A 57,671-nucleotide genomic window follows, 5' to 3' on the forward strand; every position below is an offset into this window, starting at 1 on the left:
ATCGACCAAACTAAGTTGCTGATAAACAATAGCGATTCTTTGCTGCGTGGCTTCGGCTGGCCCGCTTAAGTGTATGGGATTGCCACGTAGCAACAACTGCCCCGAGTCGGGAGCAAGGTTGCCCGTCAGGATGTTCATCAGCGTACTTTTGCCCGCACCGTTTTCGCCACAGAGCGCATGAATCTCTCCCAGCTGCAAATCGAACGATACGTTGTCCAGCGCTTTTACGCCCGGAAACTGCTTGCTGATGCCCGTAAGCTGAAGAAAAGGCGTCATAAGAAAATGATTTCGTTACGTCCGGCAGATTCGTAAGCCGCATACACTAGTCGAATAGTTTCGAAATTATCGACGCCCGTGGTTTCGGCACCGCCCTGGCCCTGTAAATCGGTTAGTAGATTTCGGTTGCAGGCCACGATTGATGCATGAACGATGGCATAAGCCGGGTCGGCCCAGGCGTATTGTGGGGGAGGGGCTGCTACCGAGTAAGTGCCTGATTTTGTGGTGATACGTAGCTGGAAATCATGCATAAGTACTACCGATCCGAGATTGCCTTCTACCTGCACCAGCGTTTGCGGAAACGATTCTTTTTCGAGCAGCGATGCATACGACATTTCAGCAAAACAACTCAATCCACTGCGCATTTTCATCAGCACATTCGCTACGTCTTCGCCACGAATCGTTGGGTTAACACGCATCGTCTGACATGTCAGCCACTCCGCTTCACCAAACAGAAACCGGCATACATCCAGAATGTGAGAACCGATATCAGTCAAAATAAACTGTTCCAGATCGGCCAGAAAGGGTTGATTATCAAACACTGGGAAAGCTGAACAAAAACTCACCCGCGCTTTAAACGGCTGACCAATTTCACCTGAATCGAGAATGGATTTTAGCCGACGTAGCGGTGCCTGCCAGCGGAAATTTTCGTGAATATACAAGCGCACACCCGCCTGCCGACACATATCGCGCATCTGTCTGGCGGATTCCAGATTTGGCCCCATCGGTTTCTGACAAATGATGTCGAGGCCACGTTGGGCGGCTTTTTCCGTGAAAATTGGATGGGTATCGACATCAGTAATGATGTCCACAAAATTTAATTCATGCGTGTGCTGGTCTAGAAGCTGGTCTACGTTGTCGTATACGTTCGGTATGTTGAAACGCTGCGCTATATCGGCGGCTCTGGAGCGTGTTCGGTTATACACGGCCACTAATTCAACGCCCGGTAGTTCCTGCCAGGCTGGAATCTGATAATTCGCCCAAAAACCCGTTCCGATGACGGCAAATTTTAAATTTTGCATATATTGTTGCAATATACCGGAAAAATTTTGACATTTGCCAATACAATACTCTACTGTACTGTACTGGAAATTTTTAGTAAATATATACTAAGTTTCAGGTAGCCATCATTGTCATATGCAGGAAATGCTCCCCATACTACGTGTTGATACGGCCAATGCGCAGCCCAAGTACCAGCAGCTTGTGGACGCCGTTGTGGAGGCCATTGAACGTGGGGTTTATGACCGGGGTTATCAGTTGCCATCTATTAATGAAGTGGCTGATAAACAGGGTATTGCGAAGGTAACGGTTGCTAAGGCCTACGAAGAATTAAGGCAGCGGGGAATTATTCATGCTCAACACGGAAAGGGTTTTTATGTAGCAACGACCAACGTTCGAACACCCCTGAACATTTTTGTGCTGTTCGATACGTTGAATGCCTACAAAGAAACCCTGTATGATGCCCTGAAAGCATCATTACCAACCGATACGTCCCTGAGTGTATTTTTTCACCACTACAACCAGCCGGTTTTCGAGAGCCTGATACGTAACAACCTGGGTAGCTACAAAGCCTACGTGATTATGCCGCATTTAGCAGAAGACGTATCGGAAGTAGTGGCTTTGATCCCGAAAGATAAACTGCTCCTGATTGACCAGGCTCTACCTAATCTGATCGGTGATTATGCGGCTGTTTATCAGGATTTTGAAGCTGATACGTACGAAGCGCTGACGGCTGCCTGGGAGCGCCTGCAACGGTTCGACAGCCTGACATTGGTACTGGCGAAAGATCATTTTCAGTACGTTCCTGATGGTATTTTACGGGGATTACAACGGTTTAGCAATGAGCGGAATTACCCCTGCAACGTAGTGGATAATTACAGCGATGACCTGATTCAGCCTGGTAAGGCTTATCTGCTCTTCGCCGACCGCGATCTGGTTCAGTTCATCAAATACCAGCTTCGACGGGGATGGAAACTTGGGCAGGATGTAGGCCTGATTTCATACGACGATACGCCCATGAAAGAGATTCTGGCGGGGGGTATCACGGTGATTTCGACGGACTTTGCCCAGATGGGACGTACCGCCGGGGAGTTGATTACCGGTCGCGTCCGTCAGCAGGTAGCCAATCCGGGCGGGCTGATATTAAGGGAGTCTTTGTGAATGAATACCGATTAATGAAAAATGGATAATGATTTATTATTCTGGTTGTAATAGAGGTACGTATTGAAAAGTAAAGTATTCATTCTTCATTAGTCTATGCTGATTGGCCTGAGTTCATATTCGTTTCCGTGGGCAGTGGGCATTCCGGGCTACGTACCGACGCAGCCGCTTACGCACGATGGTTTATTGGAACGAGCTATCGCCTGGAACGTATCGGCTGTTCAATTTGGGGATAACCTGCCGCTGGACGTACTGTCGGTTGATGAATGGAAAGCGTTACGTTCGAAGGCCGAAGCCAACGGCATACAACTGGAAGTGGGGATGCGCGGCCTGAAACCGGTGAATCTGAAAACCTACATCCGGCTAGCGTGGGAAGCCCGGTCGCCGTTTCTGCGCGTGGTGATCGATGAGGGAGATTTTCAGCCGACAGTGGATGAGGTGATGGCTATTATTAAGGAAAAACTTCCGGCACTACGTCAGGCGGGTGTAATGTTGGGGATCGAGAATCACGACCGATTTTCGAGACGCGATTTGGCTAACATTGCTCGAAAAACGGATTCTGACTGGGTAGGATTTTGTGTCGATACGACCAATTCAATGGGTGCGGGCGAGAGCGTGCTGGATGTGCTGGATGCGTTAACCTTCCTGAAGGTCGTGAATCTGCATCTCAAGGATTTTCGGGCGCAACGTATCGAGTCGAAAATGGGCTTTCACGTAGAAGGTTGCGAACCAGGAACTGGGTTATTGAACATACAAAACCTCCTGTACGACCGGAAGACGTATCAACTCAATAAACAGGATCGGCCTATTACGTTGACGCTGGAACAATGGCCGCCCTTTCGAAATACGCTCGACGAAACTATTGCGATGGAGCTGGCCTGGGCCGAAAAAGGTATTCAATGGATTAAACAAGCGATAACTGACTTACCCAAATGACAAAAATTGCCCTGGTAGGCGCGGGTGGCAAAATGGGCTGCCGCCTGACCGACAACTTTCTGAAATTACCCGAATACGACGTAGCATACCTGGAAGTCAGCCCGAAAGGCATCGAAAATTTAGGCGAGCGTGGCGTTTCGGTCAGCAAACAGAACGTAGCGATTCCCACCGCCGACGTAGTGATTCTGGCCGTTCCCGACGTAGCAATTGGTGCTATTTCAGAAGAAATTATCCCCGCCATGAAGTCGGGTGCGCTGGTGATGACACTCGATCCGGCAGCCCCGCTGGACGGCGTTATTGCCCATCGCGACGACCTCGGCTACGTAATCGCGCACCCTTGTCACCCGTCGGTTTTCAACTGGGAACCTACTGAAGCTGCCTTCCGCGATTTTTACGGTGGTATTTCAGCAAAACAGTCGATTGTGGTGGCGCTGATGCACGGTACTGAAGCCCACTACGTGTTGGGTGAGCGAATTTCGCAGGCCATGTACGCACCTATTAAAGACACGCACCGCATTACGTTGGAACAGATGGCGATTCTGGAACCAGCGATGGTCGAAACGCTGGCGCAGACCTGCATGGAAGTGGTGAAAGAAGGTTACGACCGCATTGTTACATTGGGTGTTCCCGAAGCGGCCGCCCGCGATTTTGTGCTGGGCCATCTGCGAATTCAGATTGCGGTACTCTTTAAGGAAGTGAACGGTACGTTCTCCGATGCGGCTTACAAAATCTCGAAACGGGCAAAACCAATTCTGTTTAAAGAAGGCTGGCAAAATATCTTCGAGATGGACGACATTCGGCAGCAGGTGAAAGACATTACGGCTCGGTAATACTGGCCCAAACAGCCTGAGCCTGTTTGATTATTGGCAAAGGAAATCGTATGGTAAACAAGCATCCAGAGCCTGTTTGGGCCTAATAAATCCTCTTTTCATGAAAAAACGTATCATTTTTGCGGCTTTGCTTCTTTGGCAAAGTCTCGCTATGGCGCAACAACCCTTCTCCCACGGCCGCCTGAAAGTGTCAGATAACAAACGATACTTAGTTCATCAGGATGGTACGCCTTTTTTCTGGATGGGCGATACGGCTTGGGAGTTGTTCCACCGGCTGAATCGCGAAGAAGCCGACCAGTATTTGAAAAAACGCGCCGAACAGGGTTTCACTGTCGTTCAGGCCGTTGCCCTCGCCGAATTTGACGGGCTGGTTGAACCGAACCCGTACGGCAACGTACCACTTCAGGACAAGGACCCGACAAAACCAAACGAAGCGTATTTTAGCCATGTCGATTACATTGTCGATAAGGCCGCCCAGTATGGTATCGTGATTGCTTTTTTACCGACCTGGGGCGATAAGTTGTTTAAAAATAAGTGGGGACAAGGCCCTGAAATTTTTAACGTATCGAATGCTCGTGTGTATGGGCGCTACGTTGGCAATCGGTACAAAAACCGCGAAAACATCGTCTGGATTATGGGTGGCGACCGTAACCCGCGCGACGGTTCGGAGGACGTAGTAGTTTGGCGGGCCATGGCTGAAGGCATTCAGGAAAGCGTTGGCGGAGCCGATAAAGCCTTGATCTCGTATCATCCGCAGCCTAACGGTATGGATGGTGGCGCGTCGAAATGGTTTAACAAGGAAGCCTGGTTCGATTTTAACATTCACCAGAACGGGCACTGCCGTTTCACGCCCATGTATGATCACATCACATACTCGTATAATCTCCAGCCAACGAGACCTACGATGGATGCTGAGCCTATTTACGAAGATCATCCAGTATGCTTCAACCCCAAGGAGTTAGGTACCTCGAACGCGTATGATGTGCGTGTGTATGCGTATCTGGATCTGTTCGCTGGAGCGCACGGGCACACCTATGGTTGCCACGACATCTGGCAGATGTATAGCTCCAAACGGCCCGCTGTTAATGGCCCGCATATTTACTGGCCCGAAGCTCTAGACCTCCCCGGCGCTAATCAGATGCGCTACGTTCGGAAACTGATGACCGCCCGTCCTCAACTCGACCGCGTTCCTGATCAATCGCTGATTGTCGAAAATAATCTGGCATCTGCTGAACGGATTCAGGCTACGCGTGGGAAAGATTATGCGTTCATCTACACGTCTGTTGGTAAACCATTTACGGTGAACCCGGGTAAGATTTCGGGCAAAAGCATTACCGCTACGTGGTTCGATCCGCGAACTGGTAAAACCCAGTCGGCTGCTACGTTCGATAATCAGAAATCCCAACAATTCACTCCGCCCTCCAAAGGCTACGGACAAGACTGGGTGCTGGTGCTGGACGATGCTTCTAAAAACTACGCAGCGTTGTAATAGCATGTATGAAGTAGGATGTATGAGATAAGATTACAACCCAACAACACGCATTATATCATATATCCTACTTCACACATTCCACGCTCATGCTTTTACAGGAACGTATCTACTCACTGACGTTGACGATTGTGCTGGTTAGCGTAGGCGCGGCTATAGCTTTTCCGCAAACCTTCCCTACATTTGGCAACCTCAGCCAGGTACTATTAAATCTTTCTATAGACACCATTGTGGCAGTGGGTATGATGCTCCTGCTCATCAGTGGTGTTTTTGATTTATCGGTGGGATCGGTGGTGGCCTTTTCGGGGGGAATAGCGGCTTATGTGATGATAGTGTTGGGCTGGCCGGTGCCGTTAGCGCTGTTGGCTGCTCTGCTCGGTGCTGGCTTGGTTGGGATAATCAACGGTTATTTGATTGCCTACCAAGGTATTAATCCCATGATTCAGACGCTGGCCATGATGGGTATTGTTCGAGGAGGAGCCTTACTGATAAGTGGAACAGGGATTCAGAATCTGCCGTACTGGTTCAACGCCATCGGGCAGGCCAAATTGCTGGGGTTGCAAATGCCAGTCTGGTATATGCTCCTGACCGTCGCTGTGTTTGCCTTTCTGGGCAATCGCAGCGTCTTCTTTCGGCGGTACTATTACATCGGCGGCAATGAACGGGCCGCCGATTTGTCCGGAATTCGCGTCCAGCGCATGAAATTGTACGGCTTTCTGATTACGTCTTTACTAGCGGGTATGGCCGGTATTTTATTGGCGTCGCGGCTGGGAACGGCGCTGCCCACAGCGGGTCGGGGACTGGAATTGCGCGTGATTACGGCGGTTATTCTGGGCGGAGCCAGCTTATCGGGGGGGCAGGGCAAAATTGTCGGTGCTTTGTTGGGAGCCCTCTTTATGGGTCTCGTCAGTAACGTAATGATTCTGGCGCGTGTGTCGGGTTACTGGCAGGAAATTATTCTGGGTCTGATTCTCATTTCGGCCATCTGGGGCGATATGCTGCTACGTCGGAGGGCTACGTAGAGACAGGGCATGCCCTGTCTTATGACCGGATGGTTCCTTTATCAGGATGGTTTTGGCTGACGAAAAATTTTGCTGACGCCAATGAGACAGGATATGTCCTGTCCCTACACACGAAAAATAGTACGTTCAACACATGAAATCATACTTGTTCATAACCCTTCTATTACTAACGTCGGCCTGTGAACTGCCACAACGTAACGCCACCCAGACCGACGCTATACGTACTATCGAAGCGGGAGCGGAAACCGATGGTCGGCCGGAGGAGTACGTAATGGTGACGACAGCGGTTACCATGCCCATGTACGTCCATCACGACCAGGCCGCTTTCCGTCGGTGGGGGAAACAGCGCGGGGTGAACGTATCAATTCTGGGACCGGCGGAGTGGGACGTACCGGCTCAAATCAATACCATCGAAGAAGTAATTGGAACCCGGCCATCGGGCCTACTGATTAATGGAACCGATCCGGCCATTGCGCCCGTCATCAACAAAGCCGTTGCGGCTGGTATTCCAACGGTGGTCTATGATTCGGACATTGTGAACTCGAAACGACACGCGTTTCTGGGCACCGACTGGTATCAGATCGGGCAGATGCAGGGTGAGGAAATGGTACGTTTGATCGGCGGAAAAGGCAAAATTGCCTACATGGGAATTCTAGGACTGGCCAACATGGAAGCCGGTTTTCAGGGGTTGTTGGACGTAGTAAAAAAGTATCCTGGTATTGAAGTGGTTGGCAAATACGACGATAAGGCTAATGTAGAGGAAGCCGCCCGCATTACGTCCGATTTACTGGCTGCGCACCCGGATTTAGCCGGTTTATGCGGTTTCGATTCAAATTCTGGTCCTGGAATTGGGCTGGCGGTTCGTGAAGCGGGGAAAGTTGGTAAGGTGAAAATTACTACGGTCGATTGGGAGCCCGAACACCTGCAACTGGTGAAAGCTGGTGTGATTCAGATGTTAGCGGGGCAGAAACGAGAACTCTTTACGTGGTACGGCGCTCAGTTTCTATATGATATGGTTCACCAGACCAACCGCCTGACCGATCAGGCTGGGGCCAGAGGGCTTACCAACGTACCAGCGACCGTTAACACGGGTCTACTACGTATCACGCGGGAGAACGTAGATTCGTTCATGAAATAATTAAAAACAAAACGTTAACCAATTTCTTCTGCTACAGAGATTTTGCCTGCCAAGCATTAACTTGTAGGCATGAAACATCTGCTTTACGCTCTAGCAACCTGCCTTTTAATTGCAAATTCTGGTTTTGCGCAATCTGCAAACAATAATTTACCACGTATCGCCATTGCTGGTTTAGGCATTGAGTCCAGTACGTTCTCGCCGGCCGTCACCCTCGAAGAAGCCTTTCATGCCCGCTACAGTGGTGAAGTATTCAACGCTTATTCGTTTCTGTTGCCGGTTTCTCCGCTACGTAAACAGGCCATCTGGTTTCCCGCCGTTGTTGGAAAGTCGCTGCCGGGCGGAGCCGTAACGCGCGAAGCGTATGAATCGCTCGTGGGCAAAATGCTTGATTCGCTCAAAAAATACATGCCTTACGATGGTCTGTATTTCGATATTCACGGCGCTATGAGTGTGAAAGGTCTGGACGATCCAGAAGGTGATTTGATTACCCGAATTCGACAGGTTATTGGGTATAAAACACTGGTTTCTACGTCGATGGATTTGCATGGCAACGTATCATTACGGTTAGCCCAAAACACCGATTTGATGACCTGCTACCGGATGGCACCGCACGAAGATGCCATGCAGACGAAAGAACGTGCCGTGGTCAATCTCATTGAACGTATCAAAAGTGGTAAAGGAAAACCGGCCTACAAAGCCCTGATCAACGTACCGATTTTGCTGCCGGGTGAAAAAACAAGCACACGTATCGAACCGGGAAAAAGTCTGTATCAGGACGTAGCACCGTTGGTCGACAAACAGGAAGGGGTAATCGATGGAGGCATCTGGATTGGTTACGCCTGGGCCGATGAACCGCGCAATCATGCGGCCGTGATGGTGGTTGGCGACGATAAACCTAAAGTAACTCAGGCCGCCGAAAAATTGGCTGCTAATTTCTGGGACGTACGTTCGAAATTTGGTTTTGTGGCCCCAACCGGTACGTTGGAGGAATCGTTAACGAAAGCTATTGCCAGTCAAACACGCCCATTTTACATCAGCGATACCGGCGATAACCCAACAGCCGGTGGTGCTGGCGACGTAACGTGGACCATAACCCAGATTCTGAACCGTCCAGAGTTTAAGAAATCCGATGGGCCTACCCTGATTTATGCATCCATTCCTGATCCTGAATTCGTGAAAAAAGCGTTGGCTGCGGGTATTGGTGGGCGGGTAGAAGGAAAAGCTGGCGCCATTGTAGATTCCCGGTTTGCCGGTCCAGTTTCGCTTAGTGGTACAGTTGAAGCTATTCAAAAGGGTGATAAAGATGCTGAGGTTGAGGTAGTTGTAAAAGTGGGCAGTGTGAATGTAATCGTGACACAAAAACGCAAGCCATACCACGAGGAAAAAGATTTTACCCGATTGGGGCTAAATCCTCGAACGGCAGATATTGTGGTCGTTAAGATTGGTTATCTACAGCCCGAACTCTACGAAATGCAAAAGGACTGGATTATGGCGTTAACACCGGGTGGCGTCGATCAGGATTTATTTCGGCTAAAATACAAACGTATTGAGCGACCTATGTTTCCTTTTGATGGGAATATGGCAACTCCAGATTTATCAGCCAAGCTGGTGCCACTATCGGGTGCAGCGAAGTGAGTTTAAACAGTTTCATAAACCAGGTAATACAAGAAAGCAGTTCAGCAAAGCCAAACTGCTTAATCCTATCTATAAATCTAAAATCGTTGGTCGTTGTAATACGTTGGTCCCAGGTTTTACTTAGTTATGCTTGTGAAGGTTGGAAGAAGAGCCAGAATTAGCTGGCAAAAGAACCCGGCTGACCAGATTTCCGAATTACATTCGGAGTGTACTTTCTCCCAATTTAGGATGAAGTCGCTTACTGGATCAAACCGAAACGGTCTATTCCTGATTTTAGAGGGTCGAAAGTCTAATTTTGAGGGTCGAAAAATGGCTCTGATAGGGGATACCGCTTCTTATTTACCCAGCCACTTTTTAAAATCGTTCATCCGATCGGGGCTTACAAAAACCTCGTGACGCGAGGATGGATGCAATGTCAGATTTAATTTACTACCCGAGTAGGTATGAATAGATTGAATCGCCGATAAACTGACCAGATAGGCGCGGTTCACCCGAAAAAATTGATGGGGATTAAGCAGGCTGGTTACTTTATCGAGGCTGTATTCAACCACCATGTTTTGCCCATCCTGCGTGGTCAGGTAAGTCGTTTTCTCTTCATAAAAAAAGTACGCGATCTGATCCACACCAATGCTTTTGATCTTTGTGCCGACCGTAACCATAAACCGATCCTTGTAGGATGGTTGGACGGCCGTATCCTGCCAGTTTAGAAGCGTCGACCATTTGGAAGGGCTGACCATAGTTGGGCGCTGTTTTTGTTGCGTCCATTTGAACTTATTGATGGCGGCCGCCAGTTCGTTTTCGTCGATTGGTTTCAGCAAGTAGTCAACGCTGTTCGTCTTAAACGCCTGAATCGCATAGGTCTCGTAAGCCGTCGTGAAAATGATCGGAATTGTCAGTTTAACTTTTTTAATGATACCAAACGCGCTACCGTCCTCCAGATGAATATCCATAAAGATCAGATCGGGCTGATTAGCAGGCGTTTGGTCGTTAAACCATTCAACTGCTTCGGCAACGGAAGAAAGCACGGACACTACCTGTATAGACGAATCGTAATCCCATAATAGCATTTCCAGACGCTGGGCAGAGAGGAATTCATCTTCAACGATGACGACGTTCATTGTAAAAGCGGGATACTGACGGTAAAGGTATTATCCTGCTGTGTGATGAGCACAGGGCGGTCGGTTAGCAATCGGTAGCGATTAGTAATATTGGCCAAACCGATGCCGGTGGAGTTTTCCGGGAAGATTTCATCAGGCAGGCGAGGTTGAATGAAATTGCTGATCAGCAGATAACATTCCTCAATGGCCAACGTAACGATCAGGGGGTGCCTGCGCGACATCTGGTTATGCTTGACGGCGTTTTCCATTAACAACTGTAGCGTTAATGGAGCAATGTTAAAACGCATAGACTCCTCTTCAGAAATGCTATTGACGAGCTGAAAGCGATCATCAAAGCGAATCGTCAATAAAAAACAGTAAGCACCTAAGAACTCTAGTTCTGTTTTCAGATTGACGCGTTCGGTATCCTGTTGCTCCAGAATGTAACGGTACGCTCTGGAAAGGTGATTGATAAATCGAATCGATAATTTGGGATTTACATCCACTAAAGACGACAAAATACTCAGACTGTTAAACAAAAAATGAGGATTTACCTGAGTTCTTAAGGCATCAAACTGCGCTTGCGAAGCTTCCCGTTTTAGTTGCTCGGCACTCACCTGTAATTGGGCCACTACTTTATCCCTGCGATGATTAGCGGCTAAATAATAGGCCATCAGTAAGGCCATAACCGTTAGTGCCGTCGTTGCCTTATGCCGTCGTTGCCCTTCATTTTTGCGGATAAATTCTCTGATTTCTGGCGTGATTGGATTAACCTGGCCGGGATGCATTGCAGTTTCTGTTTGGTCAAATGCCTTGCGCGCCTGGCCCAAATACCCAAAAAAAGCCCAATCGAAGCCAAACGAAAGTACAGCCGCAATGAGTAACGTCGTCAATTGGACGGCAAACTTGCCATCGCGTTGGAAAAGTCGTCCAGAACGACCGTTTAATTTGTTTTCCAGCCATTCCGTAAGACTCAGCCAAAAAGTAAAAAGTGCAATGGTAATAGGGATTTCCGATAGCCAGATAAACCACCAGAAAGCACTAACTTTTTCTATATCAAGAGAGTTTAAATTAATATAAAATCGGAGTGGCCAATAAATAGCAAATACGGTAGCTGCCAGCCGGATTTTCTGGGGTAGAGTTAGATTTATATTGTCGGACACATCCATACTACGTTATAATTATGCTATTAATTAGCTGCTGAAGTATTTTGATTTTCTTAACTTATTAGGACTGATATAAATGTATTCTCGTTTTTCGTCGATTATTATATTGAATCTTTTTAGAAGATCGCCACCGAGAATACTTACTTTTTGATTGCCAATTTTACCAGTGAAAAAGCCTACAGGAACGTCAGTTAATTCATTATGTCCAATAATGAAAATTGGCAAAATGGCCCTTTTAGTTTTTACGCTATTTCCAAAAGAATCTTTTAATTCCTTTTCGCTGATGACTTCTAAATTTTCATCAATTTTATTTTTACTGACAAATGTATCATCAAACAGAAGTGCGCCTGAATAACCAGAGTGAATTAGAAATCTATTGGTTAAACTTCGATTTTCGATTTTACAATTGGCTTCTATGAACATGAAATCGTCTTCAAAGTAAAGCTTGAGCTTCTCGAATTTTTTCGATTTTTCGGGTAGACTAGTATATAGTATTAGCTGATTCTTATCGAAGTCTAACTCAATAACCTGACCAGCGAAAAGGTCAATACCAAATTTTCCGTCTGTTTTTGGCCCTGAATTTTTATTCTCCCAAATCGATACGTTTGTCCAGTTTAATGCTCCTAGTTGTAGTGAATTGCCTTTACTGAATCTTGACGAGTTTCCGCCACCACCCCAACTGCTGACGCTGTCAGCTCCAGCGAACGTAATAGTCTTTATTTTTTTTACTCCTTCTTCAGTTAACGAAACGGCATTTGCCGCTGTATGAAACATCAAATTAATGGTATCTTTTTGGTTAAGTTTAGCTTGTACGGAAATATTATTATACTCAGTTAACTGAAAAGGAATAGTGTATTTCGTCTCAATAAACGCCGAGGTTACTTGCCCAAAAATCGATTGACAATTGATAAACAATACGAGAAATAAGCAAGGATTAAATCGTATCATGGATGAAAATAGTTAGGGAAATCATATGCTTTTTTTGCTAAGAATCAGATTTCTTAATCAACTTTTATTATTTTCTCGCTCACTGGTGGTCTGGGTCTTCACTACATGCCTATCTTTCTCTTTGCAGCGGGTGGTACGTCGGTTCCGTAATACCCTATACCTTATTTTCGGGTAGCGAACGTACTACGTAGTCAGGTTTGAAGAAACTCATTTGAAAAACTGCTCATCACGAAAGTCTGTAACCGCTGACAACGTAGTAACAGTCAGTCCACTCGTTGATAATAACGCCAGAACGCTTCGGGCGGATTGCCGTAAAAAAGTTCGTTGTGAGGTTTTCAATAGCTTGTAGAATTAGATTTTGAAAGATAATACCTTATAAGACGCTATATCATACGATGACTCGATTAATTTTGGTCCGCCCAAGCCGAAGGTCACTTATCGGATAAAGAATATTATTTTGCCCATATGACACGATTGCTCTATTCCATTATACTGGTATTCAATACGTTATCTATTGGTTTCGCCCAGACGCCTGCTACGTCAGCGAATTGGACAAATCAATACTGGCCTGCTCGCTGGATCGTACATCCGACGGCTCCCGTTCGGCAATATGGCATTTTTCACTTCCGCAAAGCCATTGACCTGACGCAGAAACCCGCTCGTTTCATCGTACACGTATCGGCCGATAACCGGTATCGGCTGTTTGTCAACGGGAAATCGGTTGCGTTGGGACCGGCACGTAGTGACCTGCAAAACTGGAACTATGAAACGATAGATTTAGCCCCTTTTCTACAAGCCGGACGTAACGTTTTGGCCGCCCAGGTGTGGTACATGGGCGATGGCGCTCCGTTTGCGCAGATGAGCTATCAGGTTGGTTTTCTGGTGCAGGGCAATACCGACGCCGAAAAAATTGCCAATACCGATGCAAGCTGGAAAGTGCTTCATAACGTAGCGTATTCGCCCATTAAAAACGACATCCCGAAGCTTCGAACCTATATTGTTGCTGGCGATGGTGATCGGGTAGATGCGGCAAAATATCCCTGGGGATGGGAGCAATCGAATTTTGACGACAAAGTCTGGGTGGCGGCTAAACCGTTCGGTTTTCCTACAAAACCGCGTGGTTTGGGTACTGATGGAAACTGGGGTTTGGTACCACGTAGCATTCCGATGATGGAAGAAAGTGTGGTTCGGCTGGCAACCGTCCGACGTAGTGAAAATGCCAAAATGGATGCTACGTTCCTGCAAGGGAAAAGTCCTGTTACGGTTCCGGCCAACACAAAAGCTACTTTCATGCTCGACCAGAGCCACCTGACCAATGCTTATCCTGAGCTAACTGTCAGTAAGGGAAAAGGGGCGGTCGTTACGTTGTCGTATGCCGAAGCGCTGATTGACGCGCAGGGTAAAAAAGGTAATCGAAACGACGTAGAAGGACGTACCATGCGCGGCTTTGATGACCAATTTGTGGCCGATGGTAGCGAAAAACGGACTTTCCGGCCACTCTGGTTTCGAACGTACCGCTACCTGCAACTGACCGTCGAAACTAAAGAGGAAGCCTTAACGCTGGACGATCTGGTGGGGCAGTTTACGGGCTATCCGTTTCAGGAGAAAGCACAATTTACGACCAGTGATAGTACGTTGAAAAACCTTTGGAATGTGGGCTGGCGAACGGCTCGCTTGTGTGCGGGTGAGACGTATTACGACTGTCCCTATTACGAACAGCTGCAATACACCGGCGATACGCGCATTCAGTCCATGATTTCGCTCTACGTATCGGGCGACGACCGGCTCATGCGCAAAGCCATCATGGATTACGACCATAGCCGTTTCAACGATGGACTAACGCAAAGTCGCTACCCATCGGCTGACTTTCAGGTGATTCCGACGTTTTCGCTGTTCTGGGTTTGCATGATTCATGATTACTGGATGCACCGGCAAGACGACGAATTCGTAAAATCAATGTTGCCGGGAATTTTGGGCGTATTGAATTGGCATGAGCAACGTGTCGCCAAAACCGGGCTAAACGGTCCGCTGGAGTGGTGGAATTTTGTCGATTGGTCGAAGTGGCAAAATGCGAAAGACGAAATTTCCGGGGGCGTTCCAAATGGGGCTCGTAAGGGCGGATCGAGTATTTTGTCGTTGCAACAAGCCTACACGTATTTCCGGGCGGCTGATTTACTGTCGCACTATGGTCAGAACGAGCGGGCGGAATATTACCGTGATCTGGGTCGCCGATTGAACAAAACCGTGTATGCGCAATGCTGGGACGCCACAAAAGGTTTCTTCGCTGATACGCCTTTGATACCGGCCGGACAACCCGGAAAAAACAGCTACAGTCAGCACGCCAATATTCTGGCGGTACTCACCAACGCCGTTCCAGTTGAGCAACAGGCCGCTTTGTTGCAGAAAACCATAGCTGATACGTCGCTGACGCAGGCTACGTTTTATTTTAAATTTTACCTGTTTGAAGCCCTTAAAAAAACCGGGCTGGGCGATCAATTCATTGCTCAGCTCAAACCCTGGCGTGACATGCTTGCTATTGGCCTCACTACGTTCGCTGAAAATCCGGAGCCGACACGTTCCGACTGCCACGCCTGGAGTGCCTCGCCTTTGTACGAATTTCTGTCGATAACCTGTGGCATTCGACCCGGTGAGCCTGGTTTTAAAGCGGTACGTATCGAACCATTTTTGGGAGACTTGACCACCGTAGAAGGTAAAATGCCACATCCGCTGGGCGAGATTGCCGTGCAGTTTCAGAAAACGCCATCGGGTGGATTAACCGGTAACGTAACACTCCCCGCCAATTTACCCGGTACGTTACGTTGGAAAGGTAAATCAATCCCGCTTAAGGCTGGCAAACAGGCTGTTAATTTGTGAATTTTGGAAAAGTCGACATGTTGCTGACGCTTAGGGCTTCGACAAGCTTAGCCTGACGGGCAACTTAAAATCTACGGATCAAGCTTGACTGTCAGGCTGAGCCTGTCGAAGCCCTAAGCGTCAGCAACACACTATTAACCAAGGTGATAATCTGATATTTACCTGCAATCTATGTTAAATCACAGCGACCCGCGACGTATCATGTAGAAAGGGTTCTTGACTTTGATACGTTTGTGGTCGAGCAGGAGGGAAGCGGCTGTGTAGCCCATCGCTTCAAAATCGGTTGTGACGACCGTGATATTGAGGAGTTCTTTCAGCGTGGTTTCGTTGAAGGAAATGATGCCGATTTCCTGTCCGAGTTCGTAATTCGACTGGCGTGCTTTTTTGACCAGTTCCGACAAATCGGTTTCTTCGACCACTACATAGGCTGTGCCCGGTTGAAGTTGCTCGTTCAGGGCATTTTCCTTGATGGCAAATTCTTTGTCGTAATTCACACAGAATGAGCGAAATCCGTGCATCGTCTCCGTGCAGTAATTGCCGTCGCTGGGCAGCATGAGTACCATTCTGTTGTATTTACTCAACAAATCCTGCGCGTTTTCGAGTGCATCGCAAATGTCTTTGTCGAATTTCTGATGCACACTGAGGGGCGATCCATTTAATTCGGGTACGTCTTTATCGAGTAGCACCAGTTCATCCGACGGAATCCGTTCAAGCACTTTCATGTAATTTGCTTTGTCCAGATCCTGTGTAAAGTGGGGCATCACTACGTAGTAATTGTATTTCCCCAGGTTTTTCTCAATAATTTCCTGAAAATGATACGCACTATAATGATGTATCTGTAGGTCGACGGTCGCATGGTCACCTAAAGCCTTCAGAAATGAGTAATAAATAATTTTTTTGTAAGAGCTTAATTTGTTGAAAATCAACAGAATCTTCAGCTTTGGCGCTACGTTCACCTGAACATAATAGCCTTTCCCCTGAACCGAAATAATGTAACCCAGTTCCCGGAGTTCCCGATACGCTTTTTCGACGGTATCACGCGCCAGATAGTACTCAACGCTCAGTTCACTGATCGACGGTAACTGCTCGTTGTTTTTCAGAACACCCCGTTCAATATCGGTAATAACCGACTGTACAATCTGTTTGTACTTCGGCGTCTTGTCTTTGGGGTTAAATTGAAGTTTATAAAGCGGGGCTGATGTATATACGTCAACAAAATCGTGTTCCTGCCGACGGGATTGGGAAGTGGATTTAGCTAACATATTAGGATTTGATTATGGATTATTCTCCGACGTGCCTGGTTTAACAGTACTACGTTATTTCGAAAGAGTGTTACAAGCTTGTAAAGAATAACACAGATAAAGAAGAAAATATCCAATTTATTTATGCAAACGTTACCGATAACGTTGCCGAAAAGGATAAAAGCCAGAATGTTTATGAAAAATTATATGAAAAGTTGCTTAAAAAGGGTAAAGAGTGATTTAAAATTTAGAGGTAATATCGATGCGAATTGGATTTATCTCAGAAAAATGCGTGGCTAATTCGCTACCCTACGGGAGTTTGTACCATTGAATATTCTTTAACGGAGCCCGTCGGGGCGATACAGTCACTTGCGCCGACTGTGGGCCATAGTGTTTCTCCAGATAATCGAGCACTACTTTTTCTGATTCGCCTAAATCCCAAAGTTTGTGGTATTTCTGCATCCAACGGATGCGCTCCACCCAGCCATCTCGCGTAAAACGATGCTGTAAAATAAGTTTGGATGAATGGCAGGCTGTGCATTGTGCTTTCACCATCGTCAAACTGGGGTCGATGGCTAGCCCGCTTTCGGGGTCAGTTTTTACCGTATCAATTACTACGTTGGACGTAGCGGGTTGCTGAAGCGGTGACGTAGTTTGGAAACTAAGCATCGCTATAGACACAAGCCCAATAAAAAAACTAAGTGTTATTACTTTCATGTCAATGCTACGTGCTAAGTGGCTTTTATGGCAATTCGGTGGCAGGCGTTGTTCAGATAACCACCTGGGTTCCACTGGGGAATGACCATGGGTTGTGATGCTCCGCTACTGTCTGTAGCCCGCACCCAGACTTCGTAATAACCTGGCTTCGGAAAATTGATGTTGGCGTTCCAGTGCTGCCAGGCCAGCCGATTTTTGGGAGTTGCTACGTTCGCTTTCTGCCAGGTTGCGCCATAATCGATAGACGTATGCACTTCAGCCACCGAACGATCTCCTGCCCAGGCATGACCACGTAACGCCAGTGATTTTGTTACGTCGAACATGGCGCCCGTTTGTGGATAGGTGATCAAAGATTTTACGGGCATCGACTCGATGATTCGGAAATTTTCGGGCGTTTCGGCCAGTTTTTCACCCGGTTGTACCGGACGTATTGGTAGCCGGTAACTGTGTCCTTCCATCTTGGCGCCGTCGTGCTCTTTGTTACGTATTGCAATGGTATGCAGCCACTTACCCGATACAGAAGCTGGCCAGCCGCCAATAACCAGACGTAGCGGATAGCCGTGAGCGAGCGGAATATCTTTGCCATTTACAGCCCAGGCAATCAGGGTTTCGTTTTCCAGTGCTTTCTTGATGGGCACGCCCCGCGAAATGGCTACTTTGGTCGGGTCCTGGCTCAGATGCGGGTCTTTTCCGTAATAACCGATGTAAACGGCATCATCTTTCAGGCCCACGTCGGCCAGAATGTCTTTCAGACGAACACCCGTCCATTCGGCACAACTGACGGCTCCCTGATCCCACGGATTTCCGGTGGTTTGCGGCTCAAATCCAGAGCGGCCATTTCCGCCACATTCCAGCACCAGTTGATACGTATGCGGGGTGAAGCGTTTTTTCAAATCGGCCAGTGAGTAGGTTTTTGGCGCTTTTACCGACTCGCCATTAATGGTCAATGTCCAGGTTGCCGGATTAATCGGTTCAGATGGTATCAGGCCGTTGTTGCGGATAAACATTTTTTCGACGGGCGTAACGGCATCGTCCAGAAAATGAATAGGTGACTCTACGTTCCAGGGCTTATCGCCCAGCACTTTCATGCCTGCAACTTTGTCTTTCAGTGGGTCATAATCGAAGGCCAGCGGTACGTAGTGCTGAGGTATTTTATCGGCAAATGCAATGTCGGTGCCTGCCCAGACACTTAAAGCTGCCAGAACACTCTTCTGCAAAAATCCCCGTCGGTCGTGAAAGTTGCTTATCACTGATTCTTAGTAGTTTATTGAATGATTATGCTTCGTGGCACCGCATTTAGGCAACGTAACGTAGTGCTGGCTACAAAAGTAACGCTAGCTGACGCACATATCTGTACTTCATAAACCAGTAAATTTTGCATTTCTACTAAATTACCTGTGTAATAGAAGCGAGGCTTTTATTAATTTGGGGCTTCATTTCCCCTAACCCATCATGGCTAAAAATACCATCCGGCGGCCTCCTCAGCCTGCGCCCCAGAAAAAGCAACGGCGTCGGCTTCAACTGGCTACGTGGCTAAACGATTTTATTGGCCTCGACCGGCTTTTCGGTGAAGATAATGCCTGGCCCATTCGCTACATCGACCGGATTTTGTGGGTTACCGGCTTACTGATCATTTATATCTTCCTGAATCACAACGCCGAGCGACTGGTTCGGCGCATTCAACGTGCCAAAAACCAGACCGACGAATTGCGGGCACAAGCCACCGTTTTACAGGCCGATTTCGACAAAAGTGGAAAGCAGTCCGAGATTAGTAAGCGCGTAGCCGAATTAGGTATTGCCGATAGCCAGACACCACCCCATAAAATCGTAGTGAAATCAGATGAATATTAAACAGGACATCATTGAACGTGCCAACCACATCTTTTACATCGTGATTGTGCTGGCTATGACCGTCATTGTGCGGCTGCTGTATGTGCAATATTTTCACACGGATAAAAAAGGCCGGCCCTGGCGCGCGCATGTCGAAGCAACGGTTATTCAGCGTGATACGATTCGGGCCATGCGCGGGAAGATTTACGCGCTCAACGACAATCTGCTGGCTACGTCGCTGCCTACCTACGTCGTTGGGATAGACCCGATGTTGGCTAAAAAAGAATATTACAAAGACAAACTCGATTCGCTTTCAACAATTCTGGCCCGGATTTTTCGGGAACGTACTGCTTATGGGTATAAGGAGTTGATTAATGATGCCCGCCAACGCAAACGACGCTACGTTCTGTTAAGTCGTCGGCGCATTACGTTTCAGGAGCGACAGGAACTGCTGAAATGGCCTTTCTTCCGATCGACGTCAAAGGTGGCGGCTCGCGGGGGTGTGCTACGTCCTCATTACGAACGCTACCATCCATTTGGGCAGATGGCTGAACGTACCATCGGTAACCTCGACGCCAAAACCAATCGGGGGCTAATTGGGCTGGAAGCTAGTTTTCAGCCGGAATTGGCCGGCAAAAATGCTGTTGGGCGGGTGGAAGTACTGGCCGGTGGCGTGCGTAAACCGGTGAACGACGGCCCTGATATGACGCCGGAGCCGGGCATGGATTTATACACAACAATTGACGTTAATTTTCAGGATATTGCCGAGTCATCGTTACGTTCGGCGCTGGAAAAATATAAGGCTGCCAAAGGTTGTGTGATTGTGATGGAGGTAGCTACTGGTGAAATCCGCGCTATTGCCAACCTGACGAAACGGGGCCGTGGCGACGGACCGGATTACTACGTCGAAAATTTTAACCATGCACTATCCGAACGTACTGATCCTGGCTCTACGTTCAAGCTGGCAACTATGATGGCGTTGCTTGAAGAAAAAGCCATCTCGCTCAATCAATTGGTAGCCACAGGCGGAGGTTCTACGACGTATCATGGTCTTGGTATTCATGATGCGAAACGGGGGGGGGCCGGTACCATTACAGCCCGGCAGGTTTTTGAGAAATCGTCGAACGTGGGTACGCACCTGCTCATGAAGAGTTATTTCTATAGCCGACCTAAACTGTACTGCCAGTATCTGGGCAAGTTTCACCTGACTCAGCCGACAGGTATTCACATGAAAGGCGAAGCCACGCCCATCGTGCGAAATCCGGATATGAAAGGCTGGAGCAGTGTCTCGTTAACGTCGATGTCGTATGGCTACGAGATGCAGATAACCCCTTTACAAATGCTGGCGTTCTACAATGCCGTGGCCAACGGAGGCCGCTGGGTGCGTCCGATGCTGGTGAAACAGATTAAACGTGGTGATGAGCTAATTGAGGATAACAAACCGTATACACTTTCCGAAACAATCTGTTCCAGAGAAACCGCTCGGCTGGCTCAGTCGCTGCTGCGCGGTGTAGTGGTAGAAGGAACGGCCAAGCATATCAATAATCCACACTATGCGATTGCTGGTAAGACCGGAACGGCTCAGAAAATCATAAACGGACGTTATCAGGTTGGTAAATATTACACCTCGTTTATCGGGTATTTTCCGGCCGATAAACCAAAATACAGCATGATTACGGTGGTCGATACGCCACAGGGTGATAACATTGATTTGCTGTACGCTGGCGCCGTATCGGCTCCTGTGTTCAAGGCCGTTGCTGACCGGATTGTGGCGTCGGACATAAAAATGCATGCACCAATGCGGGCTAATCCATCGAAGCCAGTTTCGACAACGGGTATGCTGGCGGGTTATGCCAATGATTTACAGACCATTAGTTCTACTCTGAACCTGGCCGAAGAGCCTTCGACGGATGGTTGGGTGGAATCGTCTGGAAATGGCCACTGGAAATCACGCCAAACCCGCACAGACCAAGTGCCCGACGTACGTGGGCTCAGCCTGCGCGACGCTGTTTATCTGCTCGAAAATCGCGGTTTCCGTGTTTCGATTGAAGGGCATGGAAAAGTGAAAGAACAATCCGTCTCGCCGGGAATAGGCATTGCTAACGTAGCAGGTCGGGCTATCAATTTGAAGCTTGGGTAGGTGGCCCGGTCAGCATGACAAAAACGGATGAATAGCTTCATTATAGCGTGATTGAAACGGCGGTGATGTGTACTACGTTACAAAGAAATCGACGGACGAAAAAGGCTTTTGTAACCTATCAATCCGGTTTCAGATTAGGCAATTCCACTCGTAAACCGTTTTTTTACAGCCGAAAAACGGACGTATCGTCTGTTCTATAGGTATGCAACTCAAAAATCTTTTCTATAAAATTCCGCTGCTTGCTACCTCTGGTAGCATGGATACCGACGTAACGGAACTAACGATGGACTCGCGTCGGGCGGGGCTGGGCAGTTTGTTCATTGCAGTACGTGGTACGATTGCCGATGGACACAGTTTCATTGAAAAAGCTATTCAAAATGGGGCGACTGCTGTTCTCTGCGAAGAATTTCCGACTGAGTTAAATCCGTCGGTTGCTTATGTGCGCGTGCAGGATTCGGCCCGAACGATGGGGCTGGCAGCCGCTAATTTCTACGAACAGCCTTCCCGTAAACTCAAGTTGATTGGCGTAACGGGCACCAATGGCAAAACATCGGTTGCTACGTTGTTATTCCGCTTGTTTCGTCAATTGGGATACCGTTGTGGCCTCTTGTCGACGGTTCAGAATCAGATTGACGAAGAGGTAATTCCGGCGACGCACACCACGCCTGATGCTATTTCCATCAACCAGTTGCTGACCAAGATGCTGACGCACGGTTGTACGCATGTATTTATGGAGGTCAGTTCGCACGCGGTGGTGCAGGAACGTATCGCCGGTCTTACGTTTGCCGGGGCGATTTTCACGAACATCACCCACGATCACCTTGATTTTCATGGTACGTTCGATAATTACATCCGGGCAAAAAAAGGCTTTTTCGATCAGCTTCCGGCCACGGCCTTTGCTCTGACAAACGTAGATGATAAACGAGGCTTAGTTATGATTCAGAATACGGCTGCCAGAAAAGAAACTTATTCCCTAAAAACACTCGCTACGTTCAAAGGGAAATTGGTTGCGGACGGACTGTTTGGGTTGCATATGCTAGTCGATGAGCGCGAAGTTTGGTTTAAACTCATTGGTAAATTCAATGCCTATAATTTGCTGAGTGTATATGGAACTGCCGTTCTGCTGGGCGAAGATTCTACCGAAGTACTAACGCTTTTGTCGGGCATTACGCCCCCGCCGGGCCGGTTTGAGCAGGTGGTTTCGGACGATAAAATCGTTGGTATTGTCGACTATGCCCATACGCCTGATGCGCTCCAGAACGTATTGGAAACCATTAATAATTTGCGGCAGGCGAATGACCGGGGCAATCTGCCTCAAGTAATTACGGTAGTTGGTTGCGGTGGAAATCGCGATGCAGCCAAACGGCCGATCATGGCCGAAATCGCCTGTCGGTTCAGTAATCGAGTCATTCTGACGTCAGATAATCCCCGTAATGAAGACCCGATGGCGATTCTGGAGCAGATGCAGGCCGGTGTTCCGCCAATCGATTTCAAGAAAACAGTCACTATTGAAGATCGGCACGAAGCCATTCGTCAGGCCGTAGCTATGGCGCACCCACACGACATTATTCTGGTTGCCGGAAAGGGCCATGAAACGTATCAGGAAATTAAAGGTGTGAAGTACGATTTCGATGACCGGGCCGTTTTGCGAAGCACTTTCATAGAACGCGCAAATCATTAACTTTGGCCTGTAACAAAGAGCGAAAGAGTGAAAGAGTGAAAAATGCTCTCATCAACCTTTCGGTCTTTCACTCTTTCGCTCTTTCACTCATTAAAAATGCTCTATTACCTCTTCCAGTTTCTTGACGAACGATATAACATTCCCGGGGCCGGGGTTTTTCAATACATTTCCTTTCGCGCGTTGGGCGCTGTTGTTACGTCGTTATTCATAGCGGCTGTCTTTGGTCGGCGTATTATTGATACGTTACGGAATCTCCAAATCGGCGAATCGATACGTGACTTAGGGCTGGAAGGGCAGATGCAGAAGCGCGGTACGCCGACGATGGGCGGCTTTATCATTCTGGCTTCACTGCTCGTACCGGCATTGCTGTTTGCCAAACTTTCAAACGTATACGTAGTGCTGGCCCTCGTTTCAACCGTCTGGACGGGGCTTATTGGCTTTCTGGACGATTATATTAAGGTGTTTAGGAAGAACAAAGAAGGTCTGCAAGGAAAGTTTAAAGTAGTTGGGCAAGTTGGCTTAGGGCTTATTGTTGGTTTGACACTATATTATAATGACTACGTTAAAATTCGCAAATACGCCCCCCGTCGGCTCAATACGTCGGACGTACCGGATGTGTATACGGACATTAAATCGACGCTGACCACTGTTCCGTTCGTCAAGAACATTGATTTTGATTACAGTACGTTACTTTTCGGCTTTTTACCCGATAGTTACACCTGGATTGTCTACGTAGTGGTTTGCATTTTTATCATTACGGCGGTTTCGAACGGGGCTAATATTACCGATGGCATTGATGGGCTGGCGGCCGGTACGTCGGTGATTATCGGATTGACACTGGGCGTACTGGCTTGGTTATCAAGTAACAAAATCGCGTCGCAGTACCTGACGATTATGTACATCCCTAACTCAGGCGAGCTGGTTATTTTCTGCGCTGCTTTTGTAGGTGCCTGCGTCGGTTTTCTTTGGTATAATTCATATCCGGCTCAGGTGTTTATGGGTGATACCGGTAGCCTGATGTTAGGTGGCGTTATTGCCGTCCTATTTCTGGCGATACGTAAGGAATTGATGATTCCGCTGGTTTGCGGCATTTTCCTGGCCGAAAACATCTCCGTTATCATGCAGGTGACGTATTTTAAGTACACCAAACAGAAATATGGTGAGGGGAAACGGATTTTCCTGATGGCTCCTTTGCACCATCATTTTCAGAAGAAAGGCTATCACGAAGCCAAGCTAGTGACCCGTTTTTGGATCGTAGGAATTATTCTGGCGGTAATGGCCCTGGCAACTCTTAAACTGCGGTAAAAGGATTTATCGGCATACCCTTGTTTTTCAGCCTTATAACGTCTATATTTGCACTCCCGTTTTGCCAGCGGGAATGCTTTTTTATAGGCAAGTTGTTAGAAATCAACCAATTAGTCTCCATAAAGTGAACACACTCAGTTACAAAACCATCTCTGCTAATAAAGAGACGGCGCAGAAGGAATGGGTTGTGATTGACGCTCAGGGTGCAGTACTCGGTCGGCTGGCCAGTCAGATTGCATTCATGATTCGCGGAAAACACAAAACCAACTTCACCCCGCACGTTGATTGCGGAGATAACGTGATTGTCATCAATGCCGAAAAGGTACGCCTGACGGGTAATAAGATGACCGACAAAGTTTACGTTCGCCACACGGGCTACCCCGGCGGTCAACGTTTTGCTACGCCCCGGATTCTGCTCGAAAAACACCCCGAGCGGATCATCGAACACGCTGTGAAAGGTATGCTGCCTAAAAATCGGCTTGGTCGGCGGTTGTACACCAACCTGTATGTTTATGCTGGTGATCAGCACCCACACGAGGCCCAACAACCTAAAGCCGTAAAATTCTAAGTCATAATGGAACGTATTAATACCATTGGCCGCCGTAAAACAGCAATCTCGCGCATCTATATGTCGGCGGGTAGCGGAGCCATTTCGGTTAACGGGAAAGATTATAAGCAGTATTTTCCGACCGAAGTTCTTCAAATTATTCTGAATCAGCCGTTCGCAACGGTAAACGGCGTAGGTGGCTACGACGTAAAGGTAAACGTTCGCGGTGGCGGTGTGGCTGGTCAGGCCGAAGCTACGCGGATGGCTATCGCTCGTGCGCTTGTTGAACTGAATGCCGAATTCCGTCCTGCTTTGAAAAAAGAAGGCTTCCTGACGCGGGATTCGCGGATGGTAGAACGGAAGAAACCAGGTCGGAAAAAAGCCCGTCGCCGGTTCCAGTTCTCGAAACGTTAATTGGCAGAGGGCATTGGGCCATGGGCGTGGGGGTTTACCCAAAGCCCCAAACCCTTACCCCTATGCATAGTTGTCCAGACTGCGCTTAGATGATGCCGATGCGCGGTGCTGCGTACTTGTTCATTTAATCATTTTTATTGTTCATTATCAGAAATGGCACAAATCGAATATAAAGAACTCCTCGACGCGGGTGTGCACTTTGGGCACTTGACCCGTAAGTGGGATCCCCGGATGGCTCCGTATATCTTCATGGAGAAAAACGGCATCCACATTATTGACCTTAATAAAACACTGGCTGCTCTGGACGAAGCCTGCAATGCCATAAAAGGGATTGTACGTTCAGGTCGGAAAGTGATGTTCGTAGCAACTAAAAAACAGGCGCAGGAAATTGTTTCGGAAGAAGCGCGTCGCCTGAAAATGCCCTACGTAACAGATCGTTGGCAGGGTGGTATGTTGACAAACTTCGCTACTATCCGTAAGTCGCTGAAGAAAATGCAAACGCTGGACAAAATGCTGAAAGACGAGGAGACCGTCAAAAGCATTGCTAAGCGTGAGCGTCTGATTCGGACTCGCGATAAGGAAAAACTGGAGCGTGTATTAGGCGGTATTGCCGACCTGACTCGCCTGCCAGCTGCTTTGTTCATCGTCGACGTAAAGCGCGAGCACATTGCCGTTGCTGAAGCACACCGCCTTGGTATTCCTGTGTTCGCTATGTGCGACACCAATTCGAATCCTGATTCGGTAGAATTCGCTATTCCAGCCAACGATGACGCGTATAAGTCGATTTCGCTTATTACGTTAGCTATCGGCAAAGCTATTGAAGAAGGGCTGATGGAGCGGAAGCAGGATAAAGACGATCAGCGTATTCAGGAAGAAGAGGAAGCCAAACGTAGTGAAGACCTGGCCCAGGCTCGTGCTGAAGGCGAAACTCAACCTGAGGCTGAAGCGGCACCGGCGCCGGTTGCTGAAGACGAGCAAGAAGCATAAAAGAAGTTATAAAGTTGTATGGTTAGTTGACGCATAAACTTTATAACTCAACAATCATATAACTCTATAACGTCAAAAATAGCCCGTAGCCAGCCGCTATGGGCTATTCTGTAACTGACGAAGCTAAGTGTAAACTCTTTGTTAGGAAACCACAGAATAGAAAACAGAAACTTAACAACTGAAAACTTCACGAAGATGGCAATTACTGCTGCTGACGTAAACAAGCTTCGGCAAGAGACCGGAGCCGGTATGATGGATTGTAAAAAAGCCCTTACCGAAGCTGATGGTGATTTTGAAAAAGCAAAAGAAATTCTGCGGAAGCAAGGGCAGAAAATAGCTGACAAACGTGCCGACAACACGACCGCTGAAGGCGTAGTACTGGCACACGTTAGCCCAGATGGCAAATCAGGCAAAGTAATCGCTTTGGCTTGTGAAACTGAGCCTGTATCGAAAGTAGCGGATTTCCAAAACTTGGCTATGGCTGTTATCAGCACGGCAGTAGCTACCGACGCTGCGGATAAAGCTACGTTGCTGGCTACGCCACAAGCTGATGGTCGCTCATTGCAGGATCATATTACGGACCTAATGGGTAAAATCGGTGAGAAAATCGACGTAGCATCGTTCGAAACCGTATCAGCTGATAAAGTCGTTTCATATATTCACTCGAACGGTAAACTGGGTGTGCTGGTTGGCCTGACCAATACTAATGGTTCTGACGTATCGGAAGTTGGTCGGGACGTAGCAATGCAGATTGCGGCTATGAAACCGGTTGCTCTGGATAAAGATGGCGTTGATGCGACTATCGTACAACGTGAAATCGAAATTGGTAAAGAGCAGGCTCGTCAGGAAGGAAAGCCAGAGGCTATGCTCGAGAAAATTGCAATGGGTAAACTGAATAAGTTCTATAAAGAGAATACGCTTCTGAATCAGGAGTTTGTTAAAGACAGTTCACTGACCATTGCGCAACTCCTGGAAAAAACCAGCAAAGGGCTGACCGTTTCTAGTTTTAAGCGGGTGGCAATTGGTTAATATCCTTATATAATTCTTGTACAAAACCCGGTCTTCTGATCGGGTTTTTTTATGTTTATAATGAAAAAACAGTTGAAGTATTATCAGTTAAAATAACAGTAATTAATACTTATAATTATTGTATTTTTATTCAATTAACTACTAAATTTATTTGCACCTACATCAAAAGTACATCAAACCATACTTTCTGATAAAATGCGCAATATATAATGCTGAAATCCAGCCTACTTTGTGCCCCAATTAATTTACCAATTATTGTTAGAACAGCTGAGAAGATTATCAATTCTGGAATAGTAGCTAAGCAAGAGTTACTGGAAATTATCAATTTCTTTTCAGAATAGATTTTAGCGAATTGGATACACATTTTATTGGCAATACAACTCATTATAAGGAGTTATTGAGAGTAATAAAACGCCAGTTCATATGTATCCACCATTTTACTTAACCAAATTGACTACGCTGTAACGTTACTTTTTTGACTTTTTATGTCTTAATCACCATTACGTGTACTATGGAACATACTTCGGACGAGGAATTAGTGAGGCTGTATATCAACACTCAGGAAAATAGATACTTTGAGCGGATATATGAACGATACTGTGATAAAGTATACCGGAAATGTCTGTCGTTCATGAAAGACCCGGTTCGGGCAGAGGATTTAACGCATGATATTTTTTTAAAACTGGTTGTTAAATTAGGCGGCTTCCGCGAACAATCTAAATTTTCGACCTGGTTGTACTCGATTACCTATAACCACTGCACAGACCAGTTACGCTCTCCACACTTACGTCGCGAAATATATGTGGATGAAGGTTGGGAACGAATGAATGTCAGTGGTGAAGAAGAGTTGGCCGAAATGGAAGAAATGGAGGCCCAACAGCTCGAACGAGCTATTCAGCAGTTAGACCCGGATGAGCAGACGATGCTGCTCATGAAGTATCAGGATGATATCAGCATTCGTGAAATTGCCGACATTAATGGATTGACTGAAAGCGCGGTGAAAATGCGGCTTAAGCGCTCGCGTGATAAACTCCGCAAATACTACCTGGAAGGGGCTGTATTCTGGCTCTTGCTGGCCATTAAAGCTGTACTGTCCGCTCGCGATTTTTTCCGATGAAACTAGTTTGCCATGGATAAGCCGAATCCGTTTAAACTAATTGAGCCAACAGACCCTTGCCCTCCGCGTCTGAAAAGGGAGATAGTTTCTGAAATCGATTTGATTCGGAATACTATCACAGTAATAGACGTCTTCATTGGCGACTTATTTAGTACGGCTTCCGCAATGGCAAATCCACCACACTTACATGAGAAAGAAGAAAAATAGTTTATATGTATGAATCAACTACCCGAATTAACTGAAATAATAAGGAATACATTTCAAAATCTGATTGATCAGTTTGTTGATTTCGTTCCTCGTTTACTGTTTGCCATTATTATTTTAGCCATTGGTTTTGGTATTGCCCGATTAATCTCATTTATCGTATTACGGGTGCTGGGGAAAGTAGGTTTTGATAAAATTGGTCATCGCCTGAATGAGATAAAACTTATTAAACAACTAAAGACCGAAGTCAAGCTTAGCGAAATCCTCGCTAAAGTGCTCTATTACTTTATTCTGCTCGTTTTTGTCAAAGCAGCTACCGAAAAATTGGGTGTTGCGGCCATTACTGAAATGGTAGCATCGCTGATCCAGTTTATCCCCAAATTGATTGCGGCTGCCATTATGCTTCAGGTGGGTGTACTGCTCTCGGATGGGATACGGTCGGCGGTTTTAAGCGTTTGTCAGTCGTTTAATATCGCTTCTGCCCGGTTGCTGAGTACCATTGTGTTTGTTTTTTTTCTGATTATTACCATCATCAGCGCACTCGGTCAGGCGGGAATCAATACGGAATTGCTGGAGTCAAGTTTTAATCTGGTTATTGGCGGAATTATATTCGCTTTTGCAGTTGGATACGGCATGGCTTCCCGCGATTTGATGGCGAATATTCTGTCTTCGTTTTATACGAAAAATAAATATAGAGAAGGCCAGATTATCCAGATCGATAACGTGAAAGGCCCAATAGTACGTATCGATAACTTATCGATGACAATACAGACTGGTGATACAACGACGGTTCTTCCCCTGCAAACGCTACAAACAAAAAAAGTAGAAGTATTCGATAAATAAGCTTCTTTTAAGGCGCGATTATCAAATAGGTAATCCTTCTTTTACAGCTAAATTTCTATACTTCGATGGGGAAAAGTACCTTGTATATTCTGCTGATGTGGCTTAGTTTTAGCCATGTCTGGTCACAGGATTCTGGTAAGACTGTACCACCAGATTCGATCCGAGTTACCACTAATTTCAAAGACACGGTTGCCGTGAAGCCTGATACGTCTTACTGGCAAAAATCATTTAGTGGCGGTGTCAATTTTAATCAGGCCACGTTTAGCAATTGGTCAGGTGGAGGGGTAAATTCAATTGCTCTTGGAGCCATTGTTGCGGCTCGTGCGCTTTACGAGAAAGGAAAAACATCCTGGGATAATACCGCTGATTTACAATTAGGCTACGTAACGCAATTGGGCAATACTCGTAAAGCGGCCGACCAGATTATGATCATTTCAGTTCTTGGGCATCAAATTGCCCCAAAATGGGACCTGTTCGTTTCTGGTACGTTCAATACGTTCTTTGCGCCGGGTTACCGATACGATAAGCTGCCTGCTGAACAGGCTCGTCTGAAGGTTTCCAACTTTTTTGCACCTGCCCAGTTCACATTTGCCGTAGGTATCGCCTATAAACCCAACGACTGGTTTTCGCTACGTATGAGCCCGCTAGCTCCGCGTATTACGTTTCTTTCAGATCAGAGTGTGCGGGTAAGAGAACTTGCCAACGGTACGTTCGTGCCCGACCCGACGCAGAAAGTCTATGGAGTAGAACCCGGAAAAACTACCCGAACCGAGTGGCTGGCATTTCAATTACAGACGGTGCTCAATCGAAACCTGACGGAGAACGTATCATTGAATGCACGTTATCAACTGTTTACGGAATATTCACACCTCGATAACATTAACCATAGGCTCGATTTGATTTTGGCAGCCAAAGTGAGCCAATACCTTAGTACTACGTTCGGCCTGATTGCGCTTTATAACAAAGATTTTAGCTCCGAATTACAACTCCAGCAGACACTAGCTATCGGATTAGTTTATAATATCAGCTCGTTTCGAACAAAGAAAGATAGCCAGAAAGCTGCGGCTCCGTTGCCAGGGCGCTTTTAGTTTGCGTTTTATTTTTACCTTTAGCGCAATTGCTTTCCCGTCAGTTAATTCTAACCTAAAACTAATCCATCTATGTTAAGCGAATTTAGAACATTCATTGCGCAGGGAAACGTGCTTGACCTGGCCGTGGGCGTAATTATTGGTGCTGCATTCGGTAAAATCACCACGTCGCTTGTAGAAGACATCATCAATCCCATACTGGGGTTAGTGCTGGGTGGAATTGATTTCAGCCAGTTGAAGTATGTGATGAAAGAAGCCGTTGGTACAGAGCCAGAAGTAGCTATTCGTTACGGTAATTTCCTGAATACGGTTATTCAGTTTTTCATTATTGCCTGGGTTATTTTTCTGATTGTAAAGGCTGCCAATCGAATGCGTGTATCTGATTCAATAGCTAAAAAATAATAGAAATTCCTGAAGAAATTTTACGGAAATGCCCTGACCATGGTTGGGGCTTTTTTTTTTATACGTTACTTTGCCAATAGTACGTATTGAGTATGTCAGTTAAGCAATTAGTTGTTCTTGGTGGGGGCGAAAGCGGAGTAGGGGCTGCGTTACTGGCGCAGGCCAAAGGTTTTTCTGTCTTTCTTTCCGACAAAGGGGCCTTGAAGGAGAGTTACCGGACAACGCTGGAAAAAGCCGGTATTCCGTTTGAAGAAGGTACACACACCGAAGCCCGCATCCTGGCGGCCGATGAAGTCATAAAAAGTCCCGGCATTCCCGAAAAAGCACCACTGGTTCAGCAACTTCGAGCGCAGAAAACGCCTGTAATTTCAGAAATCGAATTTGCGGCCCGTTATACTAAAGCTAAACTCATTGGAATAACGGGCAGTAACGGGAAAACCACTACTACGTTACTGATTTATCACCTGCTCAAAACGGCAGGATTGAACGTAGGGCTAGCGGGTAATGTGGGCGACAGCTTTGCCGAACAGGTAATTGCTGATACGTTCGATTACTACGTTCTCGAACTAAGTAGCTTTCAACTCGACGATATGTACGACGTGCATCTCGACGTAATGCTCCTACTGAACATTACTCCGGATCACCTTGATCGCTACGCCTACAATTTCCAGAATTATATCGACTCGAAGTTTCGGATTCTACAGAATGCTTGTCCAGATGATACGTTCATTTATTTTGCTGAGAGTCAACCTATTCAGGAGGAACTTACAAAACGTAGCACGGTTGCGAATCGATTGCCTGTTTCGTTGCAGTCGCCGGTAACACCTGGTGGCTACGTTCAAAATGGTCAGCTAATAGCACAAACGACAACGCATTCATTTACATTGACTCAGGCTGATACGCCGTTACGTGGTCCGCACAACGCCATCAATATGCTGTCGGCCATATTAGTGGCGCAGACGCTGGACGTAACGAATGAAGCCATTATCGCTGGCCTGAAGTCGTTTCAGAATGCGGCTCACCGGCTGGAACCGGCTGGAACTATAGATGAAATCCAATTCATTAACGATTCCAAAGCGACCAACGTAGATTCCGTTTTTTATGCGCTATCGAGTATGGAAACACCGACTATCTGGATTGCGGGTGGGCAGGATAAAGGCAATGACTATAGTCAACTTGATGACGTAGTACGTCAGAAAGTGAAAGCGCTCATTTGCCTGGGTATCGATAATCATAAACTGGTGGAGCATTTTGGAAGTAAAATTCCCCTGATTTTTGAAACGCAGCAGGTAGAAGAAGCTGTCGCAAAAGGGCTGGAGTGGGGTGAATCCGGCGACGTAGTACTGCTGTCACCCGCTTGTGCAAGTTTTGACTTATTCAAAAATTACGAAGATCGGGGTAATCAATTTAAAGAAGCAGTAAGAAAATTAATGATGAATTATGAATGATAAATGATGAATTGGTCGAGTCGCGTAGGCTGATGCAAGCATTCATTAATCGTCATTCATCATTTATCATTCATAATTCATCATTAAAACAATGGCTCTCCGCGACTGGATTCGTACAAATCTTAAAGGCGACCGCCAAATCTGGTGGTTTGTGCTGTATCTATCTATTATGAGTGTGCTGGTCGTCTATAGTTCGACGGGAACCAAAGCATTTAAAGAGATGGATGGTAACACCGAAATATTCCTGCTGAAGCACGGAGCTCTATTACTGGTGGGGATTGCCTGTACTTATTTCGCCCATCAGATCAACTACGTACATTTCGCACGTTTGTCGAAATACGGCTTGTGGTTATCCATTCCATTGCTGCTCTGGGCTTATTTCGGGGGGGAAGTCCGAAACGATGCGTCGCGTTGGGTAACGATTCCGTTAATTAACCAGACGTTTCAGCCATCGGATTTAGCCAAACTGGCGCTCATATCCAATCTGGCCGCTATGCTGGCGAAACGACAGAAGTTCATGAGCGACCCGAGTGTGCTGTTCAATCTCATCATCTGGATTGCGCTCATTTGCTCGCTCATTATTTTGTCCAACACGTCGACCGCTTTATTACTGGGTGCTACGTGTTTTCTGCTCATGTATATTGGTCGAGTGCCGGTACGTTACCTGGGTTACATGATTGTTGCCTGTATTATTTTTGGCGGCATCGCTCTGGCAGCCGGCCAGCGACTGGGTACGGCAATTAGTCGGGTGACGATGTTCGCCAAATCAGATAGTATTCCATTCCAGGTTGAACAGTCGTATATAGCCCTGGCGAACGGCGGACTTACCGGACAGGGGCCTGGAAACAGTCACCAACGTAACACATTGCCCAACCCATTCTCCGACTTTATTTACGCCATTATTGTGGAAGAATATGGGTTGCTGTTAGGGGGGATTCCGGTGGTGCTGGCGTATTTATGGTTTTTATGGCGTGGTATGAATACAATCCATAAAGCTACCCGACCGTTTGGCGGACTTTTGTCCGCCGGTCTCACATTTAGTATTGTTTTTCAGGCATTTGCGAGTATATGCGTGGCAATTGGTATGGCTCCCGTAACAGGTCAGCCTTTACCTTTATTGAGCATGGGAGGCACCTCGCTCATATTTACGGGCATTGCTATTGGCATTGTTTTGAGCGTAAGCCGGGAAGATACCGACGAAAGCAAATTATTGGAAAAAAGGTAGTCATTAATTGTCATTATTGACAAGAGACTTATAACCGAATGAAAGTTATTATCAGCGGGGGCGGAACCGGTGGGCACATCTATCCGGCCATCGCCATTGCCAATGAACTGAAAACCATCGATCCCACCACGGAGATTCTGTTCGTTGGGGCCGAAGGCAAGATGGAAATGGAAAAAGTGCCTCGCGCCGGTTATACGATTGTTGGTTTGCCGGTTGTTGGCATCAAACGTGAACTGACGCTGGCCAATCTGGGGTTCCCGTTCAAGCTGGGCCGGAGTTTGCTACGTGCCCGGCAGATTGTTCGTGAATTTCAGCCCGACGTAGCAGTCGGGGTTGGCGGTTATGCCAGCGGACCATTGCTGCTGGCTGCGTCGTTTAAAGGGATTCCGACGTTGATTCAGGAGCAAAACTCGTATGCGGGTATAACAAATAAAGCCTTAGCTCGCTGGGCAAAGCGTATCTGCGTTGCGTATCCAGGAATGGAAGCGTTTTTCCCTGCCGAGAAAATTAAACTAACTGGGAATCCGGTACGTAGTGATATTCAGTTTGCTGACCAACAGATAGAGGCCGGTCGAGAGTTGTTTGCCCTGGAAGCGACTCGCCCAACGGTGTTGATTATTGGTGGCAGTCAGGGAGCGAGAACCATTAATGAGAGCATAGAGGCCGGTTTGCAGCGTTTCGTTGATGCCGGTGTTCAGGTAATCTGGCAAACGGGAGCGAGTTTTATCAGTCGGGCGCGGGAGGTGGTGGCGGCCGTTGGCTCACCGCTGGTGAAAGCGTACGATTTTATTTACGATATGGACAAAGCCTACGCCGTGGCTACTATCGTTATTTCGAGAGCGGGCGCTTTGTCGGTTTCAGAGCTTTGTCTGGTAGGCCGTCCGGCTATTCTGGTGCCGTTTCCGGCGGCTTCGGAAGACCATCAGACCAAAAACGCGATGAGTTTGGTGAAAAATGATGCCGCCTTGCTCGTTACCGACCGAAACGCGCGCGAAGAACTGATTACGACCGCTTTGAATTTGTTGGAGAATCCAAATCAACAAAAACAGTTAAGTAGCCAGATAAAAACCTTAGCGAAGCCGCACGCGGCTCGCGAGATTGCCGAAGAAGTAAGAAAACTAACCAAATAAGGTAGAAGGAACGTAGTAATGAACGTAGTACGTTCGCTACTTTTCTTCCACGGACATTAACGAATGACTTTAACACAGTTCAAATACATTTATTTTCTGGGTATCGGCGGAATCGGCATGAGTGCGCTGGCCCGCTGGTTTCGTATCAACGAGTACGTAGTGGCCGGTTACGACCGTACATCCACTACGTTGACAGAAGCCCTTGAGAACGAGGGTATAGCGATTCATTTTTCGGAGGATGTAGAACAAATTCCGGCCTTGTTTCGGGAGAGTCCGGCTGAAACCCTGGTTATCTACACGCCTGCCGTTCCGAATATCCATGCTGAATATCTGTACTTTGTAGAGAAGGGCGTTACGTTGCAGAAGCGTTCACAAGTGCTGGGGCTTATTGCTGGACAAATGACAACCGTGGGCGTAGCCGGTACGCATGGTAAAACCACTACGTCGTCGATGGTGGCGCATATTCTGCGGGATGCTAATGTGAATTGTGCCGCTTTTCTGGGGGGTATCACCAATAATTACGGAACCAATTTCCTGCTGAATGAGCCAGCCGACGACCTTCGTTCGGTGGTTTGCGTGGTGGAGGCCGATGAATTCGATCGGTCATTTCTGACACTGTTTCCCAAATACGCGATCGTTACGTCGACCGATGCCGATCACCTGGATATTTACGGTGCCCACGACGCTGTTCTCCAATCGTTTAGTCAGTACGTTAGCCAGATTGAGCCAGACGGAGTACTCTTCATGAAAAAAGGATTGACGCTGGCCGACAAAACATCTGCAACCGTTCGGGAGTATTCACTAGAGGAAGGCGACTATCATAGCCAGAATCTACGTATCGAACAGGCAACTTTTGTATTTGATTTAGTACATCCAAATGGAATTATTGCAGATATTCGTCTGATGATTCCTGGTTTTCATAATGTTGAGAATGCGGTGGCTGCCGGAGCCGTGGCACTGGAGGTAGGCGTATCGCCCGAAGCCATTCGGTCGGCATTGAGTGACTACCGAGGGGTACGTCGTCGGTTTGAATACATCCTAAAATCGGATTCTGCCGTACTTATTGACGATTATGCTCATCACCCCGCTGAAGTGAAGGCGTTTCTGACATCGGTAAAAGCATTGTATCCTGATCGGGAATTGACGGCGGTGTTCCAGCCGCACCTGTTCAGCCGTACCCGCGATTTTGCCGAAGGGTTTGCCGAAAGTCTTTCACTTGCCGACCATGTCATTCTGCTGGATATTTATCCGGCACGCGAATTACCTATCGAAGGCGTTACGTCAGAACTGATTTTTCGCGACGTTAAATCGAAAACTAAACAAAAATGCACCAAAGAGGAATTAACCGACGTTGTGCGACAAATGAGGCCGTCATTACTGGTAACTATTGGCGCAGGCGACATTGACCAGCAGCTTCCGGCTCTAAAAAGCCTTCTATCGTACCAATAAATAAAAATATATCGAAAACAACTCAGCTTATTTATAGATGTTTTCTACCTTTAAATCATCCCAAAAGGTGTTGCTAGTCACCACCGGACTTTTAGGCCTGTTAGGGCTTATTGCCTTTACCGAAGTTCGGCATGGTCAGAAGTCTGTTCGGCAGGTTGTGATTCAACTCGATAAAGTCGAGGGGCATCGGTTTCTGACCCGTCAGGATGTGATGGGGTATTTAACCAATGAAGGGGATGACCCTATTTTGGGTAAAGATTATGCAGAAGTCGATTTTCAACGTTTGGAGAAACGATTAATGCAACATGGGTTAGTGAAAAACTGTCAGATATCGCGTGACCTGAACGGCGATTTGCTGATCGTAATTGAGCAGCCCCGTCCACTGGCGCGATTAATGGCTTCTGGTGATGGGTTGCGGTCGGTGTCGGGGCAGTATGTTAGCGAAGAAGGACGTTTTTTCCCGATTTCGATGAACTATTCGGCCCGGGTGCCCATTTTGGCGGGTGCTTATTTCGCTCAGAATCGTTCATTGGCGAATCAACGAAATAAACCGCTGCTGGATTTGTTAAAGCGAATTCACGACGACCCATTCTGGCGTGCGCAGATTGCCGAGTTGTCGGTGAACGAACAGGGTGAAGTCGTCATGTGGCCGCAAGTTGGTAATCACCAGATTGAACTGGGGCCACCGACCGAGCTGGATGCAAAGTTTAAAAAGTTAAAGTTAGTTTATACCAACGTTTTACCGGCTGCGGGATGGGACCACTACCGTCGGGTAAACGTTCAATACCGAAACCAAATAGTTTGCCAATGACAACCACGGGCGTAGACGGAGAAATTGTAGTAGGGCTGGATATCGGTAGCACCAAAGTTTGTGCCGTAGCCGGTCGATTGATTCGCAATAAGAAAGACCAGGAGACTCTTGAAGTTCTGGGCGTAGGCGAAACCTCGCTGACAGATGGTGTTGCCAAAGGTTCGGTGGTGAACGTTCAGAACACGGTAAACGCTATTCGGAAAGCCGTGGAAGAAGCTGCTAATCAGTCGAACGTCGATATTGAACGCGTCAATGTCAGCTTCAGTGGCGCACATGTTACGTCGGTGAAGTCGAGCGGGAGCATTACGCGCTCGTCGTCGGGCGATGAAGTGCAGAGCGAAGATATTGATCATTTGCTCAATGATATGTACCGCACCTCGATTCCAGCAGATAAGGAAATCATCCACGTCCTCCCTATGGATTTCGTGGTCGATACCGAAGTCAATGTTAACCAGCCAGTAGGACGTAACGGTATTAAATTAGGGGCTGATTTTCAGTTAATTACAGCTCAGGCAAATGCAGCACGTAACATTCGTCGGTGTATCACACGTAACAACCTGACGCAGGACACGATGATGCTCTCGGCGCTGGCGTCAGGACTGGCGGTGCTGACGGATGAAGAAAAATACGCGGGCGTAGCCCTGGTTGATATTGGCGGTGGCACCACCGAAATGGCAATTTACTACCGCAACGTACTACGTCACGTAGCGGTGTTCCCGTGGGCAGGCAATAGCCTGACGTCGGATATCCAGGCGGGCTGCAAAATCCTGCCCAACCAGGCTGAATTGCTCAAGAAGAAATTCGGTAGTGCTAACCCATCGGAGTATAACCTGAATGAGGTAGTGGGCGTGCCGGGACTGAGTAACCGTAAGCCTAAGGACGTACTGCTCAAGAACGTAGCGATTATTATTGAAGATCGGTTGCGTGAGATTGCCGCACTCGTGCAGGCTGAAATTGTTCGGTCGGGCTACGATGGCAAACTACTGGGCGGATTGGTACTGACGGGTGGTTCGGCCATGATATCGGGTGCAGAGCAGATATTCAGTCGGGTAACCGGGCTGGAAGAAGTACGGGTTGGATACCCTGAGCACCTAGAACCCAATGGTCGCGCCGATTTGGTGGCGGATCCGGCTTATGCCACGGCTGTAGGTCTGGTTTGGGCGGGTTATAAGACGCTCGACAACCGGATTTCGTTCATTACTGATCCGAACCGACCCCGTAACGATGAGTCAATGGGCAATGTGCCAAGTAATGATAGACGGGATAAACCACCAGGACCTAAACCACCCATTCCGCCAAAACCGGACCCAGATTCAGATCCGGATGAAGGAGGTTTGATGGGCTGGATTCGGCGTTTGACACGCCCAATTCGGGGAAATGAGACCGACCCTTATCCGGGTCAATAAAACCGGATTTCACTTGACGTAGTAATCGTCAATAGAGAGTTATTGAAAACCAACAGACATCAATTACCCATACGATGACTAGTCAGGGCTATAGATTTGAAATGCCAGACAACAACCCCATTATTATCAAGGTTGTTGGCGTTGGCGGCATGGGAGGGAATGCCGTCAAGCACATGGACAAAATGAAGATGCAGGATGTCAGTTTTGCAGTTTGCAATACTGACCGTCAGGCTCTTATGAATAATCCAGTAAAAACGAAACTGCAACTAGGCGATGGCTTGGGCGCAGGAACTGACTGGAAAGAAGGCGAAAAAGCTGCCCGCGACAGTATAGAGGAGATTGAAAACCTGCTGGCTTCACCTACCAAAATGGTGTTCATTACGGCAGGTATGGGCGGTGGTACGGGTACCGGTGCCGCTCCGGTTGTGGCTGAAGTGGCGCGCAAAATGGGCTTACTCACCGTGGCTGTCGTAACGGCTCCGTACTGGTATGAAGGCACCGACAAAAAAGAGCAGGCTCGGGAAGGTATCGAAAAGCTGAAAGATAGCTGCGATACGGTGCTGGTGGTACTGAACGATAAACTGGCGGAGCTTTACAGCGAACTCACCTGGACCGAAGCCTACGCCCACGCCGACGACGTTCTGGCCAATGCCGTAAAAAGTATTGCTGAGATTATCACCACGCAGGGCGATATCAACGCTGACTTTGCCGACGTAAAAAAAGTACTTGAAGGAGCAGGCCAATCCGTGATGGGTTCGGCAGAAGCCTCGGGCGAAGACCGGGCGCTACGGGCTATCGAGTCTGCGCTTAATTCTCCGTTGCTTAACGACCACGACATTCGCGGTGCCAAGCGTATTCTGTTGACCATTTCGTCGAGTAAGCAGCACGCTATGTTGCTAAAAGAGCAAATGGCTATTTCGGAGCATGTGTCCAAAAAAATTCAAAGTGAAGCCAAGATGTTTAAGTTTGGCGCCATCACTGACGAAACGCTTGGCGATAAACTTCGGGTTACGATCATTGCTGCTGGTTTTGATGGTACGTCTAAATTGATGGATCAGCTTAAGCTTAAGAGTCAGGATACTAAAGAAACTGAAGACAAAGCAAAAGAAACAGTCCAACCTGTTGATGACAAGGACAATACCGACGGAAATGACGCTGAAACACAAGGTAGCGGACCAGTGGGTGTCCTGGAAGGAGAGGAAGAACCTTCGGGCGATTTAGTGCTAGTGGATGATGAAGGGGGCGAGGTTGATGTAAAACCAACGGTTAGTCTCAAAAACGACGAAAAGAAAACACCGACCGGTTACAACGGTTCAACTATCGTTTTACCCGAAGCACCCAATAAATCGACCCCTGATCCGGATTATGATGCTGATACATTGGTTCTGGAAGAAGAGGAACGCCCGGATGATAGGGACTTGATCAAGCGGACAATAGAGATGTTTGTGAAAGGTCAATATCTGGCTGCCGATCTCGACAGACCAACCTTTGAGCGAAATAAAACCGTATTGTATTCGCCCCCCATGCTATCTGAGCAAGATTTTATCCGTTCAAAATTGAACGATTAACCAGAAAATTCCCTAGATACTGGCAGAGGCTCAAATGGGTCTCTGCTTTTTTTATCCACATGGAACAGACCTACAAAGCCGTTAAAACCGCCATTATGGCGCTACATCAGACAGAAAGAGCTATAATGGTGGCTCGTTTTTTCAAAACAGGTCCCGGTCAGTATGGTGAAGGTGATCAATTTGTGGGCCTTTCGTTGCCGCAGATACGTGCCATTGTGAAGCTATACCAAAACCTGCCACTCGACGAAGTTGAAAAACTGGTCCAGGACCCGATTCACGAATGCCGGATGACTGGCCTGCTAATTTGGGTAAAGCAGAATACTAAAGCTGGCTCGGCTGAAAGGGCAGCTATTCTGGATCGATATGTAGCAAACCGGCAATACATCAACAACTGGGATTTGGTCGACGTTACGTGTCCACATATCATTGGGCGCTACGTTGTTCAGGGCGATCGTACCATCTTGTACGACCTGACTCACGAAGAAAATCTCTGGAGTAAACGTATCGCCATCGTATCGACGCTTGCACTGATTCGGCTCGGGCAGTTTAGTGATACGTTTGCCATTGCCGAACTGCTTCTGTCGCACAAACACGATTTAATTCACAAGGCGGTTGGTTGGATGTTACGGGAAGTTGGGAAACGTAACGTCGATGCGCTGGAAGAATTTCTGCACGACCACATCAGGCAACTACCTCGAACGGCGCTACGTTACGCCATCGAACGATTTGAACCCGCCCGCCGACGGTATTATCTGGAATTAACGTGAATTATGGTTAGTTGATTTTGTCATCCTTCCGCTCCGGCGGATCGGCTGCGTCAGGATGACAAAAATCAGATTTAGCGCATCATCTTGTTGAGCTTGCCAGATGCCTGCATGGTATTCATTTTCTTCATCATCTTACGCATCTCGTCAAACTGCTTTAGTAGGTTATTCACCTGCTGAATGTTCGTGCCACTACCAGATGCAATTCGTTTTTTACGACTACCGTCAATAATGTCAGGGCGCTGCCGCTCTTTAGGCGTCATGGAACTGATGATGGCTTCGATGGGTTTGAACGAATCGTTATCGATGTCTAAATCCTTGATCATCTTGCCCATACCCGGAATCATACCGAGCAGGTCTTTTACGTTACCCATCTTTTTAATCTGTTGCAACTGCGAGAGGAAGTCGTCGAAGTCGAACTGATTCTTACGCATCTTGGCATTGATACGTTTGGCTTCATCTTCGTCGAAGGCCTGCTGCGCCCGCTCCACCAGCGAAATTACGTCGCCCATACCCAGAATCCGGCTGGCCATCCGGTCGGGGTAGAAAACGTCGAGGGCTTCCATTTTCTCGCCCGTGCTGATGAACTTGATGGGCTTATTAACGACTGTTTTGATCGAAAGAGCCGCACCACCACGCGCGTCGCCGTCGAGCTTGGTCAAGACAACGCCGTCGAAATTAAGCCGTTCGTTAAAAGTCTTCGCCGTATTGACCGCGTCCTGTCCTGTCATCGAATCGACTACAAACAAGGTTTCAGTAGGGGAAATGGCACGTTTGACCGCTTCAATTTCCTGCATCATAGCCTCATCGACGGCAAGACGTCCGGCGGTATCGACAATGACGATTTTCTTACCTGTTTTCCGTGCCTGATCAATAGCGTTTTTGGCGATGGCTACAGCGTCTTTATTCTCAGGCTCCGAATAAACATCAACCCCAACCTGTTCGCCCAGCACTTTCAACTGGTCGATAGCGGCCGGACGATAAATGTCGGCGGCAACGAGCAAAACGTTACGTCCCTGCTTTTTGAGGTAGGCTGATAGCTTTCCAGAGAACGTAGTTTTACCAGAACCCTGCAAACCAGCGATCAGAATAACAGCGGGATCGCCTTTGATGTTAATGCCCTGCGCTTCGCCCCCCATCAACTCGGTCAGTTCCTCCTGAACGATTTTCACGAACAACTGGCCGGGTTCTACCGAAATAAGTACTTTCCGGTCGAGGGCTTTATCGCGAATGCGGTCGGTGATATCCTTCGCCACTTTGTAGTTTACGTCGGCGTCGGTCAACGCGCGACGAACTTCCTTGATCGTCGCTGCTACGTTGATTTCGGTAATGCGGCCCTGCCCCTTGAGGGTTTTAATGGCCTTATTTAACTTATCCTGAAGATTCTCGAACATAATTGTGGTAAACGATGGCACAAAGATAACAGTTTCCGGTAGGCAATACGTAGCCCGTTATTTAGTAGAAAAAATTGCATACCCTGACCGCTATTTTATATTTATTTTTCTGAGCTGCCACTACGCAATAAATTTTTGGCACTATAGTTGATATAGAAAATAATAGTTCATCGTTTGTGAATTAAACACAACTCTATGGGGCAATAGTACTGTTTTAGTTTATATTTGTGATGGTTGCATAGTATATGCAGGATTCATGGATAGGACGCCGTATTGATTCTAAACCAATTGCCCCATGAGAACTCTTTTGATGAAAAAAGCGACCGGCTATCTGGCTACGGCGTCGTTAGTGACTTCTTCTTTCTTTGTGTGCGTTGCCCAACCCGTACAGGCAGCCTCTGCTACGTCCGTATCAATGCACGTAGATGGTCGTAAATCGGCCGACAGCCCCGGATTAGTACGTAGTACGGCTACGAAAACGGAAACCGTTACGAAAGATCAGCAGAAGCATGATAAAAAAACGATTAGCCGGTGCTGGAAACGTATCATTACGGCGATTCGGGAAGTAAACCATGCTCATCGAAATACCCAGAAATAACCGACCTACTGAGAATAGAATCCCCGTTACGTTGTACAACGTAACGGGGATTTGCGTTTTTAAGCGAATTTAAGCGAACAAAGGATTTAGTAAAATGACAGAAACGGGTATCGAGATATGCTTACTTTTGCTTCCAAAACCCTAAATCTTTTTTGCTATGCGTTTTGCTATTTTTTGCCTGCTGAGTGCTCTATTGATGGCTCAGCCTATAGTTGCCCAGAAAATGGAACCCATTACAGTTGCCAGTTATAATCTGCGCTATAAGAATAAAAACGACGGCGTGAATGCGTGGGATAATCGGAAAGAAAATGTAAAAGCGCTTGTTCGCTTCCATGAATTCGAATTGTTTGGGACGCAGGAAGCTTTGCGCGAACAATTAAACGACGTAGCTGAACTACAGGATTTTGCGTTCATTGGAGCCGGTCGTGACGACGGCAAAGAAGCGGGTGAACACTCGGCGATTTTCTACAAAAAAGACCGTTTCAAAGTATTGCAATCTGGTAATTTCTGGCTGAGTGAAACGCCCGATAAGCCCGGCAAAGGCTGGGACGCTACGTGCTGCAACCGCATTTGTTCGTGGGCGAAATTCAACGATCTAAAAAACAAAAAGGAGTTTTACTTCTTCAGCGTTCACTTCGATCATCAAGGCGTCGAAGCGCGTCGGCAGTCGGGTAAATTGATGGTATCGAAAATAAAGGAAATCGCTAAAAATGAACCCGTTATTCTGGCCGGCGATTTTAACTCTACGCCTGAAACCGAGCAGATTCAAACCATCAAAACCCTCCTGAGCGACGCGCACGACGTAACGACTACACCGCCCTACGGCCCGGAAGGTACGTTCAATAGCTTCAAATTCGACGCACCGATGGACAAACGTATCGACTATATTTTTGTCAGCAAACCATTTCGCGTCTTAAAATATGGTGTATTGACTGATGCGAAAGAACAACGCTACCCATCTGACCATCAGCCTGTAATGACTAAAGTTGTGATGAATTAGGTAACGATACGTTGATAATTTCTATAAATAAAATGCCCCGCAAGAGTCGACTCTTGCGGGGCATTTTCTGTCATTCTGACGAAGGAAGAATCTTAAGTCATCCTCGCTCTCAAATAAGGGAACGTTAAGATTCTTCCTTCGTCAGAATGACAGAAACGTGCATTTTTGACCTATCTCCAAATCTATACTCCTAACTTCACTACGTTCGATTTACTCCGAGCGTGACGAAGAGACTTTGGCGGCACTCGATTTTTCTTTCGCTTTATCTTTTTCGAGCTGTTTTTTCACGGCTTCGCGCTGATCATCACGTAGCGTTGGGTAAGTAATGCCTAGTTGTTCCAGATAGGTTTTGTTCTTGGATGGGTCGTAATAAAACTTCTCCAGTTTTGGCTTAAACTCCGCCATAATCTTCTTATTCAGATAGATAGCAGGCTGCTCTTTGGGAGAAATCAGCGGTTCGTATTTAATGTCTTTCGTTTGCTCGTCCTTGTAGTACGTCCAGGCTTCCTTGATAATTTCCGGTTTCATGAGCAAATCCAGAAGCGTCATGGCTTCTGCTTTGGCGCCGTAGACCACACCTTTGTGTGCAATGGGCGTGGCCATTGAAATGGCATTGGCCCAGTGGTGGCCGGGTAGCCCTGGAATGTTGCTCGGGTAACGTAGCACGATCGTAGGCAGTGACCAGGAAATATCAGCAATATCGTCGGAACCACCGCCCATCGGAGTCATCGCCTGACCGCCCATCATCACTACCGGTGCCGACGACGTAGGCATACCCATCGAATCCAGTTTAGTGGCTAATCCGTCGATTTTAGGTGCTACTAACTCAATCTGTGAGGCACGCGCCAACAACTGGTCTTCTTCCGACCAAGTGGGCAAACCCACTTTTTTGATGTTATCGTAAGCTGCTGCCGCTATTACTTTGTTGGTGTGCACTGGCCAGGCCGATCCCAGAATTTCGTAAGTGAATTTGGTGTCGGTCATCATGGCCGCGCCTTCGGCAATTTTCACGCCCGTTTCAAACAGCTTTTTGATTTTCGGATACGTCCGTTCGCGGAAGTAATACCAGACGGCAGCTTTCGACGGCACTACGTTCGGCTGGTCGCCACCGTCGGGGATAACGTAGTGCGAACGTTGTGTAAGTTCGAGGTGTTCGCGCCGGAAGTTCCAGCCAATGTTCATCAGTTCGACGGCATCAAGCGCGCTACGTCCGCGCCAGGGTGCACCGGCTGCGTGGGCGGCCTGACCTTCAAAATTGAACTTGACCGAAACCAGCCCATTGTTACCATTGTCGCCCCACGATACCCCCAAGTTGTTACCCACGTGGGTGAAAATGCAGGCATCCACATCTTTGAAATAGCCATCCCGAACGTAGAAGGCTTTCGTACCTACGAGTTCTTCGGCAACGCCCGGCCAGAGCATCAACGTACCGGGAATTTTCTCCCTTTCCATTAACTTCTTCACGGCCAGTACGGCCACAATGTTAAGCGCCTGACCGGAATTATGGCCTTCGCCGTGCCCCGGTGCCCCTTCTACAATCGGATCTTTGTAGGCCACACCAGGTTTCTGACTGGCTTTTGGAATGCAATCGATGTCAGAACCGATAGCAATAAGCGGTTTTCCCGATCCCCACGTAGCAATCCAGGCGGTTGGAATATTTGCTATGCCTTTCTGAACTTTAAAGCCTTCCTTTTCGAGCAGTTCTGTCAGGTATTTAAATGATTCTTCTTCCTGAAAACCCAGTTCGGAGAAGCTGAACAGCATGTCGTTAATCTGCTGCGCCATCTTGGAATTGGCTTCTACTGCGGCTACAGCTTCAGCTTTCAGTTTGTCGATACGATCCGATGAGCCAGCCTGTTTTGAGGATTTTTTGCTTTGAGCGAGGCAGAATGTCGGTAAGAGAAGAAAGAGGAGTAATAAACGCTTCATGGCAGGTTGTTTTGAGATTGAGAAGTATTCCACTAAAGATAGCGAAAACAACCAAAAATTCTACCAATGAAGCGCTACGTCACCCTCAATTCTGATACGTTCAAAACGTTGCCAATAGTGAATCAAGTTGGGAAATGTTTCTCGATTTCTGTATCTAAGGCATTCGCACATACTTGTTCAGGCCCACCTGTACCCAAGTTCCATTGTCCGAAACCTTGTTCCAAAGGCCGTTTTGTAATTCCCACAGGGAAGAACTTGCCGTCTTGCCGGGGCCAAATCCTCCGTAGGCAGCAAGCACATGTCGGCCGGTATCGTATTCCAGCGCAATACCCGATTCGAGCGGACCTCCGCTGGCTAGTTTCGTCAGTTTTTTTCCGTTCCAGCCCCATGTTTCCCCGATCGTTCCGTGAATGATGACCTGCTTTTGGTCGGGGCTGTATGTCATGGCGCGTCCTGATATAATACCAATGTTTTCGACTGGGATATGTGTCCAGCTTTGGCCATCAAACTCCCACAAATCGGCGGGCATATCTTTACTGGAAAATTTTCCACCAAACAATACTACCTTTTTTCGGAGTGGGTCGTATGCCATTCCAAAATTGCCTCTCGCACCAGGACCGGGTAGCTTGAGTGCGGTAAACTGGCCATCTTTTAGCAGCCAGGTTGTAGAGTCGTGCTGAAAATCGACTAAGAAACCGCCGTAGACAACGAATGCATTCAGGTGATCGGCAAAAACCATTTTATGATGGTCGCGGGTGCCGATGTCGTTGGTATTAACCTTTGTCCATTTCGAGCCGTCGAACCGCCAGGTATCACCTTTTTTGTCGCCAATAATACCCTTTCCCCGGCCGCCAAATAGATAGACCTCACCGATTTTTGTGTTCAGGGCGCCTGCGTTAAGAATTCGTGATCTCGGTCCATACGCCTTGATCTAAGTCCAGGACGAGCCATCCCACTTCCAGACATTATTTTGTGTGGAATCCAGATGACTCGATGAATAGCCATCAAAAAGCAGCAGCGCCTTGCTTTTTGGGTGATAAATAAGGTGAGCGCGAGTCTTCGCATCTGGCAGCGTAGGATGCTGCTGCGCGAGCGAAACGTTTATGGAAATAATAGTAGCTAACAGAGATATCTGTATCCCTATTAGCCATTTCTAAGTTTTTGTCATAGTGCCGTTGGGGCGTATAGTTACTGGGCCTTCAATCGCTGTAGCCTTGCCTGCGCTGATCGCCGGACGCGCTCGTTAAACGACATTTCCGCACCTCGAAAATCTACCAATACGTCCAGCACTTTTTCAGAACAACGAATGGCGGCCAGTTTATCGCCAAAATCTTCGTGCATACCCGCCAGATTATTCCAGAGCCAGGCTTCTTTGGGATACACTTCCGTCGCGAAGTTCATCAACGCGATAGTTTCATTCGGTTTTTTCTGACTCTGTAATAGTTGAGCCTGCGCGTTCAGATTGTTCTGATGCAGGAATGCGGCTGCGGGGTCGACAGTCAGAAATCGGCGCGCCACTGCTAATGCGCTGTCGATGCCCTGATCATTAATAATTTTGATAAACTGCTGAGCGTTTGGGGGAGGTTTCAGCCCCGGATAGTGACGTATAGTCCAGAGTGAATCAGGATACTGACTCAGTGTCGCTTTAGAGTCTAGAATGGTCTGCGATGATTTATCCTGTTTCAATACGCTATTGAAAAATGCCAGCAAATGCCTGTTCGCCAGTTCAAAACTAGCCCGCAGACTGGGTTCTTTGTCGCCACGTACGTGCAGAACGGTGGTAGAAGCACGGCCTTCGGTTGCTACGTCCCAATGGTGAAGCCGGCTATAATTAAGCAGCAGGTGATAGCGATCAGAATAGATTTTTTTGTGAAATTCATCAAAATGAGCGTCAGAACTGCCCAGACGTTTGCCATAGATATGAAGGAACGGTACGTGTAATTGTTTAGCATCATAGAAATTGGATTTGCCCAGATAGTCCATAATGCCCTCGCCGTAGATAGCACTTTCTATGTCGGCCAGGGCACCAACCCGTTTGTCGTGCATAGCAAACAGGACCTGTGTCAGTCCGGAACCGCTGAAGCCCAACGTACCCACTTTTTCTTCGTCGATCAACCCTCTTTTTTGAAGGTAGCTAATTGCCAGTTGCATGTCCTGCACTTCCTGAATATAACGTATCATCGGCGTGGCTTCCGATAGTTCACCTGTTGTCACCATGGCCACTACGTAGCCATTACTAGCCAGCAGTTCGTTGGTTACTGACGTAGAGAGCGGACGTAACGTACCAATCAGCAGAGGAAAACGCTGGGGTAGGGACGTAGCGGCCTTACGAGCCAGCAAAGGTGAATTCGCCAGTTTTGTCCAATGGGCATCGGTAAGTTTGCCGAAAAACCGATCGAACGTAGCACGTTGGTCGTTGAGCAGTCTGGTTTTTAGCGCTGGGTCTTTGCTGCCGTTCAGTTCAGAAAAGCTTTCGGCTGCGCAGTAATCACCATACGTCATCGCTACGTTGCTACTGTTACGTTGGGCCGGATACCAGAGATGAAGTTGCACCTGCCGGTGGCGGTTGCCCGTTTCTTTCGCGCCAAAGTAATCGTACCGTCGCTTCGTCACCCGCGAATCATCGGTTAGCGTCACTACGTTAAAACCAACCGCATGTGGACCGACTGGTAAGTTGACAAAAAACGGATTTGATTGTGCTCGCGTAACCAGATTAGCTATCAGTAGTACGGAAATGAGCGTATGCTTCATGGCATTAATTCAGTTGCTTCCAGTGCCCATCTTTCCACTGCCAGAGTTGGCTGCAAAGCGTCAGTTTATCGGGAGCATCCGGCTGCGGAACTGAACCTCCGTAGAGCAAAATTCGGTTGCCGTCGTAAACCAAATGAGCGGAATTACGCAGACCGGGCGAGGTAGGTGTTTCAATGTTCGTCCAGGTTTTTCCGTCCCATTTCCAGAAGTCGCCTATCTGTTTCCGATCAGCCGTAAAGCCTCCGTGTAGGTACGTAACACCCTCGCCGGGGTGATGTGCCAGCATATAACGAGTTCGAGGAGACGGGCCTGCGACAGGCTTCTTTACCCATTGAGTGTCAGTCCATTCCCACACGACCGATTTTCCATCTTCCCAGTCAAGCATGACTAAAGCCTGGCGTTTGTTGTCGTAAGTAATCTGGTACGGACCATCCGGATGCGGTCCATTAGTGGAGAGTTTCTTCCAGGCGTTCGAGCTATATTCCCATAACTCAAACTGCTGGTCGTTCCCGTACATAAATTTGGTTTTATCGCTGGCATCGCCGTACACGAGTACACGTTTGTGCACGGGATCATAAACGGCTTTTGGCTCCTTAACGGGGCAAGTCGAACTAACCTGTTTCCAGTCTTGACCATTCCAGCGCCAGACGTCGTAGTAAATTGTGTAAGGCTGCTGTTTTTCAGAAACTCCGCCAAACAAAAGTGTTACGTTGTCAGCTTTGTGATACACCAGCGCATGGCCGCTACGTCCCCCTGGCCCCGGCTTATCATACTGTTTCCAGCCGAATGAGTCCCATTCATACACGGCCGTGAATTCGTTCAACGTACCATTGACAACCGTTGCTCCGCCGTAAACAATCAATTTGTTACGATACGTATCAAAAGCCACTGTTTCCAGATGACGAGGCTCAGGCGACGTAGCACCGATAATACCTGCCCCGAATAGTATAAGGAAAAAGATACGCATGGGAGTAAGCTGTAGATCAATTCGTTGCTGGGAAAAGCTTCTTATATCGATCCTCCGATCGCACTAATTCCAGATCCGGGTCACTATCGAATTGTTGCTTCGAACCATAGCCCAGCTTTACAGCCTGTTCCAGTGCGTCTAATGCTTTTTCTTTCTCCTTTATTAGCGAATAGGCACAGCCCAGGTTGTAATAATCTCCTCCGTGTGGCTCTAGTTTAATGGCTTTCTGATAGTAAGGTATACTCTCGCTGAATTTCCCCGATGCCAGCAGTGGGAACGCCAGACTGGCGTATAGATTTCGGTTTTCACCATTGATGGCAATGGCCTTCGATACGTAGCCGTCGGCTTCAGCAGGTTTATTTGTCAGATAGGACAAGACAGCTAGGCTTGTTAACGCACTGGGATTTTTAGGTTGAAGGGCGACTGCTTTTCGGTACGTCTGAAATGCCTCATCGTACTGTTTTAAATCGCGTAATGCTCCCCCATACATCGAAAGCGCCGTTGCATCATTGGGGTGCTTAGCTACCCAGCTTTTTAGGAGTTCAGCGGCTTTTTCGGATTGATGGCCAAAGCTGGCTGCGAAAATTTCACGACTAGCCGCCTGTAGGTCCTGCTGTGCTGGAACGGGTTCCAACTGATTTTTCCAGAATGAGATGGTTTCCAGAATGAGTTTACGCGCTTCGTCATTGCCCGAAAACGTATCGAATGCGTGTGGCATATTGGAAGCCATCAATAGTCTCCACGGCGCTTTGTTTTTCATGACTTCACTCCAGATCTTGTCGTACCCATCTCCCCGAACATCGCCTTCGGCCACTAGGAAAAGCACGGGAAGGTCTTTTCGAAATGGCCCTACTGGTGCCTGACCGTAGTAGAGAGCGGCTGCTTTAATGCCTTTGTGAGCTGATTCGCCCATTAAATACTCAACTGCCTGCGAAACATTGGCCGATGCAGCATAGACCCCAATATTATCGGAATCAATATGGTGTTCAGCCCCTTTTTGCGTCAGAAAATTAAACACACCACGTAGTGATTCCTGAACCCGGCTGCGATCAGCTTCCATCGAAACGCCGATGAACCCCTGTGCGGCCATCATTTGCGGCCAGGTTTGGTATACGCCCCAATCTTTCACTCTTCGTTCGGACGGATTTGGGTCATCGCCGATAGCATTCAGGAAAACAATGACTGGCCGCTTCTCGCCCGCCTTCAACTGGGATGGTATGTACAGATCCAGTTTTAAGGTGCCTTTCGTGTCACTCAGGTACGTAACGTTTGTTTTTACGGTTACCTTTTTCGTGTCAGGATGCGTCAGCACGATACCTAAATTACGGCCATCTAATGGAGAACTGGTGTTTGGGTTTTGAGCCATTGTGGACAGGCTCATCAGTAAAGACGCGATAGCTAGCGTTGTTTTCATGCGAGTGTATTTGTTGTCATGAATACATGATTCTGACCCCGATTTAAGGCCAGAAATCGCATGATGCTTCTATTCCGGTCGGATTGGGACTAATAATCGGCTACGTGCTCAATTTTTTAAGGAATGGCTCCCGGAATTTGGAGGGTGTAGTACCGTATTGCCGGCGGAAGGCTTCGTTGAAGCTGGCCAGCGAGTTGAAGCCAGAGTCGAACGCGATCGCTGCAATAGTGTAATGAAAATAAGCCGGATTCCTCAGTCGTTGCTGGGCCTCTTCCAGACGTAACGTATTCATGTAATCGGCGTAGGATTGCTGCATTCGTTCGTTCAGCACCTGCGATAGATGATGGCGCGACGTAGCGAGCTTTTCAGCCAACGTATCAATAGTCTGCGACGAATCGAGGAAGAGTTTATCGACTGCCATGCTACGTTGGAGTGCCTGTTCGATCCGGTCAGCCTCATCAGGTTTCAGGCTGGAGCGAGCGTATTTGGGACTTTTAGGAGAAGAAATAGACGACTGTGGTTGTGTTGGAGTCTGGTCTGAGATTTGCGTGAAAGGCCCGGCTTTTGCAATGACTTGATAACTAACCCAGTAAATCAGCAACGTAAGTGCAACGAATAATAACCGTACATCCGGAAAGCGACCGTAGTACACAACCATCAATGCCAGCGTAACGATAATAATCTGTTCGGTTATAGCGGCTACCCGAAGAAAAGGTTTCAGCGATTGAGGAGCTATTCGATAAGCCAGCCAGGTGTATATTCCCAGCGATAAAGTCTGGAAGGCAGCCTTAGCGAAGGGATGGACTTCGCGGATCTCTCCCTCTGTTACGTATACGCCAGTCATCCAGAGGGTGGCCAAACCGAATAGTACGAAATGCCACCAGTCTGCCAGCGCCCGTTTATTTGTGGTTTTGGCTTTGACATATAAGAATAGCAATGGCCCGATTAAATAGGGTAATTGGTACGACAGCATATACAGCCATAGTACGTTCTGATAGAGCCACACTTTTGCAATAACCTTCAGTGTCAGTTGCAGGCCAGCCACCAGTAAAAACAGGCTTATATACAGATTGGCCGGTTCATTACGTCGGTTTTTCAGAAACCATATACTCAGCAATCCGCCCTGTAATGCGCCAAATAGCAGCAGAAAAATAGTAACCTGTTGGACCATGATCAAATTGGTTCAGCTCTCGGCAATCTATTGATTCTGTTGGAGATGCTGTCAATAAATTACATGAGCGGATAAGCCAGAATGAACCGGCAGCTGTTCAGTAATTTGTACTGACCGGTCTTGGAGATAGCACAGCTACTAATTCGTTTTTCCGTACTTTTGCACCGCAAAGGCATACCTGCCAAGTTTTCGTTTCGTTTTCAATCGTTTATAACAAAGTCAAATGGAAAAAATTAAGGTAGCGAATCCGGTTGTCGAACTGGATGGCGATGAAATGACCCGTATCATCTGGAAATTCATTAAAGACAAACTGATTCTGCCCTACGTTGATGTTGATATTAAATACTATGACCTCGGCATTCAGTATCGCGACGAAACCGACGATCAGGTAACGATTGACGCGGCCAATGCCATTAAACAATACGGTGTTGGTATCAAATGCGCCACCATCACGCCCGACGAAGACCGCGTTAAAGAGTTTAATCTGAAACAGATGTGGAAATCGCCGAATGGCACAATCCGGAACATTCTGGATGGAACTGTTTTTCGCGAGCCAATCGTGATGAGCAACGTACCACGTCTGGTAACGAACTGGACGGCTCCGATCATCGTTGGCCGTCACGCGTTTGGCGACCAGTACCGCGCTACCGATTTTGTGGTGCCAGGTAAAGGTAAACTGACCATGAAATTCGAAGGCGAAGACGGCACCGTGATGGATTTTGAAGTATTCAACTTCAAAGGTCCGGGCGTAGCGATGGGTATGTACAATGTCGAAGAATCGATACGTGGTTTTGCGTTGGCCTGCTTCAATATGGCCCTCCAAAAAGGCTGGCCACTTTATCTGTCGACCAAGAACACGATTCTGAAAAAATACGACGGCCGGTTCAAAGATATTTTCCAGGAAATCTACGAAGGCCAGTTCAAGGCGAAAGGCGTTCATTACGAACACCGGCTTATCGACGACATGGTAGCGTCGGCGCTGAAATGGAATGGTAACTTTGTATGGGCCTGCAAAAACTATGATGGCGACGTTCAGTCGGATACCGTAGCGCAAGGTTTCGGTTCGCTGGGTCTGATGACATCGGTACTGGTTACGCCCGATGGTGGAACGATGGAAGCCGAAGCGGCTCACGGCACCGTAACGCGCCACTACCGCGAATACCAGAAAGGCAATAAAACGTCGACCAACCCAATCGCTTCGATCTACGCCTGGACGCGTGGTCTGGCATTCCGGGGCAAACTCGATGGCAATCAGGCCTTGATCGATTTCGCCAATGCGCTGGAGCAAGTATGCGTTGAAACCGTTGAAAGCGGCAAAATGACGAAAGACTTAGCCTTGTCAGCTTTCCCAAATGATACGGTTTTAGTGGCAGGTGAGCATTACCTGTACACCGAAGATTTCCTCGAAGCACTGGACGAAAACTTAAAAGCGAAACTAGCTTAAACTTATGAACCGCTCCGGCGGGCCGCCGGAGCGGTTCATAAACCCCAATCTCATGAAACACATTCTTGTCCTTGTGGCGCTGGCTTTGTTGTCAATCTCGACCAATGCGCACACCCTAACTGGCGATCCGCCTGCAAAAAAGATGAAAGCAAATGTTGTTCAGCACATTGTGCTGTTTAAGTTCAAACCCGAAACAACGCCCGAAAAGGTAAAAGAAATCCTGGCAGCTTTTGAAGCACTTCCTTCAAAAATCAGCCAGATTAAAGGGTTTCAATGGGGAACTAATAACAGCCCTGAAAAACACTCAAAAGGCTTGACGCACGCCTTCATTCTGACTTTCGATTCTGAGAAAGACCGCGACGCGTATCTGCCGCACCCTGCTCACGGCGAATTTGGTAAAATCGTTGGCCCCTGGCTCGCCGACGTAACGGTAGTAGATTTCACGAATCAGGCAAAGTAACGTAGTACGATTCTGTTTTTAGAATAATAAAAAACCCCTTCAACTAATCTGAAGGGGTTTTGTTGTGTGCGATAGAACGAAATAAATTGGATTGCCTATTGCTTCACTAATCGAATTTCCCGGCGCTGGGTGGACGTACTGACCTGCAAAAGGAGTACGCCCTGATTAACAATTGGTATTCGAACACGCTCCCTGGCTGCTACGTTCTCAAGCCGGGTTTGATGCAGCGACTGGCCTTTCAGATTCGTTACGTTCACTTGAACCGACTGACTGTCTGCTCCGCTGATTTCAATGTCCACAAATTCACCTTCAACTGGGTTGCCCAGTACATTCACCTGCAACTCTGTACTCCGTTCAGCTACTCCCTGCCGGGAGCTTCCGCAACCAACCAGCCAGTTGTACTCATAACTGGCCGACGAATTGCCCTGTTGTGCTCGTAGACGTAGCACTGCATTGTCAGTATACAACTCCAGTGCATAAGGACCCGGCAACGTAGTGGGAAGCATCTCGTTTACTATCGAAAAACTCACCGGTTCACCCGTTAGCCCACTGTACATTGGCTGGAAACGTATCGACCGACGATTGGCACCAATACTCACGCAGCTTAATGTCTGTACGCCCGTTATGGTAAACGTACCGGACGGATTACCAGCAGGTTGGACGGTCAATAAAAAACTGGTGCTGGCACTAAGACCGCTGGGGTCGGTTGCTGTTACGGTCACGCTACTTACGCCCGATACACTCGGTACACCCCCAATCTGTGTCGGTGGACTAAAATTCATCCCAGGAGGCAGACCCGTAACGCTCAGTACCAGACTATGTGGTGATTCATTATCGGTGAAGGTCGTTTGTGGAATCGTGTAGCCGAAAGCCTGTCCCACTTTGGCCGTCTGGTCGGTGAGAGGCTGGTTGACGCGGGGTGACGTATTGGGCTGTGGACTCTGACAAGTAGCCAGCCAGTTGTACGTGAACGAGACTTCATTCGGGCTGCCTTCCTGTTTAGCCTTCAGCACAATGGTTGGATTATCGTTATAGAGTTGCAGTGAGTATGGCCCAGGGGCTGTCGTTGGAAATAACTCATTCACTACCCAAAAACTCAGCGGTTGTCCGTTTAATCCCGAATAGCGTGGCGTAAAGCTGATTTCGTACCGATTGTTGGCTATCTGATTACACGTCAGCGGATTTACGCCTGTAATGGCAAATGGCGCGCTGGCCGTTGCCGATGAGGGTTGTACGGTTAAGCCAAAACTAGTGGTGGCACTAAGCCCGCCGGGGTCGGTAGCGATCAGCACGATAGTCGACGTACCACTTTGGGAAGATGTACCGGAAATTACCGCCCCGGCCAAAGTCAAGCCCGATGGTAATCCCTGCGCTGTCAAACTTAATGCGTTCGGAGTCTGGGCATCGGTAAACGTAGCGCTCACATTCAAACTAAACGGTTGTCCCTGAATGGCTACCTGAGTGGCTATCGGATTGGCCAGCGTTGGTGGCGTGTTGGTGGCCGTTGGTTCCACTACCGTCAACAGGAAACTGGTACTGACACTAAGTCCACCGGGGTCAGTTGCTGTTACGGTCACGTTGCTTACGCCCGATACGTTAGGCACTCCTCCGATCTGATAAGGTGGGCTAAAGCTGAGACCAGTCGGTAATCCATTAGCCGTAAGTGTCAGACTGTGAGGTGATTCATTATCGGTGAAGGTCGTTTGCGGAATCGTGTAACCGAACGCCTGCCCCACTCGGGCCGTCTGGTCAGCTAAAGGCTGGTTGACGCGGGGTTGTGTATTGGGCTGAGTACTTTCGCAGTTGGCCAGCCAGTTATATGTATACGAAACTTCGCCCGGCGTGCCAGTCTGCTGTGCTTTAAGAACAATGGACGGATTGTCGGTATACAGTTGCAATGTGTAGGGCCCTTGTGCCGTAGTCGGGAACAGCTCATTGACCACGGAGAAACTGACAGGCTGCCCATTGAGACCACTATATTGTGGCGTAAAACTGATTACGTACCGATTGCTGGCAATCTGCTGACAAGTGTGTTTTGTAACAGCGGTAATAGCGAAAGGACCGGTGGGGGGATTAGTTTGCAGAACATCCACAGAAGCCCGACTCTGACAACTCCCTGTAGCACCGGTAACCGAGTAGTTACCAGACGTATTGACCACGATAGAGACCGTATTGGCGCCGGTATTCCACTGATAGTTGTTGGCTCCGCTCGCCGTTAGTGTCGTGCTCTGGCCAAGGGCAATCGTGAGCGATGGATTGGCCGAAATACTAACCGAAGGCACCGTATTATCCTGACTCACTACGGCATTCGCCGTGGCCGTACATCCGTTCTGGGCTGTCAGCGTGACGGAGTAGGTAGCCGCTAACGTAGCACGAATGGTTTGAGTCGTTTCTCCCGTATTCCACCGATACGTTCCAGCGCCGATAGCTGATAAAGAAACCGACGAACTGCTGCAACTCAACGTAGCGCTACCCGGATTGATGCTGACACTTGGCGAACTCGCTTCCCGAGAAATAATCGCACTAGCCGAAGCCGTGCAGCCGTTGGCACCTGTGAGGGTTACCGAGTAAGTAGTCGCTGTGGAAACAGAAATACTCGCAGTCGTTTCGCCGGTTGACCAACGTAGTGAACCCGCTCCGACTGCCGACAGACTTGCCGATGACGTAGCGCAACTCAACGTAGCACTTGAGGGGTTGATGCTCACCGTCGGTAATGCGTTGTCCTGAGTCACCTGAACCGAGGCCGAAGCCGTACAACTATTGGCAGCGGTCAGCGTGACCGAATAGGTATCAGCTAAACTGACCGAAATACTTTGAGTAGTCGCTCCCGTGCTCCACCGATACGTACCGGCACCTGTGGCCGATAAACTTACCGTGGGAGTTCCACAGGTTAACATAGCATTGGATGGATTAATGCTTATTGTGGGCAGATCGCTGTCCTGACTCACTTGAATAGACGCCGTAGCTGTGCAACCATTTGCGGCTGTCAGCGTGACGGAGTAGGTAGTTGCCGACGTAGCACTAATAGATTGGGTGGCTGCTCCTGTGTTCCATCGGTACGTTCCAGTGCCGATAGCCGTCAGGCTCACCGTTGGATTAGCACAGGTTAACGTAGTACCGGTCGGCGTTCCGGTAGACGGATTGATCGTGACCGTCGGCAAATTAGTATCCTGGAAAACTTGTACTGAAGTGGTAGCCGTACAACCATTCGTAGCTGTCAGGGTCACCGAATACGTACTGGCTGATGTGGCAGAGATGGTTGGCGTGGTTGCGCCCGTGTTCCAGCGATATGTACCACTACCGGCCACACTTAGGCTCACCGCCGACGTAGCGCAATTCAACGTAGCAGAGCCTGGAATAATGCTAACTGACGGCACATTATTATCCTGAGTAATCGTCAACGTAGTAACGCTGGAACATCCCGACGTAGTGACGGTTACCGAATACAGTCCTGCTACGTTGACCACCGCCGTTCCTGCGCTAGGATTTTGACTGACAATTCCCAGCGTGGATTCGCCCGGTCCACCGAAAACGTATTGATTACCACCACCCGCTGTGAGGGTCAGCGAAGATTGAGCGCAGCTGAGCGTCCCTCCCGAACTGGCCGAAAGCGTAGGTACAGGTAA

General features: G+C 47.9%; 48 protein-coding genes (2 of these 48 cut by a window edge). 32 read left to right on the forward strand and 16 right to left on the reverse strand.

Annotated features, from left to right (window positions below):
• Positions 1-276, reverse strand: partial view of a sugar ABC transporter ATP-binding protein gene (locus IC229_RS00150; RefSeq protein ID WP_190884893.1) — the 5' portion only. Its footprint begins 1,200 nt before the window's first position; only the first 276 of its 1,476 coding nucleotides appear in the window; its start codon is at positions 274-276; its stop codon lies off the left edge, out of view.
• A complete protein-coding gene (locus IC229_RS00155; protein ID WP_190884894.1) occupies positions 273-1,298 on the reverse strand; it encodes a Gfo/Idh/MocA family protein in 1,026 nt (341 codons plus the stop codon). The genes IC229_RS00150 and IC229_RS00155 overlap by 4 nt, the downstream gene beginning before the upstream one ends.
• A 115-nt stretch (positions 1,299-1,413) precedes the next feature.
• On the opposite strand from IC229_RS00155, the gene IC229_RS00160 reads away from it, so the two are divergent.
• From IC229_RS00160 to IC229_RS00190, 7 genes are all read left to right on the forward strand, one after another.
• On the forward strand, positions 1,414-2,436 hold the full coding sequence (locus tag IC229_RS00160) for a GntR family transcriptional regulator (RefSeq protein WP_190884895.1): 1,023 nt from the start codon (positions 1,414-1,416) through the stop codon (positions 2,434-2,436).
• A gap of 96 nt (positions 2,437-2,532) precedes the next feature.
• Positions 2,533-3,372, forward strand: coding sequence for a sugar phosphate isomerase/epimerase family protein (locus IC229_RS00165; protein WP_190884896.1), 840 nt, complete (start codon positions 2,533-2,535; stop codon positions 3,370-3,372).
• On the forward strand, positions 3,369-4,202 hold the full coding sequence (locus tag IC229_RS00170; protein ID WP_190884897.1) for a phosphogluconate dehydrogenase C-terminal domain-containing protein: 834 nt from the start codon (positions 3,369-3,371) through the stop codon (positions 4,200-4,202). The genes IC229_RS00165 and IC229_RS00170 overlap by 4 nt, the downstream gene beginning before the upstream one ends.
• A 100-nt stretch (positions 4,203-4,302) precedes the next feature.
• The gene (locus tag IC229_RS00175) at positions 4,303-5,691 is read left to right on the forward strand and encodes a glycoside hydrolase family 140 protein (RefSeq protein ID WP_190884898.1); all 1,389 of its coding nucleotides are present in this window, start codon (positions 4,303-4,305) and stop codon (positions 5,689-5,691) included.
• A gap of 89 nt (positions 5,692-5,780) precedes the next feature.
• Complete coding sequence (locus IC229_RS00180) at positions 5,781-6,713, forward strand: ABC transporter permease (protein ID WP_190884899.1); 933 nt, start codon at positions 5,781-5,783, stop codon at positions 6,711-6,713.
• A 133-nt stretch (positions 6,714-6,846) separates the two neighbouring features.
• Positions 6,847-7,851: a substrate-binding domain-containing protein gene (locus IC229_RS00185; RefSeq protein ID WP_190884900.1), complete on the forward strand. Its 1,005-nt coding sequence runs from the start codon at positions 6,847-6,849 to the stop codon at positions 7,849-7,851.
• Positions 7,852-7,920: 69 nt separating this feature from the next.
• Positions 7,921-9,486 carry a M81 family metallopeptidase gene (locus IC229_RS00190; RefSeq protein WP_190884901.1) on the forward strand — a complete coding sequence of 522 codons (1,566 nt, stop codon included), beginning with the start codon at positions 7,921-7,923 and terminating at the stop codon, positions 9,484-9,486.
• A gap of 335 nt (positions 9,487-9,821) precedes the next feature.
• Here the strand turns inward: IC229_RS00190 and IC229_RS00195 are convergent, their stop codons facing one another.
• From IC229_RS00195 to IC229_RS00205, 3 genes are read right to left on the reverse strand one after another with little or no spacing between them, the layout of a single operon-like run.
• Positions 9,822-10,604 carry a LytR/AlgR family response regulator transcription factor gene (locus IC229_RS00195; RefSeq protein WP_190884902.1) on the reverse strand — a complete coding sequence of 261 codons (783 nt, stop codon included), beginning with the start codon at positions 10,602-10,604 and terminating at the stop codon, positions 9,822-9,824.
• Positions 10,601-11,752: a sensor histidine kinase gene (locus IC229_RS00200; RefSeq protein WP_190884903.1), complete on the reverse strand. Its 1,152-nt coding sequence runs from the start codon at positions 11,750-11,752 to the stop codon at positions 10,601-10,603. The genes IC229_RS00195 and IC229_RS00200 overlap by 4 nt, the downstream gene beginning before the upstream one ends.
• A gap of 24 nt (positions 11,753-11,776) precedes the next feature.
• On the reverse strand, positions 11,777-12,697 hold the full coding sequence (locus IC229_RS00205; protein ID WP_190884904.1) for an aspartyl protease family protein: 921 nt from the start codon (positions 12,695-12,697) through the stop codon (positions 11,777-11,779).
• A 465-nt stretch (positions 12,698-13,162) separates the two neighbouring features.
• Between IC229_RS00205 and IC229_RS00210 the strand changes: the two genes are divergently transcribed.
• Positions 13,163-15,571, forward strand: coding sequence for a family 78 glycoside hydrolase catalytic domain (locus tag IC229_RS00210; RefSeq protein ID WP_190884905.1), 2,409 nt, complete (start codon positions 13,163-13,165; stop codon positions 15,569-15,571).
• A 179-nt stretch (positions 15,572-15,750) separates the two neighbouring features.
• Here IC229_RS00210 and IC229_RS00215 read toward each other — a convergent pair whose 3' ends face one another.
• The 3 genes from IC229_RS00215 to IC229_RS00225 form a co-directional block, all read right to left on the reverse strand.
• Positions 15,751-16,833: a GntR family transcriptional regulator gene (locus IC229_RS00215; RefSeq protein ID WP_190884906.1), complete on the reverse strand. Its 1,083-nt coding sequence runs from the start codon at positions 16,831-16,833 to the stop codon at positions 15,751-15,753.
• A gap of 288 nt (positions 16,834-17,121) precedes the next feature.
• Positions 17,122-17,529 carry a hypothetical protein gene (locus IC229_RS00220; protein WP_190884907.1) on the reverse strand — a complete coding sequence of 136 codons (408 nt, stop codon included), beginning with the start codon at positions 17,527-17,529 and terminating at the stop codon, positions 17,122-17,124.
• 14 nt (positions 17,530-17,543) lie between these two features.
• A complete protein-coding gene (locus IC229_RS00225; RefSeq protein WP_190884908.1) occupies positions 17,544-18,779 on the reverse strand; it encodes a sulfite oxidase in 1,236 nt (411 codons plus the stop codon).
• 202 nt (positions 18,780-18,981) lie between these two features.
• Here IC229_RS00225 and IC229_RS00230 point away from each other — a divergent pair, with 202 nt between their 5' ends.
• From IC229_RS00230 to IC229_RS00325, 20 genes are all read left to right on the forward strand, one after another.
• Positions 18,982-19,380 (forward strand): FtsL-like putative cell division protein, encoded by a 399-nt coding sequence (locus IC229_RS00230; RefSeq protein WP_190884909.1) that lies wholly within the window; start codon positions 18,982-18,984, stop codon positions 19,378-19,380.
• Positions 19,370-21,499, forward strand: coding sequence for a penicillin-binding protein (locus IC229_RS00235; RefSeq protein ID WP_190884910.1), 2,130 nt, complete (start codon positions 19,370-19,372; stop codon positions 21,497-21,499). The genes IC229_RS00230 and IC229_RS00235 overlap by 11 nt, the downstream gene beginning before the upstream one ends.
• 202 nt (positions 21,500-21,701) lie before the next feature.
• Positions 21,702-23,180 carry a UDP-N-acetylmuramoyl-L-alanyl-D-glutamate--2,6-diaminopimelate ligase gene (locus IC229_RS00240; protein ID WP_190884911.1) on the forward strand — a complete coding sequence of 493 codons (1,479 nt, stop codon included), beginning with the start codon at positions 21,702-21,704 and terminating at the stop codon, positions 23,178-23,180.
• A 96-nt stretch (positions 23,181-23,276) separates the two neighbouring features.
• Complete coding sequence (gene mraY, locus IC229_RS00245) at positions 23,277-24,485, forward strand: phospho-N-acetylmuramoyl-pentapeptide-transferase (protein ID WP_190884912.1); 1,209 nt, start codon at positions 23,277-23,279, stop codon at positions 24,483-24,485.
• 124 nt (positions 24,486-24,609) lie between these two features.
• Positions 24,610-25,053, forward strand: a complete 444-nt coding sequence (gene rplM, locus IC229_RS00250) for a 50S ribosomal protein L13 (protein ID WP_190884913.1) — start codon at positions 24,610-24,612, stop codon at positions 25,051-25,053.
• 6 nt (positions 25,054-25,059) lie between these two features.
• The gene (gene rpsI / locus IC229_RS00255) at positions 25,060-25,446 is read left to right on the forward strand and encodes a 30S ribosomal protein S9 (protein WP_190884914.1); all 387 of its coding nucleotides are present in this window, start codon (positions 25,060-25,062) and stop codon (positions 25,444-25,446) included.
• 153 nt (positions 25,447-25,599) lie between these two features.
• Positions 25,600-26,433 (forward strand): 30S ribosomal protein S2, encoded by an 834-nt coding sequence (rpsB, locus tag IC229_RS00260; RefSeq protein WP_190884915.1) that lies wholly within the window; start codon positions 25,600-25,602, stop codon positions 26,431-26,433.
• Between the two features lie 195 nt (positions 26,434-26,628).
• The gene (gene tsf, locus IC229_RS00265) at positions 26,629-27,462 is read left to right on the forward strand and encodes a translation elongation factor Ts (protein WP_190884916.1); all 834 of its coding nucleotides are present in this window, start codon (positions 26,629-26,631) and stop codon (positions 27,460-27,462) included.
• Positions 27,463-27,973: 511 nt separating this feature from the next.
• On the forward strand, positions 27,974-28,579 hold the full coding sequence (locus tag IC229_RS00270; RefSeq protein ID WP_190884917.1) for an RNA polymerase sigma factor: 606 nt from the start codon (positions 27,974-27,976) through the stop codon (positions 28,577-28,579).
• 216 nt (positions 28,580-28,795) lie between these two features.
• Positions 28,796-29,626, forward strand: coding sequence for a mechanosensitive ion channel family protein (locus tag IC229_RS00275; RefSeq protein ID WP_190884918.1), 831 nt, complete (start codon positions 28,796-28,798; stop codon positions 29,624-29,626).
• Between the two features lie 65 nt (positions 29,627-29,691).
• Positions 29,692-30,714, forward strand: coding sequence for a DUF3078 domain-containing protein (locus IC229_RS00280; protein WP_190884919.1), 1,023 nt, complete (start codon positions 29,692-29,694; stop codon positions 30,712-30,714).
• A gap of 72 nt (positions 30,715-30,786) precedes the next feature.
• A complete protein-coding gene (gene mscL / locus IC229_RS00285) occupies positions 30,787-31,116 on the forward strand; it encodes a large-conductance mechanosensitive channel protein MscL (RefSeq protein ID WP_190884920.1) in 330 nt (109 codons plus the stop codon).
• A gap of 92 nt (positions 31,117-31,208) precedes the next feature.
• Positions 31,209-32,564, forward strand: coding sequence for a UDP-N-acetylmuramoyl-L-alanine--D-glutamate ligase (gene murD, locus IC229_RS00290; protein ID WP_190884921.1), 1,356 nt, complete (start codon positions 31,209-31,211; stop codon positions 32,562-32,564).
• Between the two features lie 91 nt (positions 32,565-32,655).
• Positions 32,656-33,789, forward strand: a complete 1,134-nt coding sequence (locus tag IC229_RS00295; RefSeq protein ID WP_190884922.1) for an FtsW/RodA/SpoVE family cell cycle protein — start codon at positions 32,656-32,658, stop codon at positions 33,787-33,789.
• 38 nt (positions 33,790-33,827) lie between these two features.
• Positions 33,828-34,919 carry an undecaprenyldiphospho-muramoylpentapeptide beta-N-acetylglucosaminyltransferase gene (murG, locus tag IC229_RS00300; RefSeq protein ID WP_190884923.1) on the forward strand — a complete coding sequence of 364 codons (1,092 nt, stop codon included), beginning with the start codon at positions 33,828-33,830 and terminating at the stop codon, positions 34,917-34,919.
• 63 nt (positions 34,920-34,982) lie between these two features.
• Positions 34,983-36,368: a UDP-N-acetylmuramate--L-alanine ligase gene (murC, locus tag IC229_RS00305; protein WP_190884924.1), complete on the forward strand. Its 1,386-nt coding sequence runs from the start codon at positions 34,983-34,985 to the stop codon at positions 36,366-36,368.
• Positions 36,369-36,405: 37 nt separating this feature from the next.
• Positions 36,406-37,179 carry a cell division protein FtsQ/DivIB gene (locus IC229_RS00310; protein WP_190884925.1) on the forward strand — a complete coding sequence of 258 codons (774 nt, stop codon included), beginning with the start codon at positions 36,406-36,408 and terminating at the stop codon, positions 37,177-37,179.
• Positions 37,176-38,585: a cell division protein FtsA gene (ftsA, locus tag IC229_RS00315; protein WP_190884926.1), complete on the forward strand. Its 1,410-nt coding sequence runs from the start codon at positions 37,176-37,178 to the stop codon at positions 38,583-38,585. The genes IC229_RS00310 and ftsA overlap by 4 nt, the downstream gene beginning before the upstream one ends.
• Before the next feature lie 74 nt (positions 38,586-38,659).
• Positions 38,660-40,153: a cell division protein FtsZ gene (gene ftsZ, locus IC229_RS00320; protein ID WP_190884927.1), complete on the forward strand. Its 1,494-nt coding sequence runs from the start codon at positions 38,660-38,662 to the stop codon at positions 40,151-40,153.
• 59 nt (positions 40,154-40,212) lie between these two features.
• On the forward strand, positions 40,213-40,920 hold the full coding sequence (locus IC229_RS00325; RefSeq protein ID WP_190884928.1) for a DNA alkylation repair protein: 708 nt from the start codon (positions 40,213-40,215) through the stop codon (positions 40,918-40,920).
• A gap of 71 nt (positions 40,921-40,991) precedes the next feature.
• Here IC229_RS00325 and ffh read toward each other — a convergent pair whose 3' ends face one another.
• Positions 40,992-42,311 (reverse strand): signal recognition particle protein, encoded by a 1,320-nt coding sequence (ffh, locus tag IC229_RS00330; protein ID WP_190884929.1) that lies wholly within the window; start codon positions 42,309-42,311, stop codon positions 40,992-40,994.
• A 295-nt stretch (positions 42,312-42,606) separates the two neighbouring features.
• Here ffh and IC229_RS00335 point away from each other — a divergent pair, with 295 nt between their 5' ends.
• Both IC229_RS00335 and IC229_RS00340 read left to right on the forward strand, forming a co-directional pair.
• Positions 42,607-42,909: a hypothetical protein gene (locus IC229_RS00335; protein WP_190884930.1), complete on the forward strand. Its 303-nt coding sequence runs from the start codon at positions 42,607-42,609 to the stop codon at positions 42,907-42,909.
• A 157-nt stretch (positions 42,910-43,066) separates the two neighbouring features.
• A complete protein-coding gene (locus IC229_RS00340) occupies positions 43,067-43,909 on the forward strand; it encodes an endonuclease/exonuclease/phosphatase family protein (RefSeq protein ID WP_190884931.1) in 843 nt (280 codons plus the stop codon).
• A 210-nt stretch (positions 43,910-44,119) separates the two neighbouring features.
• On the opposite strand, the gene IC229_RS00345 is transcribed toward IC229_RS00340, so the two are convergent.
• The 6 genes from IC229_RS00345 to IC229_RS00370 form a co-directional block, all read right to left on the reverse strand.
• Positions 44,120-45,838, reverse strand: a complete 1,719-nt coding sequence (locus IC229_RS00345) for an amidohydrolase (protein ID WP_190884932.1) — start codon at positions 45,836-45,838, stop codon at positions 44,120-44,122.
• Positions 45,839-45,992: 154 nt separating this feature from the next.
• Positions 45,993-46,577, reverse strand: a complete 585-nt coding sequence (locus IC229_RS00350; RefSeq protein ID WP_190884933.1) for a hypothetical protein — start codon at positions 46,575-46,577, stop codon at positions 45,993-45,995.
• A 449-nt stretch (positions 46,578-47,026) separates the two neighbouring features.
• The gene (locus IC229_RS00355) at positions 47,027-48,589 is read right to left on the reverse strand and encodes a dienelactone hydrolase family protein (protein ID WP_190884934.1); all 1,563 of its coding nucleotides are present in this window, start codon (positions 48,587-48,589) and stop codon (positions 47,027-47,029) included.
• Positions 48,590-48,593: 4 nt separating this feature from the next.
• Positions 48,594-49,556 (reverse strand): kelch repeat-containing protein, encoded by a 963-nt coding sequence (locus IC229_RS00360; RefSeq protein ID WP_190884935.1) that lies wholly within the window; start codon positions 49,554-49,556, stop codon positions 48,594-48,596.
• 16 nt (positions 49,557-49,572) lie between these two features.
• Complete coding sequence (locus IC229_RS00365) at positions 49,573-50,970, reverse strand: TPR end-of-group domain-containing protein (RefSeq protein WP_190884936.1); 1,398 nt, start codon at positions 50,968-50,970, stop codon at positions 49,573-49,575.
• A 100-nt stretch (positions 50,971-51,070) separates the two neighbouring features.
• Positions 51,071-52,141 carry a helix-turn-helix domain-containing protein gene (locus IC229_RS00370; RefSeq protein WP_190884937.1) on the reverse strand — a complete coding sequence of 357 codons (1,071 nt, stop codon included), beginning with the start codon at positions 52,139-52,141 and terminating at the stop codon, positions 51,071-51,073.
• A 223-nt stretch (positions 52,142-52,364) separates the two neighbouring features.
• Here IC229_RS00370 and IC229_RS00375 point away from each other — a divergent pair, with 223 nt between their 5' ends.
• Both IC229_RS00375 and IC229_RS00380 read left to right on the forward strand, forming a co-directional pair.
• On the forward strand, positions 52,365-53,585 hold the full coding sequence (locus IC229_RS00375; RefSeq protein WP_190884938.1) for an NADP-dependent isocitrate dehydrogenase: 1,221 nt from the start codon (positions 52,365-52,367) through the stop codon (positions 53,583-53,585).
• Between the two features lie 52 nt (positions 53,586-53,637).
• Complete coding sequence (locus tag IC229_RS00380) at positions 53,638-54,045, forward strand: Dabb family protein (protein WP_190884939.1); 408 nt, start codon at positions 53,638-53,640, stop codon at positions 54,043-54,045.
• Positions 54,046-54,140: 95 nt separating this feature from the next.
• Here the strand turns inward: IC229_RS00380 and IC229_RS00385 are convergent, their stop codons facing one another.
• Positions 54,141-57,671, reverse strand: the 3' portion of a protein-coding gene (locus IC229_RS00385; RefSeq protein ID WP_190884940.1) for a putative Ig domain-containing protein. It continues 2,958 nt past the right edge of the window; 3,531 of the gene's 6,489 nt are visible here — the last part of the coding sequence; its start codon lies beyond the right edge, outside the window; the stop codon is at positions 54,141-54,143.

Origin of the sequence: Spirosoma profusum, assembly GCF_014699005.1 — a bacterium.
Classification (GTDB): domain Bacteria; phylum Bacteroidota; class Bacteroidia; order Cytophagales; family Spirosomataceae; genus Spirosoma; species Spirosoma profusum.

What these genes read in the sequence shown, in the direction of transcription:
- IC229_RS00155 (WP_190884894.1), bottom strand. Translation starts at nt 1,298, where the DNA reads ATGCAAAATTTAAAATTTGCCGTCATCGGAACGGGTTTTTGGGCGAAT.
- IC229_RS00160 (WP_190884895.1), top strand. Translation starts at nt 1,414, where the DNA reads ATGCAGGAAATGCTCCCCATACTACGTGTTGATACGGCCAATGCGCAG.
- IC229_RS00165 (WP_190884896.1), top strand. Translation starts at nt 2,533, where the DNA reads ATGCTGATTGGCCTGAGTTCATATTCGTTTCCGTGGGCAGTGGGCATT.
- IC229_RS00170 (WP_190884897.1), top strand. Translation starts at nt 3,369, where the DNA reads ATGACAAAAATTGCCCTGGTAGGCGCGGGTGGCAAAATGGGCTGCCGC.
- IC229_RS00175 (WP_190884898.1), top strand. Translation starts at nt 4,303, where the DNA reads ATGAAAAAACGTATCATTTTTGCGGCTTTGCTTCTTTGGCAAAGTCTC.
- IC229_RS00180 (WP_190884899.1), top strand. Translation starts at nt 5,781, where the DNA reads ATGCTTTTACAGGAACGTATCTACTCACTGACGTTGACGATTGTGCTG.
- IC229_RS00185 (WP_190884900.1), top strand. Translation starts at nt 6,847, where the DNA reads ATGAAATCATACTTGTTCATAACCCTTCTATTACTAACGTCGGCCTGT.
- IC229_RS00190 (WP_190884901.1), top strand. Translation starts at nt 7,921, where the DNA reads ATGAAACATCTGCTTTACGCTCTAGCAACCTGCCTTTTAATTGCAAAT.
- IC229_RS00195 (WP_190884902.1), bottom strand. Translation starts at nt 10,604, where the DNA reads ATGAACGTCGTCATCGTTGAAGATGAATTCCTCTCTGCCCAGCGTCTG.
- IC229_RS00200 (WP_190884903.1), bottom strand. Translation starts at nt 11,752, where the DNA reads ATGGATGTGTCCGACAATATAAATCTAACTCTACCCCAGAAAATCCGG.
- IC229_RS00205 (WP_190884904.1), bottom strand. Translation starts at nt 12,697, where the DNA reads ATGATACGATTTAATCCTTGCTTATTTCTCGTATTGTTTATCAATTGT.
- IC229_RS00210 (WP_190884905.1), top strand. Translation starts at nt 13,163, where the DNA reads ATGACACGATTGCTCTATTCCATTATACTGGTATTCAATACGTTATCT.
- IC229_RS00215 (WP_190884906.1), bottom strand. Translation starts at nt 16,833, where the DNA reads ATGTTAGCTAAATCCACTTCCCAATCCCGTCGGCAGGAACACGATTTT.
- IC229_RS00220 (WP_190884907.1), bottom strand. Translation starts at nt 17,529, where the DNA reads ATGAAAGTAATAACACTTAGTTTTTTTATTGGGCTTGTGTCTATAGCG.
- IC229_RS00230 (WP_190884909.1), top strand. Translation starts at nt 18,982, where the DNA reads ATGGCTAAAAATACCATCCGGCGGCCTCCTCAGCCTGCGCCCCAGAAA.
- IC229_RS00235 (WP_190884910.1), top strand. Translation starts at nt 19,370, where the DNA reads ATGAATATTAAACAGGACATCATTGAACGTGCCAACCACATCTTTTAC.
- IC229_RS00240 (WP_190884911.1), top strand. Translation starts at nt 21,702, where the DNA reads ATGCAACTCAAAAATCTTTTCTATAAAATTCCGCTGCTTGCTACCTCT.
- mraY (WP_190884912.1), top strand. Translation starts at nt 23,277, where the DNA reads ATGCTCTATTACCTCTTCCAGTTTCTTGACGAACGATATAACATTCCC.
- rpsI (WP_190884914.1), top strand. Translation starts at nt 25,060, where the DNA reads ATGGAACGTATTAATACCATTGGCCGCCGTAAAACAGCAATCTCGCGC.
- rpsB (WP_190884915.1), top strand. Translation starts at nt 25,600, where the DNA reads ATGGCACAAATCGAATATAAAGAACTCCTCGACGCGGGTGTGCACTTT.
- tsf (WP_190884916.1), top strand. Translation starts at nt 26,629, where the DNA reads ATGGCAATTACTGCTGCTGACGTAAACAAGCTTCGGCAAGAGACCGGA.
- IC229_RS00270 (WP_190884917.1), top strand. Translation starts at nt 27,974, where the DNA reads ATGGAACATACTTCGGACGAGGAATTAGTGAGGCTGTATATCAACACT.
- IC229_RS00275 (WP_190884918.1), top strand. Translation starts at nt 28,796, where the DNA reads ATGAATCAACTACCCGAATTAACTGAAATAATAAGGAATACATTTCAA.
- IC229_RS00280 (WP_190884919.1), top strand. Translation starts at nt 29,692, where the DNA reads ATGGGGAAAAGTACCTTGTATATTCTGCTGATGTGGCTTAGTTTTAGC.
- mscL (WP_190884920.1), top strand. Translation starts at nt 30,787, where the DNA reads ATGTTAAGCGAATTTAGAACATTCATTGCGCAGGGAAACGTGCTTGAC.
- murD (WP_190884921.1), top strand. Translation starts at nt 31,209, where the DNA reads ATGTCAGTTAAGCAATTAGTTGTTCTTGGTGGGGGCGAAAGCGGAGTA.
- IC229_RS00295 (WP_190884922.1), top strand. Translation starts at nt 32,656, where the DNA reads ATGGCTCTCCGCGACTGGATTCGTACAAATCTTAAAGGCGACCGCCAA.
- murG (WP_190884923.1), top strand. Translation starts at nt 33,828, where the DNA reads ATGAAAGTTATTATCAGCGGGGGCGGAACCGGTGGGCACATCTATCCG.
- murC (WP_190884924.1), top strand. Translation starts at nt 34,983, where the DNA reads ATGACTTTAACACAGTTCAAATACATTTATTTTCTGGGTATCGGCGGA.
- IC229_RS00310 (WP_190884925.1), top strand. Translation starts at nt 36,406, where the DNA reads ATGTTTTCTACCTTTAAATCATCCCAAAAGGTGTTGCTAGTCACCACC.
- ftsA (WP_190884926.1), top strand. Translation starts at nt 37,176, where the DNA reads ATGACAACCACGGGCGTAGACGGAGAAATTGTAGTAGGGCTGGATATC.
- ftsZ (WP_190884927.1), top strand. Translation starts at nt 38,660, where the DNA reads ATGACTAGTCAGGGCTATAGATTTGAAATGCCAGACAACAACCCCATT.
- IC229_RS00325 (WP_190884928.1), top strand. Translation starts at nt 40,213, where the DNA reads ATGGAACAGACCTACAAAGCCGTTAAAACCGCCATTATGGCGCTACAT.
- ffh (WP_190884929.1), bottom strand. Translation starts at nt 42,311, where the DNA reads ATGTTCGAGAATCTTCAGGATAAGTTAAATAAGGCCATTAAAACCCTC.
- IC229_RS00335 (WP_190884930.1), top strand. Translation starts at nt 42,607, where the DNA reads ATGAGAACTCTTTTGATGAAAAAAGCGACCGGCTATCTGGCTACGGCG.
- IC229_RS00340 (WP_190884931.1), top strand. Translation starts at nt 43,067, where the DNA reads ATGCGTTTTGCTATTTTTTGCCTGCTGAGTGCTCTATTGATGGCTCAG.
- IC229_RS00345 (WP_190884932.1), bottom strand. Translation starts at nt 45,838, where the DNA reads ATGAAGCGTTTATTACTCCTCTTTCTTCTCTTACCGACATTCTGCCTC.
- IC229_RS00350 (WP_190884933.1), bottom strand. Translation starts at nt 46,577, where the DNA reads ATGGTTTTTGCCGATCACCTGAATGCATTCGTTGTCTACGGCGGTTTC.
- IC229_RS00355 (WP_190884934.1), bottom strand. Translation starts at nt 48,589, where the DNA reads ATGAAGCATACGCTCATTTCCGTACTACTGATAGCTAATCTGGTTACG.
- IC229_RS00360 (WP_190884935.1), bottom strand. Translation starts at nt 49,556, where the DNA reads ATGCGTATCTTTTTCCTTATACTATTCGGGGCAGGTATTATCGGTGCT.
- IC229_RS00365 (WP_190884936.1), bottom strand. Translation starts at nt 50,970, where the DNA reads ATGAAAACAACGCTAGCTATCGCGTCTTTACTGATGAGCCTGTCCACA.
- IC229_RS00370 (WP_190884937.1), bottom strand. Translation starts at nt 52,141, where the DNA reads ATGGTCCAACAGGTTACTATTTTTCTGCTGCTATTTGGCGCATTACAG.
- IC229_RS00375 (WP_190884938.1), top strand. Translation starts at nt 52,365, where the DNA reads ATGGAAAAAATTAAGGTAGCGAATCCGGTTGTCGAACTGGATGGCGAT.
- IC229_RS00380 (WP_190884939.1), top strand. Translation starts at nt 53,638, where the DNA reads ATGAAACACATTCTTGTCCTTGTGGCGCTGGCTTTGTTGTCAATCTCG.